General features: G+C 52.4%; 43 protein-coding genes and 1 pseudogene (1 of these 44 cut by a window edge). 16 read left to right on the plus strand and 28 right to left on the minus strand.

What is annotated here, in order from left to right; genetic code table 11:
• The 7 genes from yidD to QNN86_RS10970 all read left to right on the plus strand — a co-directional run.
• A protein-coding gene (yidD, locus tag QNN86_RS10940; RefSeq protein ID WP_003023846.1) for a membrane protein insertion efficiency factor YidD crosses the window boundary here: on the plus strand, positions 1–81 show its 3' end. Its footprint begins 177 nt before the window's first position; 81 of the gene's 258 nt are visible here — the last part of the coding sequence; the start codon falls outside the window, past its left edge; the stop codon is at positions 79–81.
• A gap of 2 nt (positions 82–83) precedes the next feature.
• Entirely contained in the window at positions 84–1730 is a 1647-nt protein-coding gene (gene yidC / locus QNN86_RS10945) for a membrane protein insertase YidC (RefSeq protein WP_115259883.1), read from the plus strand.
• Positions 1731–1838: 108 nt separating this feature from the next.
• Entirely contained in the window at positions 1839–3203 is a 1365-nt protein-coding gene (gene mnmE, locus QNN86_RS10950; RefSeq protein ID WP_414211081.1) for a tRNA uridine-5-carboxymethylaminomethyl(34) synthesis GTPase MnmE, read from the plus strand.
• Between the two features lie 180 nt (positions 3204–3383).
• Entirely contained in the window at positions 3384–4565 is a 1182-nt protein-coding gene (locus QNN86_RS10955) for an MFS transporter (RefSeq protein WP_414211082.1), read from the plus strand.
• Positions 4534–5493: an HTH-type transcriptional regulator YidZ gene (gene yidZ / locus QNN86_RS10960; RefSeq protein ID WP_117342605.1), complete on the plus strand. Its 960-nt coding sequence runs from the start codon at positions 4534–4536 to the stop codon at positions 5491–5493. The genes QNN86_RS10955 and yidZ overlap by 32 nt, the downstream gene beginning before the upstream one ends.
• 166 nt (positions 5494–5659) lie before the next feature.
• Positions 5660–6409, plus strand: coding sequence for a 4'-phosphopantetheinyl transferase family protein (locus QNN86_RS10965; RefSeq protein ID WP_115259880.1), 750 nt, complete (start codon positions 5660–5662; stop codon positions 6407–6409).
• A gap of 30 nt (positions 6410–6439) precedes the next feature.
• The gene (locus QNN86_RS10970) at positions 6440–7006 is read left to right on the plus strand and encodes an NADPH-dependent FMN reductase (RefSeq protein ID WP_096758989.1); all 567 of its coding nucleotides are present in this window, start codon (positions 6440–6442) and stop codon (positions 7004–7006) included.
• A 54-nt stretch (positions 7007–7060) separates the two neighbouring features.
• Here the strand turns inward: QNN86_RS10970 and adeP are convergent, their stop codons facing one another.
• A complete protein-coding gene (gene adeP, locus QNN86_RS10975) occupies positions 7061–8398 on the minus strand; it encodes an adenine permease AdeP (protein ID WP_138140552.1) in 1338 nt (445 codons plus the stop codon).
• Positions 8399–8565: 167 nt separating this feature from the next.
• Here adeP and yieH point away from each other — a divergent pair, with 167 nt between their 5' ends.
• A complete protein-coding gene (gene yieH, locus QNN86_RS10980) occupies positions 8566–9231 on the plus strand; it encodes a 6-phosphogluconate phosphatase (protein WP_096758988.1) in 666 nt (221 codons plus the stop codon).
• Between the two features lie 120 nt (positions 9232–9351).
• On the opposite strand, the gene phoU is transcribed toward yieH, so the two are convergent.
• The 23 genes and pseudogenes from phoU to asnC all read right to left on the minus strand — a co-directional run bounded on the left by phoU (position 9352) and on the right by asnC (position 32914).
• Positions 9352–10077, minus strand: coding sequence for a phosphate signaling complex protein PhoU (phoU, locus tag QNN86_RS10985; protein WP_115259878.1), 726 nt, complete (start codon positions 10075–10077; stop codon positions 9352–9354).
• A gap of 14 nt (positions 10078–10091) precedes the next feature.
• A complete protein-coding gene (pstB, locus tag QNN86_RS10990) occupies positions 10092–10865 on the minus strand; it encodes a phosphate ABC transporter ATP-binding protein PstB (protein ID WP_003023821.1) in 774 nt (257 codons plus the stop codon).
• A 107-nt stretch (positions 10866–10972) separates the two neighbouring features.
• Positions 10973–11863 (minus strand): phosphate ABC transporter permease PstA, encoded by an 891-nt coding sequence (pstA, locus tag QNN86_RS10995; protein ID WP_096758986.1) that lies wholly within the window; start codon positions 11861–11863, stop codon positions 10973–10975.
• Complete coding sequence (gene pstC / locus QNN86_RS11000) at positions 11863–12822, minus strand: phosphate ABC transporter permease PstC (protein ID WP_181618219.1); 960 nt, start codon at positions 12820–12822, stop codon at positions 11863–11865. The genes pstA and pstC overlap by 1 nt, the downstream gene beginning before the upstream one ends.
• A 192-nt stretch (positions 12823–13014) precedes the next feature.
• The gene (pstS, locus tag QNN86_RS11005) at positions 13015–14055 is read right to left on the minus strand and encodes a phosphate ABC transporter substrate-binding protein PstS (RefSeq protein WP_182270684.1); all 1041 of its coding nucleotides are present in this window, start codon (positions 14053–14055) and stop codon (positions 13015–13017) included.
• Between the two features lie 339 nt (positions 14056–14394).
• Positions 14395–16148 (minus strand): annotated as a pseudogene (locus QNN86_RS11010) (amidohydrolase).
• A 67-nt stretch (positions 16149–16215) separates the two neighbouring features.
• A complete protein-coding gene (locus tag QNN86_RS11015) occupies positions 16216–16329 on the minus strand; it encodes a hypothetical protein (protein WP_414211083.1) in 114 nt (37 codons plus the stop codon).
• Between the two features lie 25 nt (positions 16330–16354).
• Complete coding sequence (locus QNN86_RS11020) at positions 16355–17101, minus strand: AraC family transcriptional regulator (protein WP_414211084.1); 747 nt, start codon at positions 17099–17101, stop codon at positions 16355–16357.
• 105 nt (positions 17102–17206) lie between these two features.
• A complete protein-coding gene (glmS, locus tag QNN86_RS11025) occupies positions 17207–19036 on the minus strand; it encodes a glutamine--fructose-6-phosphate transaminase (isomerizing) (RefSeq protein WP_135912819.1) in 1830 nt (609 codons plus the stop codon).
• Positions 19037–19400: 364 nt separating this feature from the next.
• On the minus strand, positions 19401–20771 hold the full coding sequence (gene glmU, locus QNN86_RS11030; RefSeq protein ID WP_414211085.1) for a bifunctional UDP-N-acetylglucosamine diphosphorylase/glucosamine-1-phosphate N-acetyltransferase GlmU: 1371 nt from the start codon (positions 20769–20771) through the stop codon (positions 19401–19403).
• Positions 20772–21426: 655 nt separating this feature from the next.
• Positions 21427–21846: a F0F1 ATP synthase subunit epsilon gene (locus tag QNN86_RS11035; protein WP_005121460.1), complete on the minus strand. Its 420-nt coding sequence runs from the start codon at positions 21844–21846 to the stop codon at positions 21427–21429.
• Between the two features lie 20 nt (positions 21847–21866).
• Positions 21867–23249, minus strand: coding sequence for a F0F1 ATP synthase subunit beta (gene atpD, locus QNN86_RS11040; RefSeq protein ID WP_096758981.1), 1383 nt, complete (start codon positions 23247–23249; stop codon positions 21867–21869).
• Between the two features lie 26 nt (positions 23250–23275).
• Positions 23276–24139 carry a F0F1 ATP synthase subunit gamma gene (gene atpG / locus QNN86_RS11045; protein WP_096758980.1) on the minus strand — a complete coding sequence of 288 codons (864 nt, stop codon included), beginning with the start codon at positions 24137–24139 and terminating at the stop codon, positions 23276–23278.
• 50 nt (positions 24140–24189) lie between these two features.
• Positions 24190–25731, minus strand: coding sequence for a F0F1 ATP synthase subunit alpha (gene atpA / locus QNN86_RS11050; RefSeq protein WP_003827026.1), 1542 nt, complete (start codon positions 25729–25731; stop codon positions 24190–24192).
• 12 nt (positions 25732–25743) lie between these two features.
• Positions 25744–26277: a F0F1 ATP synthase subunit delta gene (atpH, locus tag QNN86_RS11055; protein ID WP_096758979.1), complete on the minus strand. Its 534-nt coding sequence runs from the start codon at positions 26275–26277 to the stop codon at positions 25744–25746.
• Between the two features lie 14 nt (positions 26278–26291).
• Positions 26292–26762, minus strand: a complete 471-nt coding sequence (gene atpF / locus QNN86_RS11060; RefSeq protein ID WP_003827022.1) for a F0F1 ATP synthase subunit B — start codon at positions 26760–26762, stop codon at positions 26292–26294.
• 59 nt (positions 26763–26821) lie between these two features.
• Positions 26822–27061, minus strand: coding sequence for a F0F1 ATP synthase subunit C (gene atpE / locus QNN86_RS11065; RefSeq protein WP_000429386.1), 240 nt, complete (start codon positions 27059–27061; stop codon positions 26822–26824).
• Between the two features lie 46 nt (positions 27062–27107).
• Positions 27108–27923, minus strand: a complete 816-nt coding sequence (gene atpB, locus QNN86_RS11070; protein WP_096758978.1) for a F0F1 ATP synthase subunit A — start codon at positions 27921–27923, stop codon at positions 27108–27110.
• A gap of 7 nt (positions 27924–27930) precedes the next feature.
• A complete protein-coding gene (gene atpI, locus QNN86_RS11075; RefSeq protein ID WP_096758977.1) occupies positions 27931–28311 on the minus strand; it encodes a F0F1 ATP synthase subunit I in 381 nt (126 codons plus the stop codon).
• A 615-nt stretch (positions 28312–28926) separates the two neighbouring features.
• Complete coding sequence (gene rsmG / locus QNN86_RS11080; RefSeq protein WP_115259873.1) at positions 28927–29550, minus strand: 16S rRNA (guanine(527)-N(7))-methyltransferase RsmG; 624 nt, start codon at positions 29548–29550, stop codon at positions 28927–28929.
• Positions 29551–29655: 105 nt separating this feature from the next.
• Positions 29656–31545: a tRNA uridine-5-carboxymethylaminomethyl(34) synthesis enzyme MnmG gene (gene mnmG / locus QNN86_RS11085; protein WP_414211086.1), complete on the minus strand. Its 1890-nt coding sequence runs from the start codon at positions 31543–31545 to the stop codon at positions 29656–29658.
• A 372-nt stretch (positions 31546–31917) separates the two neighbouring features.
• The gene (gene mioC, locus QNN86_RS11090) at positions 31918–32367 is read right to left on the minus strand and encodes an FMN-binding protein MioC (RefSeq protein WP_414211087.1); all 450 of its coding nucleotides are present in this window, start codon (positions 32365–32367) and stop codon (positions 31918–31920) included.
• 88 nt (positions 32368–32455) lie between these two features.
• Positions 32456–32914 carry a transcriptional regulator AsnC gene (gene asnC / locus QNN86_RS11095; RefSeq protein WP_045449013.1) on the minus strand — a complete coding sequence of 153 codons (459 nt, stop codon included), beginning with the start codon at positions 32912–32914 and terminating at the stop codon, positions 32456–32458.
• 151 nt (positions 32915–33065) lie between these two features.
• On the opposite strand from asnC, the gene asnA reads away from it, so the two are divergent.
• Complete coding sequence (gene asnA, locus QNN86_RS11100; protein ID WP_096758973.1) at positions 33066–34058, plus strand: aspartate--ammonia ligase; 993 nt, start codon at positions 33066–33068, stop codon at positions 34056–34058.
• 3 nt (positions 34059–34061) lie between these two features.
• On the opposite strand, the gene viaA is transcribed toward asnA, so the two are convergent.
• Both viaA and ravA read right to left on the minus strand, forming a co-directional pair.
• Positions 34062–35513, minus strand: coding sequence for an ATPase RavA stimulator ViaA (gene viaA, locus QNN86_RS11105; RefSeq protein ID WP_117342610.1), 1452 nt, complete (start codon positions 35511–35513; stop codon positions 34062–34064).
• Positions 35507–37003 carry an ATPase RavA gene (gene ravA, locus QNN86_RS11110; protein WP_096758971.1) on the minus strand — a complete coding sequence of 499 codons (1497 nt, stop codon included), beginning with the start codon at positions 37001–37003 and terminating at the stop codon, positions 35507–35509. Before ravA ends, viaA begins: the two co-directional genes overlap by 7 nt.
• Before the next feature lie 328 nt (positions 37004–37331).
• Between ravA and kup the strand changes: the two genes are divergently transcribed.
• The 7 genes from kup to rbsR all read left to right on the plus strand — a co-directional run bounded on the left by kup (position 37332) and on the right by rbsR (position 45273).
• Positions 37332–39200 carry a low affinity potassium transporter Kup gene (gene kup / locus QNN86_RS11115; RefSeq protein ID WP_096758970.1) on the plus strand — a complete coding sequence of 623 codons (1869 nt, stop codon included), beginning with the start codon at positions 37332–37334 and terminating at the stop codon, positions 39198–39200.
• Positions 39201–39391: 191 nt separating this feature from the next.
• Positions 39392–39811 carry a D-ribose pyranase gene (gene rbsD / locus QNN86_RS11120; protein ID WP_061075803.1) on the plus strand — a complete coding sequence of 140 codons (420 nt, stop codon included), beginning with the start codon at positions 39392–39394 and terminating at the stop codon, positions 39809–39811.
• 7 nt (positions 39812–39818) lie between these two features.
• Entirely contained in the window at positions 39819–41324 is a 1506-nt protein-coding gene (gene rbsA, locus QNN86_RS11125) for a ribose ABC transporter ATP-binding protein RbsA (RefSeq protein ID WP_117342619.1), read from the plus strand.
• Positions 41325–41329: 5 nt separating this feature from the next.
• Positions 41330–42295 carry a ribose ABC transporter permease gene (gene rbsC, locus QNN86_RS11130; RefSeq protein ID WP_414211088.1) on the plus strand — a complete coding sequence of 322 codons (966 nt, stop codon included), beginning with the start codon at positions 41330–41332 and terminating at the stop codon, positions 42293–42295.
• A gap of 24 nt (positions 42296–42319) precedes the next feature.
• Entirely contained in the window at positions 42320–43210 is an 891-nt protein-coding gene (gene rbsB / locus QNN86_RS11135; RefSeq protein WP_096758967.1) for a ribose ABC transporter substrate-binding protein RbsB, read from the plus strand.
• Positions 43211–43347: 137 nt separating this feature from the next.
• Complete coding sequence (gene rbsK, locus QNN86_RS11140; RefSeq protein ID WP_279277466.1) at positions 43348–44277, plus strand: ribokinase; 930 nt, start codon at positions 43348–43350, stop codon at positions 44275–44277.
• Between the two features lie 3 nt (positions 44278–44280).
• The gene (gene rbsR / locus QNN86_RS11145; RefSeq protein ID WP_182270679.1) at positions 44281–45273 is read left to right on the plus strand and encodes a ribose operon transcriptional repressor RbsR; all 993 of its coding nucleotides are present in this window, start codon (positions 44281–44283) and stop codon (positions 45271–45273) included.
• On the opposite strand, the gene mdtD is transcribed toward rbsR, so the two are convergent.
• Together mdtD and QNN86_RS11155 are read right to left on the minus strand one after the other, a co-directional pair.
• A complete protein-coding gene (gene mdtD / locus QNN86_RS11150; protein ID WP_096758964.1) occupies positions 45239–46666 on the minus strand; it encodes a multidrug transporter subunit MdtD in 1428 nt (475 codons plus the stop codon). The genes rbsR and mdtD overlap by 35 nt on opposite strands.
• 1 nt (position 46667) lies before the next feature.
• Positions 46668–47372, minus strand: coding sequence for a FadR/GntR family transcriptional regulator (locus QNN86_RS11155; RefSeq protein WP_096758963.1), 705 nt, complete (start codon positions 47370–47372; stop codon positions 46668–46670).
• Positions 47373–47622: the final 250 nt, after the last annotated feature.

Raw genomic sequence — 47622 nt, forward strand, 5'->3', positions numbered from 1 at the left:
CGCGTATTAAAATGCCACCCTTTACACCCTGGTGGTGACGATCCCGTCCCACCCGGACCATTTGATACCAGAGAACACTAACGATGGATTCGCAACGCAATCTTTTAGTCATCGCTTTGCTGTTCGTGTCTTTCATGATCTGGCAAGCTTGGGAGCAGGATAAAAATCCGCAACCTCAGGCTCAACAGACCACGCAGACAACGACCACCGCAGCGGGTAGCGCCGCCGACCAGGGCGTACCGGCCAGTGGCCAGGGGAAACTGATTACGGTTAAGACTGACGTGCTTGATCTGACCATCAACACCCGTGGTGGTGATGTGGAACAGGCTTCACTGCCAGCTTACCCGAAAGAACTCGGTTCTACCGAACCGTTCCAGTTACTGGATACTACGCCACAGTTCATCTATCAGGCGCAGAGTGGCCTGACAGGTCGTGACGGCCCGGATAACCCGGCTAACGGCCCACGTCCGCTGTACAACGTCGACAAAGACGCTTTTGTACTGGCTGACGGTCAAAATGAACTGCAGATCCCGATGACCTATACAGACGCCGCTGGCAACACGTTTACCAAAACGTTTGTTCTCAAGCGCGGTGAGTATGCGGTAAGCGTTAACTACAGCGTGCAGAACGCCAGCGAGAAGCCGCTGGAAATCTCCACCTTTGGTCAGCTGAAGCAATCCATCAATCTGCCCTCTCATCTCGACACCGGTAGCAGCAACTTTGCGCTGCATACCTTCCGTGGCGCGGCTTACTCCACGCCTGATGAGAAGTATGAGAAATACAAGTTTGACACCATTGCTGAAAACGAAAACCTGAACGTCAACGCTAAAGACGGCTGGGTCGCAATGCTGCAGCAGTATTTCGCCACGGCATGGGTTCCGCGTAACGACGGCACCAATAACTTCTATACCGCAAATCTGGGTAACGGCATTGCCGCTATCGGCTATAAATCTCAGCCGGTACTGGTTCAACCGGGCCAGACAAGCGCGATGACCAGCACCCTGTGGGTTGGCCCGGAAATTCAGGATAAAATGGCGGCCGTTGCACCGCACCTGGATCTGACCGTCGACTACGGTTGGTTGTGGTTCATCTCTCAGCCGCTGTTCAAACTGCTGAAGTGGATCCATAGCTTCCTGGGTAACTGGGGCTTCTCTATCATCGTTATCACCTTTATCGTTCGTGGCATCATGTACCCGCTGACTAAAGCGCAGTACACCTCCATGGCGAAGATGCGTATGCTGCAGCCGAAGATTCAGGCAATGCGTGAGCGTCTGGGCGATGACAAACAGCGTCAGAGCCAGGAAATGATGGCCCTGTACAAAGCTGAGAAGGTTAACCCTCTGGGCGGCTGCTTCCCGCTGATCATCCAGATGCCAATCTTCCTGGCGCTGTACTACATGCTGATGGGCTCCATTGAACTGCGCCATGCGCCGTTCGCACTGTGGATCCATGACCTGTCTGCACAGGACCCGTACTACATCCTGCCGATCCTGATGGGCGTAACGATGTTCTTCATTCAGAAGATGTCGCCGACCACCGTGACCGACCCGATGCAGCAGAAGATCATGACCTTTATGCCGGTCATCTTCACCGTGTTCTTCCTGTGGTTCCCGTCAGGTCTGGTGCTGTACTATATCGTCAGCAACCTGGTAACCATTATTCAGCAGCAGCTGATTTACCGTGGTCTGGAGAAGCGTGGCCTGCATAGCCGCGAGAAGAAAAATTCCTGATTCGGTTGTAGGCCGGATAAGGCGAAGCCGCCATCCGGCAAACGGAACATAAATTAAAGGGCGGTCGATTGACCGCCCTTTTTATTATTGGTATTTAAGAGACATATCATGAGCCATAACGACACCATCGTCGCTCAGGCCACCCCACCGGGACGTGGTGGTGTGGGTATTCTGCGCATCTCCGGCCTGAAAGCTCGCGAGGTTGCAGAATCCGTACTGGGCAAACTGCCAAAACCACGTTATGCCGACTACCTGCCGTTTAAAGATGCCGATGGTAGCACGCTGGATCAGGGCATTGCCCTGTGGTTCCCCGGTCCAAACTCCTTTACCGGTGAAGACGTTTTAGAGTTGCAGGGCCACGGCGGCCCGGTCATTCTCGACCTGCTGTTAAAACGTATTCTGACTATTCCCGGCCTGCGTATTGCCAGACCCGGTGAGTTCTCGGAGCGCGCGTTCCTGAACGATAAACTCGATTTAGCTCAAGCAGAAGCCATTGCCGACCTGATCGATGCCAGTTCAGAACAAGCCGCACGTTCCGCGCTGAACTCCTTGCAGGGTGCGTTCTCCGCCCGCGTAAATCACCTTGTGGAAGCACTCACTCACCTGCGCATCTACGTGGAAGCGGCGATTGATTTTCCGGATGAGGAAATCGACTTCCTCTCTGACGGTAAAATTGAAGGCCTGCTTAATAACGTCATCGCCGATCTCGATGCCGTACGGGCCGAAGCGCGTCAGGGTAGCCTACTGCGTGAAGGGATGAAGGTGGTGATCGCCGGACGTCCTAACGCCGGGAAATCAAGCCTGCTGAACGCCTTAGCGGGCCGTGAGGCGGCGATTGTCACCGACATTGCTGGCACCACCCGCGACGTACTGCGCGAACATATTCATATTGACGGCATGCCGCTGCATATCATCGACACCGCCGGTCTGCGTGACGCCAGTGACGAAGTTGAACGCATTGGTATTGAACGCGCCTGGCAGGAAATCGAACAGGCCGATCGCGTGCTGTTTATGGTGGATGGCACCACCACCGATGCCGTCGACCCGACCGATATCTGGCCTGACTTTATCGCACGTTTGCCGACGAAGTTACCCATTACCGTGGTACGCAACAAAGCGGATATCACGGGTGAAACGCTGGGTCTCAGCGAAGTAAATGGCCACTCACTGGTTCGCCTCTCCGCGCGTACCGGCGAAGGTGTTGACGTACTGCGTAACCATCTCAAGCAGAGTATGGGCTTCGAAACCAATATGGAAGGGGGTTTCCTGGCGCGTCGCCGTCACCTGCAGGCTCTGGCAGAAGCAGCGGAACATCTTCAGCAGGGTAAAGCGCAGCTATTAGGCGCATGGGCCGGAGAACTGCTGGCGGAAGAGCTGCGCCTTGCCCAGCAGAATCTCAGTGAGATCACCGGGGAGTTTACCTCCGACGATCTGCTGGGACGGATTTTCTCCAGCTTCTGTATCGGTAAGTAACGTTGTGTTGCCCGGTGGCGCGATGCTTGCCGGGCCTACAGGACCCGTAGGCCCGATAAGGCAAAGTCGCCATTCGGACAACAGTGATTTCCTCACAGGAAATCACTGTTGTCCGAATGGCAACTCGTGCTACTGATGCTCTCCCCGTATTCTTAGCGCCACATTCCTCATGAGGTCGCTATGACACGTTTTTTAATCTGCAGTTTTGCTCTGGTTCTGCTTTATCCTGCCGGTATTGATATGTATCTGGTGGGGTTACCGCGTATTGCCGCCGACCTTAACGCCAGCGAAGCACAGCTGCATATCGCATTTTCGGTGTATCTGGCCGGAATGGCCGCGGCGATGCTGTTCGCCGGTAAGATTGCCGACCAGTCGGGTCGTAAACCGGTCGCGATTGTCGGCGCCCTGATCTTTATTTTTGCTTCCGCCCTGTGTTCATTCGCCGAGAGCGGTACGCCGTTCCTGGTGGGCCGTTTTATTCAGGGAATTGGCGCAGGCTGCTGTTATGTAGTGGCCTTTGCGATTTTGCGCGATACGCTCGACGATCGCCGCCGGGCGAAGGTGCTGTCTCTGTTGAACGGTATCACCTGTATCGTGCCGGTTCTGGCCCCGGTAATGGGGCATCTAATTATGCTCAAATACCCGTGGCAGAGCCTGTTCTACACGATGATTGGTATGGGCGTGGCAGTTTGCCTGCTATCGGTGTTTATCCTGCGAGAATCGCGCCCAGCGAGTCTCTCGACGTCAACGACAGTCGATCAACAAGCCGAGTCGCTGATAAACCGCTTTTTCTTAAGCCGTCTGGCGATTACCACCCTCAGCGTGTCGGTGATCCTGACTTTTGTGAATACGTCTCCGGTACTGCTAATGGAAGTGATGGGTTTTGACCGCGGTGAATACGCCACGACCATGGCGATGACCGCAGGGGTCAGTATGGCGGTCTCTTTCTCCACGCCGTTCGCCCTGAGCCTGTTTAAGCCCCGTACCCTGATGCTGGCCTCGCAGGTGCTGTTCCTGAGCGCAGGTGTGGTTCTAACCCTTGCCAGCTCGCATGCAGTTACACTGTTTGGCCTGACGTTAATCTGTGCCGGATTCTCGGTCGGTTTCGGCGTTGCCATGAGCCAGGCGCTGGGACCGTTCTCGCTGCGAGCGGGCGTCGCCAGCTCAACGCTAGGCATCGCCCAGGTTTGTGGCTCATCACTGTGGATTTGGCTGGCGGCTGTCCTCGGACTTGACGCGTTGAATATGCTGATCGGGATTCTGATTGGCTGTAGCATAGTGAGCATCATGCTGATTATCACTGTTGCTCCTAACCGGTCCGCGCCTACTCATGAAGAAATCCCTCAGCAGTCTCGATCTTAATTTACTGCTCTGCCTGCAGCTCCTGATGCAGGAGCGCAGCGTCACCAAAACCGCCAAACGGATGAACGTCACGCCGTCGGCGGTCAGTAAATCGTTGGCGAAGCTGAGATCCTGGTTTGACGATCCGCTGTTTGTAAACACCCCGCTGGGGCTGACGCCGACGCCGTTGATGGTCAGTATGGAACAGAACCTGGCGGAGTGGATGCAGATGGGCAATCAGTTGCTCGATAAGCCGCATCACGAAGCACCGCGCGGGTTGAAGTTTGATCTGGTGGCCGAGACACCGCTGGTGATGATCATGTTCAACGCGCTCTCGCAGCAGATTTATCAACGCTATCCGCAAGCGTCCATCAAAGTGCGCAACTGGGATTACGATTCGCTGGACGCCATTATTCGCGGTGAGGTGGATATCGGGTTTACCGGGCGCGAAAGCCACCCGCGCTCACGCGAGTTGCTGAGCCTGCTGCCGTTATCTATCGACCATGAAGTGCTGTTTTCCGATCTCCCCTGCGTCTGGCTGCGCGAAGATCATCCGGCGTTACGAGAAGAGTGGAACCTGGAGACCTTCCTGCGCTATCCGCATATCAGTATCAGTTGGGAACAAAGCGATACCTGGGCGCTGGACGATGTGCTGCAGGAGATGGGACGCAAACGCACTATCGCCCTGAGTCTGCCGGGGTTTGAGCAGTCGCTGTTTATGGCCGCCCAACCGGATCACGCGTTGATAGCCACCGCCCCAGTCTACTGTCAGCGTTATAATCAACTCCACCAGCTTCCACTGGTGGCACGCCCGCTGCCCTTTGATACCGCACAGCTGGAAAAAATGCGCGTACCGTTCACCCTGCTCTGGCATAAACGTAACAGCCACAATCCAAAGATCGTCTGGCTGAAAGACACGATCAAGACGCTCTATCGTGATATGTCCTGACACTGCGCGCCCAAATTGTTGCTAAATTAACCATGATAGTGTCAGAAATGTAAATGTCGCGTAATGTATCCCGTTTTCGCCTGATTTTTAGGCAGCAAAGCCTGCCTGGACGCCGTGTAAATGTTACTCTGGTAATAATCACGGACCATTAATCACGGAGCGAAAAATGGCGACACATTTTGCCAGAGGGATTCTTACGGAGGGACACCTGATTTCAGTTCGCCTCCCTTCTCCATGTCATATCGAAGCAAACAGCCTCCCAACTCACCGCCGAACACGCTTTCTGGCCTCCAGAAGCCTCCTCGCTGAACTGATGTTTATGCTTTACGGCACCAGCTCGCTGCCCGAAATCGTGCAACACGCCAAAGGCAAACCGGTCTTTCGCGATAAAAATCTGCCCGGATTTTCCATTTCCTACGCCGGAAATATCGTCGGCGTTGCGCTGACGACAGAAGGCAGCTGCGGCCTGGATATGGAACTTCAGCGAGCAATCCGTGGGTTTAACTATCCACATTCGACGGACACCAGGCGCTTTTCCAGCAACGAAAACCTGTGGATCAACAACCAAAGCGATCCGAATGAAGCACGCGCACAGCTCATTACCCTGCGCCAGAGCGTACTCAAACTTACCGGTGATATGAGCAATGACGATCCGCGCGAACTCCAGTTGTTACCCGGCGCCGGACGCCTGAAATGCGCCCATACGGCGCAGATCGAAGCCATTTGCGATGCGGAAGATGTGCTGGTGTGGTCGGTCGCGGTGACGCCAGCCATTGAAAAACTCAAGGTTTGGGAGTTTGATGGTAAGCAGGATTGGAAAAGTTTGCCCGATATCCAGACTCGCGCCAATGCGCCAACGGGCCGCCTGATCCGCTTCTCTCAATTATCCGCAGCGAAGAGCTACACGCTTAACTGATTTAACCTTCATGATGAAACAGGAGTAACCATGTCCGAAACATTGAATGTTGTTACGTTACTGGGGAGCCTGCGCAAAGGCTCATTTAATGGAATGGTTGCCCGTACGCTGCCAAAAATTGCCCCGGCAGGGATGGACGTCAACGCATTACCGTCGATTGGCGATATTCCACTGTACGATGCCGATCTCCAGCAGGAAGAAGGTTTTCCGGCAAGCGTAGAAGCGCTGGCGGAGCAGATCAGAAAAGCGGATGGCGTGGTGATTGTCACACCAGAATATAACTATTCGGTACCAGGCGGACTGAAGAACGCCATCGACTGGCTGTCCCGTCTGCCCGATCAGCCTCTGGCAGGCAAACCGGTGCTGATCCAGACCAGCTCAATGGGCGCGATTGGCGGTGCCCGCTGTCAGTACCATCTGCGCCAGATTCTGGTGTTCCTTGACGCCATGGTCATGAATAAACCGGAGTTTATGGGCGGTGTCATTCAGAATAAAGTGGATACACAAACCGGCGAAGTGATTGATCAAAGCACGCTGGATCACCTGACGGGCCAGTTAGCCGCCTTCGGGGATTATATTCAGCGCGTAAAAGCATAAAAGAAAAAGCCCGCCAGCAGTAATGCCGGGCGGGCTGTAGAGAATACCGATATTTTAGTGTGCGTCGATAAACACAATCTTCAGCACAAACAGCAGCGCCACAACGATCACGCATGGGCTGAGGTCGCGGAAGCGTCCGGTACCGATTTTCATTACACAGTAGGAAATAAAGCCCAGCGCGATACCTTCGGTAATCGAGAAGCTAAACGGCATCATCACGGCGGTAATAAACGCCGGGACCGCTTCGGTCAGGTCATCCCACTTCACGCGTGACAGGCTGGAGGTCATCAGCACACCGACATAAATCAGCGCACCTGCTGCCGCATAGGGCGGCACCATTCCCGCCAGCGGCGACAGGAAAATCACCAGCAGGAACAGGATCCCCACCACGACAGCCGTCAGGCCAGTACGCCCGCCAACTGAAACCCCGGAAGACGACTCGATATACGCAGTCACTGAAGAAGTACCGATAAAGGACCCGGCAACCGAGGAGACGCTATCCACAAACAGCGCCTGCTTCATGCGCGGAAACTTACCTTTTTCATCGGCCAGACCCGCTTTGTCCGTCACACCAATAAGCGTACCGGAGGAGTCGAACAGGTTAACCAGCATGAAAGAGAAGATCACCCCCGCCAGCCCCAGGTTGAACGACCCGGCAAGGTCAACATGGCCCACAACGGTGGTGATGCTCGGTGGTGCAGAAACGATACCGTTATAGTGCACATCGCCCAGCATCCAGCCCAGCAGGGTGGTGACGATAATCGAAACCAGCACCGCCGCATGAATGTTGCGGGACGCCAGAATAGCGATAATGAAGAAGCCCAAGACCCCCAGCAGCACGCTGTGAGAAGTCAGGTTACCAATGGAAACCAGCGTATCCTTGTTCGCCACGATAACGCCGGCATTTTTCAGCCCCATCATGCCGATAAACAGACCGATACCGCTGGTGATCCCCACGCGCAGACTGACCGGAATGTTGGCAATCATCCAGTAACGCACGCGGAAGATAGTCAGCAGCAGCAGACCCACCGCACCCCAGAAGATAGCGCCCATACCTACCTGCCACGGCAGGCCCATTGCCTGTACCACGACGAACGCGAAGAAGGCGTTCAGCCCCATCGCTGGCGCCAGCGCCACCGGCAGGTTAGCGAATACGCCCATCAGGATACTGCCCAACGCCGCAATCAGACAGGTGGTCACGAAGACGGCACTGGTGTCCATTCCGGCTACGCCCAGAATTTGCGGGTTGACGAAAACGATGTAGACCATCGTCAGGAAAGTAGTGAAACCGGCGATCACTTCGGTCCGTGCCGTCGTGCCATGTTCGCGCAGTTTAAACACGCGTTCCAGTATGCCCCGGCCAGAAGCCTGGGTTGTGTGTTGTTGACTCATTATCAATTTCCGAACAAGGAGGGAAAATTCGTCGCTATCCTATACCAAAATGCGACAATAGGGTGGGTTATGAGCGATTTTTTTCCATTGATTTTGCTTATACGGCAACGATTGCGTCGCCCAATAATGCTGTACGTAAACGTTAAACTTGTTAAAACGGAAATGACATGTCCCAGATAGAAGCTGTATTTTTTGACTGTGACGGAACCCTCGTCGACAGTGAAGTCATTTGTTCTCGCGCGTATGTCAGCATGTTCCAGGCGTTTGGCATTACGCTCGATCTTGAAGAGACGTTTAAACGCTTCAAGGGGGTAAAGCTCTACGAGATCATCGACATTATCAACGACGAGCACGGTGTCGAACTGGCAAAAGCCGAACTAGAACCGATTTACCGCGCCGAGGTCGCACGCCTGTTCGATACGGAACTGGAGGTGATTGCGGGTGCCAACGCGCTGCTGGATAGCATGGCAGTGCCGATGTGCGTGGTGTCGAACGGTCCGGTCAGCAAAATGCAGCACTCGTTGGGCAAGCTAGGCATGCTGCATCATTTCCCGGATTTACTGTTCAGCGGCTATGATATCCAACGCTGGAAGCCCGATCCGGCGCTGATGTTCCATGCGGCAAAAGCCATGAACGTCAATCCGCAAAACTGCATTCTGGTGGATGATTCTGCAGCGGGTGCGCAGTCAGGGATTGATGCCGGGATGGAGGTGTTCTACTTCTGCGCCGATTCGCACAACAAACCGATCGATCATCCTAAAGTGACGACCTTTACCGATCTGGCACAATTGCCGGCATTGTGGAAGGCGCGGGGTTGGAATATCGTCGATTAAACAGTAGGCCTGATAAGCAAAGCGCCATCAAGCGGATGGCGCAGAATGCCGGATGCGGCGTAACGCCTTATCCGGCCTACAATAGCGACGCCGGGGATCCCGGCGAACGCAACAAGCCGCTTATTCCTTCGGGTCTTTACCCGCCAGCAGCTTATCCAGCTCATCGCCGCCGACGTGACGGAAATCTTGTCCCTTCACGAAGTAGAAGATGTATTCGCAAATATTCTGGCAACGGTCACCGATACGCTCGATAGAACGGGCGCAGAACAGTGCGGTCAGCACGCTCGGAATGGTGCGCGGGTCTTCCATCATATAGGTCATCAGTTGGCGTACGATGCCCTCATATTCCTGGTCAACTTTCCTGTCTTCACGGTAAATACGCACCGCTTCGTCCAGATCCATCCGCGCAAATGCATCCAGAACATCATGCAGCATTTGCACCGTATGGCGACCCAGTGATTCCAGGCTTACCAGCAACGGCTGATGCTGCAGGGAGAATTTCTCCAGCGCGGTACGGCAAATTTTATCCGCTACATCACCAATACGTTCCAGCTCGGCGATAGTTTTGATGATTGCCATCACCAGGCGCAGGTCGCTCGCCGTCGGCTGACGCTTGGCAATGATGCGCACACAGGCTTCATCAATCGCCACTTCCATCATGTTGACGTTCTTATCACCCTCAATGACGCGCTTCGCCAGCTCGCTGTCCTGGTTGTGCATAGCGGTAATGGCATCAGAAAGCTGCTGCTCCACCATGCCGCCCATGGTCATTACCTGGGTGCGGATGCTTTCCAGTTCTGCGTTGAACTGGCCGGAAATATGTTTATTAAGGTTCAGACTGTCCATAACGCGCTCCTGAATCAACCGTAACGTCCGGTGATATAATCTTCTGTTTGTTTCTTCGCGGGCTTGGTGAACAGATCGTCCGTGTTGCTGAACTCAATCAACTCGCCCAGGTACATAAACGCCGTGTGGTCGGAACAACGCGCAGCCTGCTGCATGTTGTGGGTAACGATAACGACGGTGTAATCCTCTTTCAGCTCGGTGATCAGCTCTTCAATACGCCCGGTAGAGATCGGGTCGAGCGCCGAACACGGCTCATCCAGCAGCAACACTTCAGGGCGAATGGCAATACCACGCGCAATGCACAAACGCTGCTGCTGACCACCGGAGAGAGAGTACCCGCTCTGGTGTAGTTTATCTTTGGTTTCATTCCATAATGCGGCCTTGGTCAAGGCCCACTGCACGCGCTCGTCCATATCTGCACGCGAGAGTTTTTCAAACAGACGGACACCAAACGCGATGTTGTCGTAGATGGACATCGGGAACGGCGTCGGCTTCTGGAACACCATCCCTACTTTGGCACGCAGCAGCGCGATATCCTGGGTATTGGTGAGAATATTGTCGCCATCCAGCAGGATTTCACCTTCCGCACGCTGTTCTGGATACAGTTCAAACATTTTGTTGAAGGTACGCAGAAGCGTTGATTTACCACAGCCTGATGGCCCGATAAACGCCGTGACCTGGTTTTTAGCGATATCCAGGTTGATGTTCTTCAGGGCATGGAATTTGCCGTAGTAGAAGTTCAAATCACGAACCTGAATCTTACCTGGGGCAGTATCAACCATACTCATTTCAATCTATTCCTTATCATGCCTGATGGCGCGCAGCTTATCAGGCCTACAAATATGTTCGACCGTAGGCCGGATAAGGCGTTTACGCCGCCATCCGGCAATTCGTCTTAACCGTGTTTCTTCTTCGCGAAAATAACGCGCGCCAGAATGTTCAGCAGCAGTACGCACAGGGTAATAATCAGCACCCCGGCCCAGGCCAGTTGCTGCCATTCCACAAATGGACTCATCGCAAACTTAAAGATGGTCACCGGCAGGTTGGCTATCGGCTGCATCATGTCGGTGCTCCAGAACTGATTGGAGAGCGATGTAAACAGCAGCGGAGCGGTTTCACCGGCAATACGCGCAATCGCCAGCAAGACACCGGTGATAATGCCGGAGACAGACGCCTTCAGGGTGATCGCTGAAATCATCTTCCACTTCGGCGTACCCAGCGCATAGGCCGCTTCACGCAGGCTATCCGGCACCAGTTTGAGCATGTTTTCGGTGGTACGAATCACGATTGGCACCTGCAGCAGCGCCAGCGCAATCACGCCCGCCCAGCCAGAGAAGTGCTCCATTTTCGCGACGACCACGGTGTAAACGAACAGACCCACAACAATCGACGGCGCAGACAGCAGGATGTCGTTGATAAAGCGAATAATCTCAGCCAGCCAGGACTTACGCCCGTACTCGGCCAGATAGATGCCCGCCATAATACCGAGCGGCGTACCCAACACGGTCGCCCACAGGATCAACAGCCCGCTGCCCGCCAGGGCATTCGCCAGACCGCCACCCGCCGTATTCGGCGGCGGCGTCATTTCAGTGAACAGCGCCAGCGACATACCGTCGATACCGCGAACCACCGTTGAGAACAGGATCCACACCAACCAGAACAGACCGAACGCCATCGTCCCCATTGAGAGCGTCAGTGCGATGCGGTTTTTCAAGCGGCGACGCGCCTGCATCTTACGACGAGACTCCGCCAGCGCGGCGGTGTTTTGCATATCAAGCGTAGCCATTAGCGTGCCCCCTCGTTCTTCGCAAGGCGCATGATCATGAACTTAGACGCTGCCAGCACGATGAAGGTAATCACAAACAGGATCAGCCCCAGTTCCATCAACGCAGCCACATGCAGGCCAGATTCCGCTTCGGCAAATTCATTCGCCAACGCAGAGGTAATACTGTTACCCGGCATAAACAGCGATGCACTGTCGAGCTGGTAGGTGTTACCGATGATAAAGGTCACCGCCATGGTTTCACCCAGCGCGCGGCCAAGACCCAACATCACGCCGCCAATCACCCCATTTTTGGTGAACGGCAGGACGATACGCCAGATGACTTCCCAGGTGGTACAGCCGATGCCGTAGGCTGACTCTTTCATCAGTACCGGCGTTTGTTCGAACACATCGCGCATAACCGCCGCAATGTACGGGATGATCATAATGGCCAGGATCACACCGGCTGCCAGAATACCGATGCCAAAGGCCGGACCCGCAAACAGGGCACCCACAAACGGAATGTTGGAAAGGATGTTACCCACCGGTTCCTGGAAGTAGGTTGCAAACAGCGGGGCAAAAATAAACAGGCCCCACATGCCGTAAACAATACTCGGGATCGCCGCCAGCAGTTCAATTGCAATGCCCAGCGGGCGACGCAGCCAGTTCGGTGCCAACTCAGTCAGAAATAATGCGATGCCGAAGCTCACCGGAACGGCAATCAGCAAGGCGATAAACGAGGTAACCAGCGTACCGTAAATCGGTACCAGCGCACCGTAGATGTCGTTTGGCGCATCCCAGTCTTTGGTCCACAGGAATGAGAAGCCAAATTTCTGGATGCTTGGCCAGGAGGAGATGATCAGAGAGACAATAATGCCACCCAACATCAATAGCACAATCAGCGCAGCCAGTTTTACCAGCACGCTGAATATCATGTCACCCTTTTTACCCGGTGGGTTAAAAGCAGGCTTGGTTGCAGCCATAAATCACTCTTTAAGTTTGGGCCAGGAAACGCGCATTTTATCGTGCTTCCTGGCTAACGTAATGCCATACCCTAAATAATTCGAGTTGCAGCAAGGCGGCAAGCTTGTGAATCCCCAGGAGCATAGATTCACTATGTGACTGGGGTGAACAAACGCAGCCAACACAGTTGCTGCTCGAAGTATGACGGGTATTTAGTACAGCGCTTTACCGCTGCTGTCCTTTACATTGGTCTTCCATGCAGCGCGAATCTGCTCAACCACGCTATCCGGCAGACTGGCGTAATCCAGGTCATTCGCCTGTTTACCGCCATTTTTGTACGCCCAGTCAAAGAACTTCAGCACTTCAACGCCCTGCTCAGGTTTCTTCTGCTCTTTGTGAACCAGGATGAATGTGGTGGACGTAATCGGCCACGCCTCATCACCTTTCTGGTTAGTCAGATCCTGGGCGAAGGTTTTGCTCCAGTCAGCGCCTTTTGCCGCATTTGCAAAGTTTTCTTCGGTCGGGCTTACCGGTTTACCGTCAGCAGAAATCAGTTTGGTATAGGCCAGGTTGTTCTGCTTAGCGTAAGCATATTCAACGTAACCAATGGAGCCTGGCAGACGCTGTACGAACGCGGCGATACCGTCGTTACCTTTACCACCCAGACCGGTTGGCCAGTTAACGGTAGAGCCTGCACCAATTTTAGATTTCCACTCTTCGTTCACTTTTGCCAAGTAGCTGGTGAACACGAAAGAGGTACCGGAACCATCAGCACGACGCACAACGGCGATGTTCTGCGAAGGCAGTTTCAGCCCTGGGTTCAGTTTGGTGATGGCTTCATCATCCCACTTCTTGATTTTGCCGAGGTAGATATCACCTAGGGTCTTACCGTCCAGCACCAGTTCGCCGGATTTCAGGCCAGGGATATTTACAGCCAGCACCACACCGCCGATCACGGTCGGGAACTGGAACAGGCCTTCCTGTGCCAGTTTCTCATCAGACAACGGTGCATCAGATGCGCCGAAATCAACGGTATTGGCCGTAATTTGTTTTACACCACCGGAGGAGCCGATACCCTGGTAGTTGACTTTACTACCGGTCTCTTTCTGATAAGTATCAGCCCATTTGGCATACACCGGCGCAGGAAAAGTTGCACCTGCACCTGTCAGGCTTGCTGCTGCAAATACAGAGAAAGCGCTCATCGATAAGGTCGCGGCGACAACAGTTGCGACAGTGGTACGCATAACTTTCATAATGTCTCCTGCACGGTTTTCGTAAATCATTGTTTAAGTGGCTACGATGAGCAAAATAGGACAAACAGGTGACAGTTAAATGTACGAAATATGACAGTTTTATGACAACGAAAAAAAATGAAATCAACTCTAGAAAAAATAATTTTAAAACAATGAATTAATAGATTTCATGACAATAAGGTTTCACAAAAATTTTCTTTATATGACATCTAAAAGCGTAGCCAATGATGACTATTTTTCATCAAAATGCCGTGACGTATTTTTTCTGGCGGCTTACATTCTGAATGTAAAAAGACCACCGTTCGGTGGCCTTTCTGCATGCGTTAATACCCAATGCGCTTAATGCCCACTGTAGACTTTTTTACCCGCAAACATCGTCCAGAGCACTGTGGCATCCTTCAACTCTTCGATACTCACTTTTTCAAGATTACGATCGAATGCCACCAGATCGGCACTTTTCCCTACGCTAATGGAACCTGTTTCTTTATCGCGGCCAATCACTTTTGCCGCGTTCAGGGTATAAGCCTGTAGCATCGCGGCACGGCTGATTTTTTCACTTTCAGGTGGCAATTCGCCCTCTTCCCCTATCCGCGTAACCGCCGTATAGATCGCCAACAGCGGGTTGGGGCTGGATACCGACCAGTCGCTGGCCCCGGCAATCAGCGCATGATGACGGTACAGACTGCCAGCAGGATAGAGGTGTTGCAGTAACGGAGTGGGCACCTTGCCCTCCAGTAGGGTTGTCGTTGCAGGGTCTTTACCTGCCCACAGCAGCTGCATAGAGGCCGCGACATTCAGTTGCTGAAAACGAGGAAGGCTCTGCGGGCTAACGATTTCCAGATGGGTGATGCTATGCAAAATGCCACTGTTACCATTTTTTTCACGCGCGCAGGCCACCGCACCAGCGACTCCTGCACAGCACGATCGCCGATAGCATGAAAGTGCGTTATCAGCTTTTCAGCATCCGCTTTGGCCACCAGCGAGCAGAACTTTACCTGGTCGAGCGAATCGCTACCGCTATATCCAAGCCGGTTCAGGTATGACTGACTCAACTTCGCCGTCTGGGACGGATATTCAATCACGCCGTCCTGAAAGATTTTAATCCCAGCCAGCTTGATATCGGGTATTCCGGCATATTTATCCCTGATAGCCACTACGTCATCAATGGCTGCTGGAGAAGCGTTAATATTGACCAATGCCAGACCGGTTACGTGGGCGGTGAGTTTTCCGTCCTTCGCCAGAGAACTGTACGCCGGAAGTAGCCCTTCATCGTTGCGTCCCGGGTGAGCATCAAATGACGGTGCCAGCGGGCGCAGGTTGCTCAGCGGCTCCATCCAGGCGGTGATACCATAGCGGTTCATCACCTTTGATCCAGCGATAATCGACAGCGCAATTTTGTCGTTATCGACGGGAGGAATGGCACCGAGCACCCGATCCCATGCGCCTTCGGAGACAAAGCCGTTAAGTTTTCCAGTGGCTGTTAGCCCAACGTTGGTTTTAATACTGCTGCCCGCATCGGCAATACTCTGCGGATCCAAGCTGGCTTTGCGCAGCATTGCTTTATTAACCCAGCCGGTATGGGCATCCGATCCGGCCAGCACCACTGGCGTATTCTGGTATTCTGGCGCATTAAATACGCTATCCAGTAACTGAATGTTGTCCCAGTAATCCAGAGATACATTACTGTAAAACTGAACACCCTTGAGATCGCGCTGAGGGTTATTCTTATTCTTTTCAACGAAACTTTTAATCGCCGCAGCCTTTGTCAGCCCTTCCGGAAACTCAACGGTGAGCGTTTTAAAGCCCCCATCCGCCACATGGGCGTGGCTGTCGATCAATCCCGGCATCAGGTATTTTCCCTGCAAATTAACCCGCCGGGCATCTGATCCCGCCAGCTTCTGCACATCTTTATACTGTCCGACAGCGATAATTTTTTTGCCTTCAATAACAATAGCTTCTGGATAGGGATTATCCGGATCGGCACTATAGATCTCGCCACCAAAAATAAGCGTTTTGTTATTTCCTTCCTGAGCACTTACAGCAGCGGAAGTGAAGGCCAGTGAACATGCCAGAAAAAGCATTGAAACTCTCATAAACGATTAACTCCATTATGTGAAAATAAACGTATTCATTGCTTTATAGAACACTGTTTTTCTGTAGCTAATTCAAAGGGATGCAAATGTCATAGACATAATAATCGCGGGCAATATTGGTTTCGTTATAATAAATTTCATAGCAGGGCTTATCGCTCTTAATAAGTCCTTTGGTTCGCATCCAGGCAAAGGCCAGATCCCAGGTGTTATCTATCTGCTCCCCAAGCTGCGCACTTGCATACCAGATAATTTCCGGCGGCTATTGTCTGCACGGCGATATGTCGACTGACCTGCTCCCCCTCGCTGAGTTCAAAACCAACATCCGTGCGGCAATGCTGTTCTGCCGTCACATCTGGCGGATCCCAGTAAACACATAGCATTCCGGCAGGCTGTAACGGCGTTCTGGCGGGCAACGAGGTCAACAAGTCCTGATGCGTTTGTTGGCAGGTCTCTTTACCGTATGGTCCAAATCGGCGCATAAATGCGACCCTACGCGTGGGGAGCGCAATGACTTTTGCGCCCAAAAAGCCTGCTGTATGCCAGTGTGCTTGGGTAGTATCGCACTGAGAATAGGTGCTTTTTTGCTGAGAGACGTGTCCTGTCTTGCTTTTTATTGCCTCCCGAAGGGAGCGACGAAATTCGCCTGGCGATACGGGAAAATGACGGCGAAATGCCCGGGCAAAGTTTTGCGAACTGGAAAATCCGACCTGTAATGCCAGCCCGGTAATATCGCTATGCGGTGCGTCAATCAGGCTCATAGCGGCCTTTTCCATCCGCAGACGACGGGTAAATTCAGCGACCGTTTCGCCAACCTGTGCTTTGAAGATGCGATGAAAGTGATAGCAGGACACAGCGACCTCGCGCGAGACCTCTTCCAGAGTCGGATTAAGATCCAGATGCTGGCTGATGTAGTCCATTGCCCTGAACACCGACTTACGATAGTCCTGCGTCATCTTCTGCCTCACTTAATATACTGATTTTAGACATAAAAAAACCCGGAGTGCCGTAACAGCACGCCGGATTTTTAGCGCTATCTCCGCGATAAATCGCGTGGCGCGTTACTCTACGGTAACCGACTTCGCCAGGTTGCGCGGCTGATCGACATCGGTGCCTTTAATCAGCGCCACGTGATACGCCAGCAGTTGCAGCGGAACGGTATAGAAGATCGGAGCAATCACCTCTTCCACATGCGGCATCTCAATGATGTGCATGTTTTCGTTGCTGGTAAAGCCCGCATCTTGATCGGCGAAGACGTACAGTTGGCCGCCACGGGCACGAACTTCTTCAATGTTGGATTTCAGTTTTTCCAACAGTTCGTTGTTCGGTGCCACGACGATAACCGGCATATCCGCATCAATCAGCGCCAGCGGGCCGTGTTTCAGCTCGCCAGCTGCGTAGGCTTCCGCGTGAATATAAGAGATCTCTTTCAGCTTCAGCGCGCCTTCCAGCGCAATCGGATACTGATCGCCACGGCCGAGGAACAGCGCATGGTGTTTGTCAGAGAAATCTTCTGCCAGGGCAGCAATGCGCTTGTCCTGAGACAGCATCTGCTCAATACGGTTCGGCAGCGCCTGCAGACCGTGAACGATGTCATGCTCAATAGACGCATCCAGGCCTTTAAGACGTGACAGTTTCGCCACCAGCATCAGCAGTACAGTCAGTTGGGTGGTAAATGCTTTCGTGGAGGCCACGCCGATTTCGGTACCGGCGTTGGTCATCATCGCCAGGTCGGATTCACGCACCAGAGAAGAACCCGGTACGTTACAAATCGCCAGCGAACCCAGATAACCCAGCTCTTTTGATAAGCGCAGACCCGCCAGGGTATCCGCCGTTTCACCAGACTGGGACAGGGTGATCATCAGGCTGTTGCGACGCACCGCTGATTTGCGGTAACGGAATTCAGAGGCGATTTCTACATCACACGGAATACCCGCCAGCGACTCAAACCAGTAGCGAGACACCATACCGGAGTTGTACGACGTACCACAGGCGATGATCTGAATATGCTCCACCTGAGACAGCATCTCGTTGGCATGCGGACCCAGCTCGCTTAAATCCACCTCACCGTGGCTGATGCGCCCGGTCAGCGTATTTTTGATCGCATTCGGCTGTTCGTAGATCTCTTTCTGCATGTAGTGGCGATAGATACCTTTTTCGCCCGCGTCATATTGCAGACTGGATTCAATATCCTGACGTTTAACTTCCACGCCAGACTTGTCGAAAATGGTCACTGAACGACGAGTCACTTCCGCAATATCGCCTTCTTCCAGGAAGATAAAGCGACGGGTTACCGGCAGCAGCGCCAGCTGATCGGAAGCGATAAAGTTCTCACCCATGCCCAAACCAATTACCAGCGGGCTACCAGAACGCGCCGCCAGCAGGATTTCAGGGTTACGGGTATCCATGATCACCGTACCGTATGCACCGCGCAGCTGCGGGATAGTCCGCAGTACGGCCTCACGCAGAGTACCGCCCTGCTCCAGCTCCCAGTGCACCAGGTGAGCAATCACTTCGGTGTCGGTTTCTGACACGAAAGTGTAGCCACGTGTTTTCAGCATTTCACGCAGCGGTTCATGGTTTTCGATGATGCCGTTATGCACCACCACAATGTGATCAGAAACATGCGGATGCGCGTTCGCTTCTGAAGGTTCGCCGTGCGTTGCCCAACGCGTGTGAGCAATACCGGTGCCGCCATGTAACGGATGATCTTCCGCAGCCGCGGTAAGCATCTGTACTTTGCCCAGACGACGCAGACGGGTCATTTTGCCTTCAGCATCGACAACTGCCAGACCGGCAGAGTCATAACCACGATATTCCAGACGACGTAAACCTTCGAGAAGGATTTCAGCAACATCACGCTGCGCGATAGCGCCAACAATTCCACACATATTTTTAGATTCCGAATTTAGGCATTGTGCCTGTCGTTGTCGGTCAACCTGTTTCCCCTTCGTCTTTCACGCCGTAGCTGCGTTGGCTACACTTGCTCACTACGGTCACTTACTTTAGTAAGCTCCCGTAGATTCCCAAGTTTGCCGCCTTGCTACAGCGTGAAATACTTTGGGTAATACCCGTATTCCGGGCGCCCCGAGCCTTGTAGAGAGTGGGGTTATTTTTATGGTACTGCGTGTTGAGCGGAGGATTATATTATCCCCTCATCTCTTGTCTGCCTGATGGCAATCACGTTTATCAGGCCTACTGAACGTCACCGCACGTAGGTCAGATAAGGCAAAGTCGCCATCCAGCAAAAATTAATTACTTCTTCTTCACCGGACGCTTCCAGCCCTGTTTATGGACCTGCGGTACCCGGCTGATAACCAGTTCGTTATCCGCGACATCACGCGTTACGGTGGTCCCGGCGGCAATAGTCGCGCCTTTACCCACGGAGACAGGCGCCACCAGCTGAGTATCAGAACCAACAAACACATCGTCGCCAATAATGGTTTTAAACTTATTGGCACCATCGTAGTTGCAGGTAATAGTCCCTGCGCCGATGTTCACGTTATCGCCAATTTCTGCATCGCCCAGATACGTCAGATGACCGGCTTTGGAGCCTTTACCCAGACGCGCTTTTTTCATTTCGACGAAGTTACCCACGTGTGCGCCTTCCTGCAGCTCAGCACCGGGACGTAAACGTGCAAACGGACCAATAGTACATGCCGCATCGAGGCGTGCATCTTCCACAACGCTGTATGGGCTAAGCTCACAGTCATCACCAATCACGCTGTTCTTGATGACGCAACCTGCGCCAATCTTGACGCGATCGCCGAGGGTCACGTGACCTTCAATGATAACGTTAGTATCAATTTCAACATCGCGCCCGTGAATAAGCGTACCGCGTAGATCAAAACGCGCCGGATCGCGCAGCATCACGCCAGCCAGCAGCAGTTTTTCTGCCTGCTCGGACTGATAAACGCGCTCCAGGCGGGAAAGCTGCAGACGATTATTGACGCCTTCCGTTTCGCTAATACGCGTCGGATGTACTGCGGCAATCTCACGTCCTTCATGATAGGCCATCGCAATGATATCGGTGATGTAGTATTCACCCTGCGCATTGTTGTTGGTGAGTTTTGCCAGCCAGCGCTTCATGTCTGCACCGTTAGCCACCAGAATACCGGTATTGATTTCCTGAATCTGACGCTGCTCGTCGGTGGCATCTTTATGCTCAACGATGCCAGTAACCACGCCGTTTTCACGCGTAATACGCCCGTAGCCGGTTGGGTCATCCAGTTTCACCGTTAACAGGCCGATGCCACCCTGCGGTTTTGCATCGCGCAGACGCTGTAAGGTGTCGGTGGAGATGAGCGGAACATCGCCATAAAGCATCAAAATGTCTTCGTCATCACCAAAGAATGGCGCCGCCTGCTGCATAGCATGACCGGTACCCAACTGCTCTGCTTGCAGAACCCAGTTCAGGTTGTCATCTTTCAGCGTTTGTTTAAGCAGATCGCCACCGTGTCCGTAGACCAGATGTACGCGAGTTGCGCCTAATTCATTAGCAGCATCAATGACATGCTGGACCATCGATTTGCCCGCGAGGGTATGCAGCACTTTAGGAAGATCGGAATACATACGTGTACCTTTGCCTGCGGCAAGGATCACGACGCTCATAGCACTATTCAACATACACGTCCTGACTGTAATTTAAGAACGAATTTATACCGTTTCACATTGAAAATACTACATTTTTTTCATCGTGAAATGGGCCGAAGATAAAACGCTCAATAGGGGAAAATACCTATCGTTTAGCCCACTATTTTCGTCGATATCTACGCCTTTTGTCTTCCCAAAAACAGGAGGCTGCTCTTATTAAAGCCTTAGGTTAATGTTTTTGCTATTTTTTTTCCCCATGAATAAAGAATTCAGTGTCCGGACTCAATTTTATTTATCGAATTCAGGGGGTAATAGAAGGAGTGGATCGAGGCGGGGGATAGTGCGAAAACGACAGGAGAACAGATGGCGCTAGCTTATAAATTACGCAAAGCCTAGCGCCATATTAAAGCAGGTATTACAGGTTGAACGTGCCAAAAGAGACGTTCATGCTGCTGAAAAGGGCGATGATTTTGTTGATCAGTTTCATGTTGGTATCCCGTTTTTATCTGAGTTAATTATGTGACACTCATCACAAAAAAGAGTCTACGCTTCATTTTTTAATCGATCAATATTTATGTGATGAATATCACATAAAATTTAAAATACCTTTTCAGTTTCAAATTAACTAAAACACAGGCATAAAAAAACCAGCCTGAAATCAGACTGGTTTTTGTGTTTCAAGCCGGTGTTACATCGCTTTTTTGGTCAACTCGATAACGCGCAGTTTGGCGATCGCTTTGGCCAGTTCCGCAGATGCCTGAGCGTAATCCACGTCACCATGAGAGCTCTTAATGTGCTCTTCTGCCTTACGTTTCGCTTCCAGGGCTCTCGCTTCATCGAGATCCTGCCCGCGAATCGCGGTATCAGCCAGTACGGTCACGTTGCCAGGCTGCACTTCAAGAATGCCGCCGGACAGATAGATAAACTCTTCATGACCGAACTGTTTAACGATGCGGATCATACCAGGCTTAATGGCGGTGAGCAGCGGTGCGTGTCCCGGGAAAATACCCAGTTCACCTTCACTGCCCGTTACCTGGATTTTTTCGACCAGACCAGAGAACATTTGTTGCTCTGCGCTGACGACGTCCAGGTGGTAAGTCATTGCCATATCACCCTCCGATTAAGGCGTTAAAGTTTTTTCGCTTTTTCCACGGCTTCGTCGATAGAACCAACCATGTAGAACGCTTGCTCTGGCAGGTGGTCGTATTCGCCTTCCATGATGCCTTTAAAGCCACGGATGGTGTCTTTCAGGGAAACGTATTTACCCGGAGAACCGGTAAATACTTCCGCAACGAAGAACGGCTGGGACAGGAAGCGCTGGATTTTACGCGCACGTGCTACCACCAGTTTGTCTTCTTCAGACAGTTCATCCATACCCAGGATGGCGATGATGTCTTTCAGTTCCTGGTAACGCTGCAGCAGGGACTGTACGCCACGCGCGGTGTCGTAGTGTTCCTGACCAACAACTAGCGGATCCAGCTGACGGCTGGTGGAGTCCAGCGGGTCAACGGCCGGGTAGATACCCAGGGATGCGATCTGACGGCTCAGTACCACGGTTGCATCTAAGTGAGCAAAGGTGGTGGCTGGGGATGGGTCAGTCAAGTCATCCGCAGGTACGTATACCGCCTGAACGGAGGTGATAGAACCGGTTTTGGTCGAGGTGATACGTTCCTGAAGAACACCCATCTCTTCCGCCAGAGTCGGCTGATAGCCTACCGCTGATGGCATACGACCCAGCAGTGCGGATACTTCCGTACCGGCCAGGGTGTAACGGTAGATGTTATCAACGAACAGCAGTACGTCACGACCTTCGTCACGGAATTTCTCAGCCATGGTCAGGCCGGTCAGTGCAACGCGCAGACGGTTTCCCGGCGGCTCGTTCATCTGGCCATATACCAGGGATACTTTGTCCAGAACGTTGGAATCGGTCATTTCGTGGTAGAAGTCGTTACCCTCACGAGTACGTTCACCTACACCCGCAAACACAGAATAACCGGAGTGTTCGATCGCGATGTTACGGATCAGCTCCATCATGTTTACGGTTTTACCTACACCCGCACCACCGAACAGACCGACTTTACCGCCCTTCGCGAACGGACACATCAGGTCGATAACTTTAATGCCGGTTTCCAGCAGTTCCTGAGAGCTGGACAGCTCTTCATAGGACGGTGCCGCGCGGTGGATAGCCCAACGCTCTTCTTCACCGATGTCGCCTTTCATGTCGATCGGGTGACCCAATACGTTCATGATACGACCCAGTGTTGCTTTACCTACCGGGACTTCGATCGGGTGCTCGAGGTCTTTTACTTCCAGACCACGACGCAGACCGTCGGAAGAACCCATGGCGATGGTACGTACGATACCGCCGCCGAGCTGCTGCTGAACTTCCAGCACCAGAACTTCATTACCATTCTGAACCTCAAGGGCTTCGTACACACGCGGTACGGCATCCTGAGGGAATTCGACGTCAACTACGGCGCCGATTACCTGGACAATTTTTCCAGTAGCCATCTTGAATCCTCTACGAATTAACCTGGTTATACCGCGGATGCACCACCGACAATCTCGGTGAGTTCCTGAGTAATGCTGGCCTGACGAGCTTTGTTGTATACCAACTGCAGCTCTTTAATCAGGCTGCCGCCATTGTCGGTCGCGGCTTTCATCGCCACCATACGTGCGGCCTGCTCGCTGGCCAGGTTTTCTACCACGCCCTGATAAACCTGAGATTCAACGTAACGACGCAGCAGGGTATCCAGCAGCGGTTTCGGGTCTGGTTCATACAGGTAATCCCAGGCTTTTTGTTTCAACTCTTCATCTTCTGATGCCGGTAATGGCAACATCTGAGTCAGGGTCGGAACCTGTGACATGGTGTTAATAAATTTGTTGCTGACAACGTACAGTCTGTCCAGACGGCCTTCATCGTAGGCCTGCAGCATCACTTTAACCGGACCGATCAGTTCGGACAGGGAAGGGTTATCCCCCATACCGGTTACCTGAGCAACCACGTTACCGCCAACAGAGTTAAAGAAAGACACGCCCTTAGAGCCGATCATTGCGATGTCGCACTGAACGCCTTTATCGGACCATGCTTTCATATCCGCCAACAGTTTTTTGAACAGGTTAATGTTCAAGCCGCCGCACAGACCACGGTCGGTCGACACCACCAGGTAGCCCACGCGTTTAACGTCGCGTTCTTCCAGGTAAGGGTGCTTATATTCCAGATTACCATTCGCAAGGTGACCAATCACTTTGCGCATGGTCTCTGCATAAGGACGGCTGGCCGCCATGCGATCCTGCGATTTACGCATTTTGGAAGCGGCGACCATCTCCATCGCTTTAGTGATCTTCTGCGTGTTCTGGACGCTTGCGATCTTACTACGTATCTCTTTTGCGCCGGCCATGAGCTTCTCCTCAATGCCTTGCGGTCCGCCCTAGGACAGACCGCCAGACGTTACCAGGACTGGGTTGCTTTGAAGGAATCGAGGATAGCTTTCAGCTTGCCTTCGATTTCATCGTTATAGCCACCGGACTGGTTAATCTCTTGCATCAGCGGAGCGTGATCACGGTCGACGTAAGCCAGCAGAGCGGCTTCAAAGCTACCGATTTTCGCCAGTTCCACATCTTCGAGGTAACCGCGTTCAGCCGCAAACAACACCACACCCTGTTGTGCAACAGACATTGGGGCATACTGTTTCTGCTTCAGCAGCTCAGTGACTTTCTGACCATGGCTCAGCTGCTTACGCGTAGCTTCATCCAGGTCGGAAGCGAACTGAGAAAACGCGGCCAGTTCACGATACTGTGCCAGCGCGGTACGAATACCACCGGACAGTTTCTTGATGATCTTGGTCTGCGCTGCACCACCTACACGCGATACGGAGATACCTGGGTTAACCGCCGGACGAATACCGGAGTTAAACAGGTTGGTTTCCAGGAAGATCTGACCATCGGTAATTGAGATTACGTTGGTCGGAACGAACGCAGAAACGTCACCCGCCTGGGTTTCGATAATCGGCAGAGCGGTCAGGGAGCCGGTTTTACCTTTAACTTCACCATTGGTGAACTTCTCAACGTATTCAGCGTTAACGCGGGATGCGCGCTCCAGCAGACGGGAGTGGAGGTAAAATACGTCGCCTGGGAATGCTTCACGTCCAGGCGGACGACGCAGCAGCAGGGAAACCTGACGGTAAGCAACAGCCTGTTTGGACAGGTCATCGTAAACGATCAGTGCATCTTCACCGCGGTCACGGAAGTATTCGCCCATTGCGCAACCAGCATACGGTGCCAGATATTGCAGTGCAGCAGATTCAGACGCGGTAGCCACAACAACGATAGTGTTGGACAGTGCGCCGTGCTCTTCCAGTTTACGAACCACGTTAGAAATGGTGGACGCTTTCTGGCCGATAGCCACGTACACACATTTGATGCCGGAGTCACGTTGGTTGATGATCGCATCGATCGCCATCGCGGTTTTACCGGTCTGACGGTCACCGATGATCAGCTCACGCTGACCACGTCCGATTGGGATCATGGCATCAACGGATTTATAACCGGTCTGTACCGGCTGATCGACGGACTGACGTTCGATTACGCCCGGTGCGATAACTTCGATTGGCGAGAAGCCATCGTTATCAACCGGACCTTTACCGTCGATTGGGGAACCCAGAGTGTTCACCACACGACCCAGCAGGCCACGGCCTACCGGAACTTCAAGGATACGACCCGTACACTTAACCTTCATGCCTTCGGCGAGGTCAGCGTATGGACCCATCACAACTGCACCTACGGAGTCGCGCTCCAGGTTCAGTGCGATAGCGTAACGGTTACCCGGCAGGGAAATCATCTCACCCTGCATACAATCGGCAAGGCCGTGGATGCGGATAACACCGTCACTTACAGAAACAATAGTACCTTCGTTATGAGCTTCGCTCACAACACTGAACTGAGCAATGCGCTGCTTGATCAGTTCGCTGATTTCGGTGGAATTCAGTTGCATGCTCCAGTCCCCTTAAGACTGCAAGACGTCTGCAAGGCGCTCAAGACGGCCGCGTACGCTGCCATCAATGACCATATCACCCGCACGGATGATTACGCCCGCCATTACAGACTTATCGATTTTGCAATTCAGCTTAACTTTGCGTGACAGACGTTTTTCCATCGCGGCGCTGATCTTCGCAAGCTGCTCATCACTCAGTGCATTGGCAGAAGTGACTTCTACCTCAGAGATAGCCTCACTGGCTGCACGCAGGTGAATAAACTGCTCAAGAACATCCGGGAGCGCATTCAGACGGTTATTTTCAGCCATTACCTTAATCAGGTTTTGGCCGCTTTCGTCCAGCTGCTCACCGCAGACTGCGATAAACGACTCAGCGAGCGTTTCCGGCGCCAGCGCGCCAGAGAGAAGCTCTGCCATTTGTTCGTTCTTCGTCACCTCAGCGGCGAACGTCAGCATATCCTGCCAACGGTCAACGCTCTGGTGCTCAACGGCAAAGTCAAAAGCTGCTTTGGCGTAGGGGCGAGCTACCGTAATAAATTCAGACATCAGCCCCTCCCTCCTTACAGTTCAGCGACAAGTTTGTCCACGATGTCGCTGTTAGCAGCTTCATCCACGGAACGTTCGATGATCTTCTCGGCGCCAGCAACAGCCAGGATAGCGACTTGCTTACGCAGTTCTTCGCGAGCACGTTTACGTTCGGCGTCAATTTCCGCCTGCGCTTGTGCCACGATTTTAGTACGTTCCTGCTCTGCTTCAGTTTTGGCTTCGTCCAGGATCTGAGCGCGACGTTTGTTCGCCTGCTCAATGATTACCTGAGCTTCCGCCTTCGCTTTTTTCAGCTGGTCGGTCGCGCTGGCCTTTGCAAGGTCAAGATCCTTATGTGCTCGTTCCGCAGAAGCAAGACCGTCAGCAATTTCTTTCTGACGTTTTTCGATGGCTGCCATTAATGGCGGCCATACGTACTTCATGCAGAACAGAACGAACAGGACAAACGCGATGGCCTGGCCGAGGATTGTTGCGTTAAGATTCACAGCACAATGCCTCTATCTAGTTAACGTTCTGATATTGCTCTTAATTCAAGCAACGCTTACTACGCGACAGCGAACATCACGTACAGACCCAGACCTACAGCGATCATCGGGATAGCATCCACCAGACCCATAACGATAAAGAACTGAGTACGCAGCAGAGGAATCAGATCAGGTTGACGCGCTGCGCCTTCCAGGAATTTACCCCCGAGGATGCCGATACCGATCGCAGCACCGATTGCCGCCAGACCCATCATCACAGCGGCAGCCATGTACAGCAGATCCATATTCAGGTTTTCCATGACAGTCTCCAGTTTGTTTCAGTTAAAACGTAGTAGTGTTGGTAAATTAATGCTCTTCAGACGCCATCGACAGATAGACAATCGTCAGAACCATGAAGATGAAGGCTTGCAGCGTGATAATCAGTATGTGGAAAATGGCCCATGGCACATTCAGGATCCACTGTGACCACCACGGCAACAGACCAGCAATCAGAATGAAAATCAGCTCACCGGCATACATGTTACCGAACAGTCGTAAACCAAGAGAGATTGGTTTGGACAGCAGGCTTACCCCTTCAAGGATTAAGTTGACAGGAATGAACGCCCAGTGATTGAACGGCTGCAGCGTCAACTCTTTCGTGAAGCCACCGATGCCTTTCATTTTGATGCTGTAGAACAGAATGAGGATAAATACGCCCAGTGCCATCGACAGGGTGATGTTCACGTCAGCAGACGGAACCACACGCAGAGCCGGCAGGCCAAAGATATGCTCGCCGATGTACGGCAGCAGGTCGATAGGCAGTAAATCCATCAGGTTCATCAGGAATACCCAGACGAAAATCGTTAGGGCCAGCGGAGCAATCAGCTTGCTTTTGCCATGGTACATGTCTTTCACGCTACCATGTACAAAGCCGATTACCAGCTCAATCGCGGTCTGAAATTTACCCGGTACGCCGCTGGTTGCCTTTTTGGCCACGCTACGGAACACAAGCAGGAACAACAGACCCAGAACCACCGAGAAAAACATGGAGTCAATATTGAGCGTCCAGAAGGTGGCTGGGGGGTTGTGCGGATCCACCAGCGAGAATGTACGTAGGTCCAACTGAAGGTTATTCAGATGGTGTCCTATGTAATCCTGCGGCGTCATATTTTCTGAAGCCATGATGCCTTTACCCTTTGTTGTTAATTACAGCCGGTGCCAGTATCTGAACCACCAGCACCAAAACCCACGTAACGATCAGCGGCGTAAATACCGCCTTCAAAACCGCCAACGCCACCACCAGCAAAACCAGCATCGCTAACACCTTGAAGGCTTCGCCGAAGGCGAACGACCAGGCCACTCGACCTCTTGCTGGTGTATGTGCCTGGTGACGCCAGGCAAATATCATAAACAACATATTAGGCAGTAACACTGCCAATCCACCGCACAATGCGGAGATGCCCCAGAAAGGGTCTTTGAGGCTAAACAGCAATCCACTTGCCATTACCACCAGAAGCTGTGTGAGCAAAAGCTTACGTGCAACGTTTCGACTCAAGAGCGACATAGACATCACGTTTTTACTCCTGCTCCCTTCGAGGTACGCCGCGTGTCGTATAAAACGTTCTTTATGGCTTAGAGTCAAGCATCAAAAAGCGGACAAATTATACGGTGCGCCTTCGTGATTTCAAACAATAAGTAGCTAAAAAGTGAATAAATGTTTAAATATTTTTCTCTGGGCCACATTTATTACTTTTTGGCAAACTGTGAACGATCATGCAAAACTGCAAATACCGCGTAAACACTGGCTGCAAAGCGTGCGACAGATCACATATTGAACATATTCACCTTCGCATAATTAAATTGCGTGGCAAATGATGCCTTTTCATCTTTTTGATATTTAAGCCTAAAAATCATCACTCTTTTAAAAATAGCGCCTAACAACAAAAACACCACTCATTGACATTTATAATAAAAAATTAACACACACCGATGATTGTTAGGTTCTATTTTTAGCAGCCTGATATTTTCACAGTTGACTTGTTTCACTTTTAACAAAAAACGGTACGTTATAGTTATGATGCAAAACAGTAAGTCACAGGTGAAATGTAACAACATTTAACCACACGATCACCCCTATTTTTTAACGCCTGACGCACCGTTTTATTTCTATTTTTTTTGACAAATATTAAATTTTGTTTGGCTTAATCACCACCAGATGACGTTCGCCATCCAGTTGTGGAACGCGTAATTTTTCAACCGACTCGACGCTGAACTCAGCAGGCAAAGAGGCAATTTCATCCTCAGGCAACTGCCCCTTCAACGCGTAAAAGCGTCCGTTTTGACCCGGTAAATGATGGCACCAGGTCACCATATCGTTCAGCGAAGCGAAAGCACGGCTGATCACGCCATCAAAAGGCGGTTCCGAAGGAAAATCCTCAACCCGACTTTGTACCGGGGTGATGTTTTCCAGCTTGAGTTCATGCTGCACCTGACGCAAGAAGCGTACGCGTTTCCCCAAACTGTCTAACAGAGTGAAATGCGCATCTGGACGTACAATGGAGAGCGGAATACCCGGCAGTCCAGGACCCGTACCAACGTCAATAAAACGCTCCCCCTGCAGATGTGGCGCAACGACAATGCTGTCCAGAATATGACGTACCAGCATGTCGTTGGGATCACGCACCGACGTCAGGTTGTACGCTTTGTTCCATTTATGCAGCATATCGACATACGCTATCAGCTGATTTTTCTGGTGATCGGTAAGAGATATACCGGCATCGGCCAGCAGACGAGAGAGTTTGTTGAGCACGGTCGTTACCTGTTGATGATAATTTGCCCGATGGCACTAACGCTGACCGGGCCTACAAATTTGTAGGGCGGGCAAGCAAAGCGCCCCCGCCAAAATAGTGTGTCATTAAGCGCTGCGGCGCAGCATACCTTGTTTTTTCAGCCATACCAGCAAAATGGAGATGGCGGCAGGCGTAACGCCAGATATGCGCGATGCCTGACCGATAGACACCGGTTTGTGATCGTTCAGCTTGGCAATGACTTCATTCGACAAGCCGGATACCTGGCGATAATCCAGGGTCGCAGGCAACAGGGTGTTTTCATTACGCTGGTGTCTTTCGATCTCGTCCTGCTGGCGAGCGATATAGCCTTCGTACTTAACTTGAATCTCAACCTGTTCAGCAGCCTGAGCATCGTCAAGGCCTGGTGCAAACGCTGACAACGACGTCAGTTGCGCGTAGGTCACGTCCGGGCGACGCAGGAGATCTTCACCGCTGGCCTCACGTGACAACGGGGTAGCCAGGTAAGCGTTCACTTCTGCTGCAGTCTCGGCTAATGGGTTCACCCAGGTCGATTTCAAACGCTGACGTTCTTGTTCAATGCGCTCCAGTTTTTCATTGAAGCGCGCCCAGCGTGCATCATCCACCAGACCCAGCTCGCGTCCTTTTTCGGTCAGACGGAGATCGGCATTGTCCTCACGCAGCATCAAACGGTATTCCGCTCGTGAGGTAAACATGCGGTACGGTTCTTTGGTACCCAGCGTGCAGAGATCGTCCACCAGCACGCCGAGATAGGCCTGAGAACGCGCAGGCGCCCAGCCTTCTTTGTCGGCTGACAGGCGAGCAGCGTTGAGGCCCGCAAGTAAACCTTGCGCAGCGGCTTCTTCGTAACCCGTTGTACCGTTGATTTGTCCGGCAAAGAACAGGCCCTGAATAAATTTGCTTTCCAGAGTCGGTTTTAGGTCGCGCGGATCGAAGAAATCATACTCAATCGCGTAGCCAGGGCGGACGATTCGGGCGTTTTCCATCCCCTGCATTGAGCGGACAATTTGCATCTGCACATCAAACGGTAGGCTGGTGGAGATACCGTTCGGGTAAATTTCGTTGGACGTCAGTCCTTCCGGCTCGAGGAAAATCTGATGCTGGTTCCTGTCGGCAAAGCGCATCACTTTGTCTTCGATCGACGGGCAGTAGCGTGGGCCGATCCCTTCGATCACGCCAGCATACATCGGGCTACGATCGAGGTTATTGCGGATCACTTTATGGGTTTTCTCGTTGGTATACGTGATATAACACGGCATCTGGCGCGGGTGTTGAGAGACGTCGCCAAGGAACGAGAAGACCGGCATGGGGTTATCGCTGTTCTGCTGACCCAGCACGCTGAAATCGATAGTACGCGCATCAATTCGCGGTGGTGTACCTGTTTTCAGGCGGCTGACGCGTAGCGGCAGTTCGCGCAGGCGGCGTGACAGCGGAATAGACGGCGGATCGCCTGCACGGCCACCGCTGTAGTTGTCCAGACCGATATGAATTTTACCGTCGAGGAAGGTTCCGACCGTTAAGACCACGGCTTTGGCACGGAACTTCAGTCCCATTTGGGTCACTGCCCCGACAACACGATCGTTTTCCACAATCAGATCTTCAACCGCCTGCTGGAAGATCATCAGGTTTGGCTGATTCTCCAGAGCAGTACGAACGGCCTGGCGATACAGCACGCGATCTGCCTGAGCACGGGTTGCGCGCACCGCCGGTCCTTTGCTCGCGTTTAGTATCCTAAACTGAATGCCTGCATGGTCGATCGCTTTGGCCATCAGCCCACCGAGCGCATCCACTTCTTTTACCAGGTGTCCTTTCCCAATACCGCCGATCGCCGGGTTGCAGCTCATCTGTCCCAGAGTGTCGATATTGTGTGTCAACAGCAGGGTCTGTTGACCCATTCGCGCCGCGGCCATCGCGGCCTCGGTGCCTGCATGACCCCCGCCAATGATGATGACGTCAAAAGGATCCTGATAAAACATGGTAATTGCCTCGCATAACGCGGTGTGAAAATGGATTGAAGCCCGGGCCGTGGATTCTACTCAACTTTAGTCGATCGAGAAAGACCTTGGATCCTGGGTATTAAAAAGAAGATCTTTTTATTTAGAGATCTGTTTTATTGTGATCTCTTATTAGGATCGCGATGTTCTGTGGATAAGGGCGATCCTCTGAATAAGATCAACACGTTGCTGAGGATCATTAACTGTGAATGATCGGTGATCCTGGTCCGTATAAGCTGGGATCAAAATGAAGGGTTATACACAACTCAAAAACTGAACAACGGTTGTTCTTTGGATAACTACCGGTTAATCCAAGCTTACTACCAGAGTTATCCACACTCGATCGCACGATCTTTACACGTTTTTGAGTAAATTAATCCAGGATCCGAGCCAAACTTCTGCGGGATCTTCCGGAATGTCGTGTTCGAGGACGTTGATCTTGAGTGTTTCGCCCATCTGTTTTGCACCAGACGCGGTCAGTTCAGCCTGTAATTTATCGATCGCGCCACAGAAGGTGTCATATTCGCGACTGCCAATGCCAATTGCACCAAAACAAACCTGGGAAAGGTCAGGTTTCTGAGACTGAAGATCGTTATAGAAGGGAAGCAGGTTGTCCGGAATGTCTCCCGCACCGTGCGTTGAGCTGATCACCAGCCAAATGCCAGAGCTTGAAAGCTCCTCAACCTGCGGGCCGTGCAAGGTTTCGGTTGAAAAACCTGCATCTTCCAGCTTTTCAGCCAGATGTTCTGCAACGTATTCAGCACCGCCAAGGGTACTGCCGCTGATAAGAGTAATGTCTGCCATGCTCGCCCACCTCTATAAAGAGTGCGTATTGTACGCTGTGAGCGAGCTGGGATCTACCTGTGGAAAAATAGGGGATTAAAAAAAACGATTATGGACGAATAGTACGCATAATCGGGTTCTGCAGGACGATCAAGGTTTCAGTGGACTGAATTTCATCGATTGTTTGGATCTTGTTGATAAGTACCTGCTGTAAGGCGTCGATGGATCGGCACATGACCTTAATAAAGATGCTGTAGTGCCCGGTGGTGTAATACGCTTCGGTTACTTCATCAAGGCTTTCCAGTCTGGCCAGTGCGGACGGATAGTCCTTCGCGCTTTTCAGGATGATGCCGATAAAACAGCCAACGTCATAACCCAACTGTTTGGGGCTGACGTCAATGCGCGCCCCGGTAATGATCCCAGCCTGTTTCATCTTCTCTACGCGCACGTGGATCGTCCCAGGGCTGACACCAAACTGTTTAGCCAGTTCAGCGTAGGCTGTACGGGCATTTTCCATCAGGGCGTCGAGAATGCCACGGTCCAGATTGTCGATCTGATAATTTTCCATAGGTTTTTCTTATGTAGATTGATGATTCACTCTATTTTAGCGGTTAATTTTAACGAATCAAAATCTAATGAGGCTTTTTGTTTGTTGATTATTGAATATTGACCGCATTCTGTTGCTTAATCATAGGCAACAGGACACAGGAGTAAACATAATGAAAACCGCTTACATTGCCAAACAACGTCAAATTAGCTTCGTGAAATCTCACTTTTCTCGCCAACTGGAAGAGCGTCTGGGGCTGATTGAAGTCCAGGCACCGATCCTGAGCCGTGTAGGAGATGGCACGCAGGATAACTTGTCGGGCTGTGAAAAAGCGGTGCAGGTGAAAGTGAAAGCTTTGCCAGACGCCCAGTTCGAAGTGGTGCATTCACTGGCGAAGTGGAAGCGTCAAACGCTGGGACAACACGACTTCAGCGCGGGTGAGGGGCTGTACACGCACATGAAAGCCCTGCGCCCGGATGAAGACCGTCTCTCTCCGCTTCACTCGGTCTATGTGGACCAGTGGGACTGGGAGCGCGTTATGGGCGATGGTGAGCGTCAATTCTCCACCCTGAAAAGCACGGTAGAGGCTATCTGGGCGGGAATTAAGGCGACCGAAGCGGCGGTAAGCAAAGAATTTGGTCTGGCACCGTTCCTGCCAGAGCAGATCCATTTTGTTCACAGCCAGGAGTTGTTAGCGCGTTATCCGGATCTTGATGCCAAAGGGCGTGAACGCGCCATCGCGAAAGATCTGGGTGCGGTATTCTTGGTGGGGATCGGCGGCAAGCTCAGCGATGGTCATCGTCATGACGTACGTGCGCCGGATTATGATGACTGGAGTTCGGCTTCCGAGCTGGGTTACGCCGGTCTGAACGGCGATATTCTGGTCTGGAACCCGGTTCTTGAAGATGCGTTTGAACTGTCTTCCATGGGGATCCGTGTGGATGCCGATGCGTTGAAACACCAGCTTTCCCTGACGGGCGACGAAGATCGCCTGAGTCTGGAATGGCACCAAGCGCTGCTGCGTGGCGAAATGCCGCAGACCATTGGCGGCGGTATTGGTCAGTCACGTTTGACCATGTTGTTGCTGCAGTTGCCGCATATTGGTCAGGTACAGTGCGGCGTATGGCCGGCGCAGGTCCGTGAAAGCGTCGACTCCCTGCTGTAAGTATTAACGCTGCCAGCGTCTGAGCAGGCGGCTTCGCATCCCGGTATCAAAGCGCCAGATATGATCGAAAATGCGCATGATGCCGGGTTTGCCATGGGCTGACATCGCAACCGCATGAAAACGGTGTTGATGCACCCGCTGTAACTCCCCAACTTTACTCACTACTTCATCAGGCAATCGCTGAGCGATAAAATCCGAAATCACGACCGCGTCAGCATCAAACCACTCCCGTCCCTGCATCCTTTCAATAATGGCGCGAAAACAGCTGGCAATATCCGTACCGCCGCGAAAACGCTGGCTTAAGAAACGGATCGCCTGCTCAATGCCCTGTGGACCAGACAGTTCGTAGCGCACAACTTCAGTCGAAAATAACATGATGTAGCAGCGGCGGTTATCGGCAAGGGCCACGCGCATTAGCGCCAGACAAAAGGCTTTCGCGCACTGCTCATTAAATCCTCCCATTGAACCCGACGTATCCACGCAGACAATAAATGGTCCGCGAGGCTGCTCGTCAAAATCCTGATGCACGACCGGGCGCTCGGTGACTTTTTCACGCCAGGCTTCGCCATGCAGGCGGTATGTCAGCAGCTGTTTTTCCACTAGCCGCCGATAGAACTCATATTCCAGTTCGGTGATGCCAAGGGTCGCCAGCTCCGGAGGGAGTAAACGCAGAATATCGTCGCTTTGTTGGATGCCATCAACCTGCTCCGGGACGGTGGCGGGTTCGCGTACCAGCGTGCGAAAGGTTTCCATTGGCGCATCTTTCCGCGGAACCGATTTGGCTTCCCGGGAGCGTCCCAACTGTTCGGCTAAGCGTTGGAGTTCGGGCTGCTGCGTCAGGAAATCACCGTACTTCACGATCAACTGGTAATCGCCGCGCTTGATTTGACCTGCGCTCATGTCCCATAAACGGCCTGCGGCGGTGTCGTTTTCCGCCAGCACCGGATCCAGCTGTCCGCTCAGCGTCATACGTTCCTGAACTTCACTGAGCAACTGTTCGCGTTCTTCTTCCAGCAACTGGTGATTCAGCGTGGTGGTTTGAATCACCAGGCTTAAACGCCAGCGTTGTAAAAACAGCGTGTGCAGCGCGGGAGTGAATGTACTGTTGCCATCAACCAATTGTTGGGCTTGCCCGGCATAGGGGGAATGTAACCGGTGCAGTAGCGTTAATATTTGCGGTAACTGGACGATAAACTGCGGGGTGGAAAGGAGCTGACTTTGCTGGTAGCACATCACTTCTTCCGTCAGTTCCGGCGGTACGCGGGTATCTTTCAGACGGTTGCGTAATGCCTCGCGCCAGCGGGGAAGATCGTTGGCTATCGCCTTTTTTAGCCGGGGGAATTTTTCAAAAAAAACCGCCAGCTGTGGGGAGGCCAGCAGCGCGAGGATCATCTCTTCGATCATCCCCTCTTCGCTTACCGCCAGCATGATATTCAGCGTATCAAGCGTCAGCATTGCTGTGCCTGGCGGATCTGCTCGCCAACGTCCTGCAGGCTGGCTTCAATCCGGCCTAACCAGTCGCTATGGATAAACAGACATTTTTGCTGTTCGCTAAACCCGCGGTGCTGCTGGTGCCACTCGGTATCAAGCGCCTCAAGCTGCTCTTTTATCTCGCTGGGCATATTCTCTTTCGATGAACCCGGAAGTGCCAGGCGGGAGCCTTGTAAGCTGACGTCGCGCACGACCAGGTGCTGGTCGCTGTCGACTTCCATATTCAGCGTCTGGGCAAAGCCTATACCGTTTAGCTTGCCGCGGATCTCACTGCCTTTGGTCAGCCACTGCTCCAGCGCGCTACGCTCAAACGCAATATGGATAACGTCCATATCATGCAGTTTTAAAGGCTTTTGTAGCAGCAACGTCACTACCGCCGTATTAACGTCTGCAGGTAAATCATAATGTGGACGACGGCTGAACATCCCACCCTGGCGAATAACGGTAAAGGCGGTTTTATCGCTCTGTTGCTGCTGTAACTGGAGGCGGCGCTGCACAATCGCGCCGAGGCGCGTTAGCATTGATTGCTGCTGCCAGGCGTGTCCGGTCATCAATATTTCAATCTGCTGCTGCATCAGATTCAGGCTTTGTGCGTCGTACCACAGGCAATCTTTCAACAGGATAAGATCGATAGGCGCAACCGCATCACGTCCGCTAAAGAAGGCGCTGGCCTGCAACAGGCGGATCGCTTTTTTCCAGCGACGGTCAGAGACGTAAGGAGCGTTGGGTAGTGCATCCAACTGCTGGCGCAGCGTATAGACCAACTCAAAGACGCGATCGGGAAGCGTGATGGTGCCGATATCTTTTTGCCACTGGTAATACTCTTCATCGGTCACCTGTAACGTTGCCGGAACAGGGTTGTCGCTTTCATCCTGCTGGCTTAACAACATGGAGCGGAAGTTGGCCTTGTCCTGCACTTTGTCCAGCCACAGGCGAATTAGCATACGGTCGTACAGTGCTTCCAGGCTGCTGTCTGCTTCAGGCAGTTCGTTGGAGGCCGCCACCAGCAGACGCATCGGGATTTTTTCCTCAAACGCGCCGTTGCGGAAGTGGCGTTCGTTAATGGCGGTCAGCAGGGTGTTGAGGATGGCCGGGCCCGCCTTCCAGATTTCATCCAGAAAAACGATTTCAGCTTCGGGAAGATAACCCGCCGTTAAGCGCTCATAGCGCCCTTCATCTTTCAGGGCCTGAATAGATAGCGGGCCGAAGACTTCTTCTGGCGTGGAGAAGCGCGTCATCAAATATTCGAAAGCGCGCGCATTTTTAAACGCAAACTTCAGCCGACGTGCAATTAAGCTTTTTGCGATCCCTGGCGGGCCGAGTAAGAACACACTCTCACCGCTAAGCGCCGCCAGCAGGCACAGACGAATGGCGTGGCTACGTTCATAGAGTCCCTTTTCCAGCGCATTGCTCAGACGGGAAATTCTTTCCGCTAATAAATGTGGGTGAGCCATAATGAAGTGGCGTCCTTTCGCCAAATGTACTGCGTAAACTGCGAGTATAGATGCTTCACACCAGTGCAGTAATAGACTGAAGGTGCGCTTATTTTTCTTTGAGCCAGATTAATCTGGTCTCATTTAGGGGTACGATTTTGCGATTAATCGTGCATACTGTGCGCCTTTTTGTGGGCCAAGGGACTACGCACACATTTCTTATATATACACCAAATCAATCAAGCTGCACGAAGACGGTAAATGAGTTATCTCCTGGGATGGGCGGAATAACGAGTGAAGCCAATGGAAGCGGCCTGAAGAATGACGTGTATAAACGAAAGACGAGTCTATGAGCACTGATAATAAGCAATCATTGTCTGCGATTACCCTTGCAGCTATTGGGGTTGTCTACGGTGATATTGGTACCAGCCCACTTTATACACTCCGTGAATGTTTGTCTGGGCAGTTCGGTTTTGGCGTTGAACGTGATGCCGTGTTTGGTTTTCTCTCGCTGATTTTCTGGCTGCTGATCTTTGTTGTCTCCATCAAGTACCTGACGTTTGTCATGCGTGCGGATAACGCCGGAGAAGGCGGGATCCTGACGCTAATGTCACTGGCCGGGCGTAATACGTCGGCGCGAACGACCTCAATGCTGGTCATTATGGGGTTGATAGGCGGCAGCTTCTTCTATGGTGAGGTGGTGATTACGCCGGCCATTTCGGTGATGTCGGCGATCGAAGGTCTGGAGATCGTGGCACCGCAACTGGATACCTGGATTGTTCCGCTCTCTATTATTGTCCTGACACTGCTGTTTATGATTCAAAAGCACGGTACTGGTACCGTGGGTAAGCTTTTTGCACCTATTATGCTGGTTTGGTTCCTGGTGCTGGCGGTGTTGGGCGTACGTAGTATTATTGCTAACCCGGAAGTGCTGCAGGCGTTAAACCCAATGTGGGCGGTGCATTTCTTCCTCGAATATAAAACACTGTCGTTTATTGCGCTGGGCGCGGTGGTGCTGTCGATCACCGGCGTTGAAGCGCTGTACGCGGATATGGGCCACTTTGGTAAGTTCCCCATTCGCCTGGCGTGGTTCTCTGTAGTGTTACCTTCGCTGGTGCTGAACTATTTTGGCCAGGGTGCATTGCTGTTAAAACATCCGGAAGCGATCAAAAATCCGTTCTTCCTGCTGGCACCGGACTGGGCGTTGATTCCCCTGCTGATCCTTGCCGCGCTGGCCACGGTTATTGCCTCGCAGGCGGTGATCTCTGGCGTATTCTCATTGACGCGGCAGGCGGTACGTCTGGGATATCTGTCGCCGATGCGTATCATCCATACTTCAGAGATGGAGTCAGGGCAAATCTATATTCCGTTCGTCAACTGGATGCTGTACATCGCCGTGGTGATTGTGATTGTCAGCTTTGAGCACTCCAGTAACCTGGCTGCCGCGTACGGTATTGCGGTCACGGGGACGATGGTGCTGACGTCTATTCTGTCGACAACCGTGGCGCGCAAAAACTGGCACTGGAATAAATACTTTGTATTCCTGATTCTGGTGGCCTTCCTGTGCATTGATATCCCGCTGTTCTCTGCGAACCTTGATAAGCTGATTTCTGGTGGTTGGCTGCCGCTGACGCTGGGTCTGGTGATGTTCACCATCATGACCACCTGGAAAAGCGAACGCTTCCGCCTGCTGCGCCGTATGCATGAACACGGTAATTCTCTGGAGGCGATGATTGCTTCTCTAGAGAAATCGCCGCCGGTACGCGTGCCTGGCACAGCGGTGTATATGTCCCGTGCCATGAACGTCATCCCGTTTGCGCTTCTGCATAACCTCAAACATAACAAGGTGCTGCATGAACGCGTGATCCTGCTGACGCTGCGTACAGAAGATGCGCCGTATGTTCATAATGTGCGTAGGGTGCAAATTGAGCAGCTGTCGCCGACCTTCTGGCGCGTGGTGGCCAGCTACGGCTGGCGCGAAACACCAAACGTAGAGGAAGTGTTCCATCGCTGCGGGCTGGAAGGCTTAAGCTGTCGGATGATGGAAACCTCGTTCTTCATGTCGCACGAGTCGCTGATTGTCGGCAAACGTCCGTGGTATTTACGCCTGCGCGGCAAATTGTATCTGCTGTTGCAGCGCAATGCGCTACGTGCACCGGACCAGTTTGAGATCCCACCTAACCGGGTGATTGAACTGGGTACGCAGGTCGAGATTTAACGTTACCGACGCCCTCTTTCTTCATGAAAGGGGGCGTTTTGTTTTCCCCCTCACATTTTCCTTTCTTCTGATGATACGGCTTGCGAAACGTTTCGATGGCGATCACATTTTCGTAACGTCGCGGTGGTTTTCTGTCCACTCTTCGCACTACACTTATCCTCAGCGAAACGTTTCGCTAGTGGGGAAAGAAAATGAAGAAAGGCACGGTACTCAACTCTGAAATTTCATCGGTGATCTCCCGTCTGGGGCATACCGATACGCTGGTGGTGTGTGATGCGGGTTTACCCATCCCAAATAGTACTACGCGTATCGATATGGCATTAACCCAGGGCGTACCTTCTTTTATGCAGGTACTGGATGTGGTCACGCGTGAAATGCAGGTCGAGTCGGCCATTCTCGCGACGGAAATCAAACAACATAATCCGCAACTCCACGAAACGTTGCTCAGCCACATTGAGCAACTGCAACAACACCAGGGAAATACCATAGAAATTCGTTACACCACGCATGAACAATTCAAAAAACAAACCGCAGACAGTCAGGCGGTAATTCGCAGCGGAGAATGTTCTCCGTATGCGAATATCATTCTTTGTGCTGGCGTCACGTTCTGAGGCCATCATGAACGCACTACTGCAACTCAAAGGGATCGATAAAGCGTTCCCGGGCGTTAAGGCGCTATCCGGCGCCGCGTTGAATGTTTACTCCGGCCGCGTTATGGCGCTGGTGGGCGAAAACGGCGCGGGCAAATCCACCATGATGAAAGTCCTGACTGGTATCTACACTCGTGATGCCGGTTCGTTATTATGGCTGGGGAAAGAAACCACCTTTAACGGTCCTAAATCCTCTCAGGAAGCAGGGATCGGCATCATTCACCAGGAACTGAACCTGATCCCGCAACTCACCATCGCCGAGAACATTTTCCTCGGCCGTGAGTTTGTGAATCGCTTTGGCAAAATCGACTGGAAGAAGATGTATGCCGAAGCAGACCAGTTGCTGGCTAAACTTAATCTGCGTTTTAAAAGCGACAAGCTGGTCGGTGAGCTATCGATTGGCGATCAGCAGATGGTTGAAATCGCCAAAGTGCTGAGCTTTGAATCCCGGGTCATCATTATGGATGAACCGACGGATGCGTTGACGGATACCGAAACCGAATCCCTGTTCCGCGTGATCCGTGAACTGAAATCTCAGGGACGCGGCATTGTCTATATTTCTCACCGCATGAAAGAGATTTTCGAAATTTGTGATGATGTGACGGTGTTCCGCGATGGGCAGTTTATTGCCGAACGTGAAGTGGCCTCACTGACCGAAGATTCACTCATTGAAATGATGGTGGGACGTAAGCTGGAAGATCAGTACCCGCGGCTGGATAAAGCGCCTGGCGATGTGCGCCTGAAGGTCGATAACTTGTGCGGCCCTGGAGTGCATGATGTGTCATTCACGCTGCGTAAAGGTGAGATCCTTGGCGTGTCGGGTCTGATGGGTGCCGGACGTACTGAATTGATGAAAGTGCTATACGGCGCGCTGCCGCGCACCAGTGGTTACGTCACGCTTGACGGGCATGAAGTGGTTACGCGTTCTGAACAGGATGGGCTGGCCAACGGCATCGTCTATATTTCTGAAGACCGCAAACGCGACGGCTTAGTGCTGGGCATGTCGGTGAAAGAGAACATGTCGTTGACCGCACTGCGTTACTTCAGCCGTACGGGCGGCAGTCTGAAACACAAAGATGAGCAGCAGGCGGTGGGCGATTTTATCCGTCTGTTCAATGTGAAAACGCCCTCGATGGAACAGGCAATCGGCCTGCTCTCCGGTGGCAATCAGCAAAAAGTGGCGATTGCGCGTGGTTTGATGACCCGTCCCAAAGTGCTGATCCTCGATGAACCTACGCGCGGCGTGGACGTTGGGGCTAAAAAAGAGATTTACCAGCTAATCAACCAGTTTAAGGCTGATGGGCTGAGCATCATTCTGGTCTCTTCGGAGATGCCAGAAGTATTGGGCATGAGCGATCGCATTATCGTCATGCATGAAGGGCATCTCGGCGGTGAATTCACTCGCGAGCAGGCCACTCAGGAAGTATTAATGGCTGCCGCTGTGGGCAAGCTTAATCGCGTGAATCAGGAGTAAAAAAGATGACTACCCAGGCTGTTTCTGGTCGCCGTTATTTCACTAAAGCATGGCTTCTGGAGCAAAAGTCGCTCATCGCTCTGTTAGTGCTGATCGCGATTGTTTCCACCATGAGCCCCAACTTTTTTACCGTTAATAACCTGTTCAACATTCTCCAGCAAACGTCGGTTAACGCCATCATGGCTGTTGGTATGACGCTGGTTATTCTGACGTCGGGTATCGATCTGTCTGTGGGTTCGCTACTGGCGCTTACCGGTGCCGTTGCTGCTTCGATTGTGGGTCTTGAAGTCAACGCGTTGGTGGCCGTTGCCGCTGCGCTGGCGTTAGGTGCGGCGGTTGGTGCCGTGACTGGCGTTATTGTGGCAAAAGGCCGCGTGCAGGCGTTTATCGCCACGCTGGTGATGATGCTGCTGCTGCGCGGCGTCACCATGGTGTACACCAACGGCAGTCCGGTAAACACCGGCTTTACCGACAATGCCGATCTGTTTGGCTGGTTTGGTATTGGTCGTCCGTTAGGCGTCCCTACGCCAGTATGGATCATGGGGATTGTCTTCCTGGCCGCGTGGTACATGCTGCACCATACCCGTCTGGGTCGATATATTTATGCGCTGGGCGGTAACGAAGCAGCAACGCGTCTGTCCGGTATCAGCGTCAATAAGATCAAAATTATCATTTATTCACTCTGTGGGCTGCTGGCATCGCTGGCAGGCATCATCGAAGTGGCGCGTCTCTCCTCAGCGCAACCGACGGCGGGTACCGGCTATGAGCTGGATGCTATCGCGGCGGTGGTATTAGGCGGCACCAGCCTTGCGGGCGGTAAAGGACGTATTGTTGGTACGCTGATCGGCGCACTGATTCTCGGTTTCCTCAATAATGGTTTGAATTTGTTAGGTGTTTCCTCCTATTACCAGATGATCGTTAAAGCAGTGGTCATTTTGCTGGCGGTACTGGTAGACAACAAAAAGCAGTAACAACGACTACAGGACATCTTAAATATGAACATGAAAAAACTGGCTACCCTGGTTTCTGCTGTTGCGCTGAGTGCCACCGTGAGCGCGAATGCGATGGCAAAAGATACCATTGCGCTGGTGGTCTCTACCCTTAACAACCCGTTCTTTGTCTCTCTGAAGGATGGGGCGCAAAAAGAAGCCGATAAGCTGGGTTATAACCTGGTGATTCTGGACTCGCAGAACAACCCGGCGAAAGAGTTGGCGAACGTTCAGGACTTAACCGTGCGTGGAACCAAAATTCTGCTGATTAACCCAACCGACTCCGATGCCGTGGGTAATGCCGTGAAGATGGCTAACCAGGCGAAAATTCCGGTGATCACCCTGGACCGTCAGGCAACCAAAGGGGACGTTGTCAGCCATATTGCGTCTGATAACGTGCTGGGCGGTAAAATTGCCGGTGACTACATCGCGAAGAAAGCAGGCGAAGGTGCGAAAGTTATCGAACTGCAGGGTATTGCCGGAACATCGGCGGCGCGTGAGCGTGGCGAAGGTTTCCAGCAGGCCGTTGCGGCACACAAATTTAACGTGCTGGCTAGCCAGCCGGCAGATTTCGACCGTACCAAAGGTCTGAACGTTATGCAGAACCTGCTGACCGCACATCCTGATGTGCAGGCCGTATTTGCTCAGAACGATGAAATGGCACTGGGCGCGCTGCGTGCTCTGCAAACGGCGGGTAAATCTGATGTGATGGTGGTTGGATTTGACGGTACGCCTGATGGCGAAAAAGCGGTAAATGATGGCAAACTGGCTGCGACCATCGCTCAGTTACCGGATCAGATTGGCGCGAAAGGCGTTGATATTGCGGATAAGGTACTGAAGGGCGAGAAGGTTCAGGCTAAATATCCGGTTGACCTGAAGCTGGTCATCAAGCAGTAATAGCGATTCAGGCCGCTCGCGACCTGATGGCGACATAAATACGCCATCCTCAGAGCGTTGAAGATGAAAGCGTAAAAAGAAAAGCAGGGCACGCGCCACCCTAACCCGGTGGCGCACTTTGACTTGGAATTCCGAACATGAAAACCGCAGGCAACCTCGTTGTACTTGGCAGCATTAATGCCGATCACATCCTTAACCTTAACTCTTTTCCGACACCTGGCGAAACCGTAACCGGTAGCCACTATCAGGTCGCATTTGGCGGAAAAGGCGCGAACCAGGCGGTTGCTGCGGGTCGTAGTGGTGCGAATATCGCCTTCATTGCCTGTACAGGAGATGACGATATTGGTGAGTGTGTACGTAAACAATTAGCCAGTGATAACATCGATATTGCGCCTGTTAGCGTGATTTCTGGCGAAGCGACCGGCGTGGCGCTGATTTTTGTTAATGCGGAAGGCGAGAACGTTATCGCTATTCATGCCGGGGCGAATGCCGCACTTTCTCCTGCGTTAGTGGAAGCTCAACATGACCGTATTGCGCAGGCCTCGGCCTTACTGATGCAGTTAGAGTCGCCCATTGAAAGCGTACTGGCTGCGGCAAAAATTGCGCGTCGACATAATACGACGGTCGCGCTTAATCCGGCTCCGGCTCGTGAACTCCCTGACGAACTGCTGTCGCTGGTGGATATCATTACCCCGAATGAAACGGAAGCTGAAAAGCTGACCGGGATCCGGGTAGAAAACGATGAAGATGCCGCTAAAGCAGCGCTGGCGCTGCACGCAAAGGGAATTCACACCGTACTGATTACCTTAGGAAGTCGTGGTGTGTGGGCTAGCGTAAACGGTGAAGGTCATCGTGTTCCTGGTTTTAAAGTGGACGCCGTTGATACCATCGCTGCCGGTGATACCTTTAACGGTGCGTTAATTACCGCGTTACTGGAAGAGACACCGTTGCCTGAGGCGATTCGCTTTGCGCATGCGGCCGCGGCGATTGCGGTAACGCGTAAAGGTGCACAACCTTCCGTTCCGTGGCGCGAAGAAATTGAGGCGTTTTTAGGTCAGCAGAGGTAACGCTTGGCTACAATGAAGGACGTTGCCCGCCTGGCGGGTGTTTCCACGTCGACGGTTTCGCACGTCATTAATAAAGATCGCTTTGTCAGCGAGGCTATCACCGGCAAAGTTGACGCTGCGATTAAAGCGCTTAACTACGCGCCTTCCGCGCTGGCGCGTAGCCTCAAGTTGAATCAGACTCGCACCATTGGCATGTTAATCACAGCCAGTACCAACCCCTTCTATTCAGAACTGGTACGCGGCGTTGAGCGCAGCTGTTTTGAGCGCGGCTACAGTCTGGTGTTGTGCAACACCGAAGGCGATGAACAGCGCATGAATCGTAATCTGGAGACGCTGATGCAAAAGCGGGTGGACGGCTTACTGCTGCTCTGCACCGAAACCCATCAGCCTTCCATGGAGATCATGCAGCGCTACCCTTCTATTCCCACCGTGATGATGGACTGGTCACCCTTTGAAGGGGAAAGTGACCTGATTCAGGACAATTCCCTACTGGGTGGCGATCTGGCAACTCAGCATCTCATTGATAAGGGTTTTACGCGCATAGCTTGTATTACCGGTCCACTGGATAAAACGCCGGCACGTTTGCGGCTGGAGGGATACCGGGAAGCGATGAAGCGTGCAGGGCTGGATATTCCTCAGGGCTATGAGATCACTGGTGATTTTGAGTTCGGCGGTGGGTTTGAAGCCATGCAAACGCTGTTGTCACATAACCAGCGACCACAAGCCGTTTTTGCGGGCAATGATGCAATGGCTGTGGGGGCGTATCAGGCTCTGTATCAGTCAGGATTGCGCATTCCGCAGGATATGGCGGTCGTGGGCTATGATGATATCGAACTGGCGCGCTACATGACGCCACCGCTCACCACTATCCACCAACCGAAAGATGAACTGGGTGAGCTAGCCATCGACGTATTAATCCACCGCATGGCGCAGCCCGCTTTACAGCAACAGCGCCTGCAGCTTACTCCTGTTCTGATGGTGCGGGGGTCGGTTTAGACTTATGCCGATCATTGATCAGGTTGCGGCCATCTTTGGCTTTTAGCAGCATGAACATCAGCGCTGATATCACCGTAATCGCGCCCATCGTAATAAAGGTATAGTGGAACTGTTCTACCGTATTGGTTCCTTCCATGCCTTCATAGACACGCAGTACGGCGGCGCTAATCGCCACCCCTAAGCTGATCGACAGCTGCTGCGTGACGGCTAACACGCTGTTGCCACTACTGGCATTATCATCGGTTAGATCCGCAAGGGTAATGGTATTCATTGAAGTAAACTGGGTGGACATTCCCATACCTAAAATGAACAGCGGCAGGATCAGCATCCAGACTGGCATCGCGGGAGATTGCAAAGAGAACTGCGCAATCATCAGGCCGATAAATACCGTGACGCCGACCAGCGTGGTGCGGTAGCCAAGACGACGCAGAACCTGCGTCACCATCGATTTCGCCAGAATAGATCCCAGCGCCGTCGGCGCCATCATACAACCGGCTATTAGTGCCGGGTAGCCAAAGCCTACCTGCAACATCAGCGGCATTAAGAAAGGGACACACCCCGTTCCCAGACGTGTGGCAAGGTTTCCCGCGATACCGACCGAGAAGGTGCGGGTCTTAAAGATCGGCAGAGAAATTAACGGTGTGGGATGGCGACGCGCGTGGCGGATGTAGGCGAGCAGTAGCAAAATGCTACCAAGAATAATGCTGAGGGCGACCCAACTGGCGACAAGCTTTTCACCGAACAACTCCACGCCGCTGGAGAACAGTACCAGACTCAGACCAAAGAGAAAGAAGCCAGTCATATCAAAACGGCGGCGCGGCGTCGTGAAGTTAGGCATATATTTGCGGGCGTAGAAGATGCCGGCGATGCCAATAGGAATATTAATCAGGAAGATCCAATGCCAGCTGGCCCACGTGACCAGTACCCCGCCCAGGACCGGACCTAAAATGGGTCCCACCAGTCCCGGCATAGTCACGAAGTTAAGGACCGGGAGCAGCTCACTGCGCGGGTAGGCGCGTAATAGCGCCAGGCGGGCAACCGGCATCATCATTGCGCCACCAATGCCTTGTATCACGCGGAAAATAACCAGTTGGGTTAAAGAGCCGGAGAGTGCACAGGCAAGTGAACCCAGGGTAAACAGACTCACGGCAATCATAAAGATACGTCGGGTGCCGAAGCGGTCAGCCAGCCAGCCACTTACCGGGATCAACATCGCTACCGTCAGGGTGTAGCTGATAATGGCAGACTGCATGGCGAGTGGGGAGCGGTTGAGGCTGTGCGCGATGGCGGGTAACGCAGTATTAAGGATGGTGGCGTCTAATGCCTGCATAAAAAAGGCCATGGCTGCGATCCATGGCAGTCCGGCCATACTGCGCGATTTCTTTTCAGGCATGTTATTTATCCGGGAGATCGTTAGGAGCTATCAGCAATGCCTGACAGGCGGTGAAGGCGCGATCGCCATCGCTCTCCTCTATGGCATCGACAATAGCCTGATGCAAATCCAGCTTTACCACGTCGTTATAGGTAATAGAGGTAAAATAGGTCTGGTAGACGGAATGGAATAACGAGGCAAAGGAGATCAGAAATGGATTCGCACTCATTTCATAGATGTGCTCATGCCAGGCGATATCAACCTCAATCCAGCGCTCGCGCTTAAAGTTCCTTTTCAGCTCGACCATCTCTTCCATTAACGTAGTCAGATGTGCTTTTTGTTCTGCTGTGCCGATAGTCGCCGCCAGTAAACAGGCTTGAGGCTCCAGGCTAATGCGCATCACCAGAAAATGTTTGATGACCTGAGGGAAATTATCTTCCGTCATCCACCAGGTGAGCAGTTCCTGATCGAGAAAGTTCCAGTTTGCTTGTGGCATAACGCGAGTACCAATACGCGGGCGCGGTAATACCATACCTTTTGCCGTTAATGTCTTTACCGCTTCCCTTACCGCTGTACGGCTCACACCGAACTGGCTGCCCAGTTCTATTTCACCTGGTAGGATGGCGCCTGGCGCGTACTCACCTTTTAATATTCGCTGAGCCAGCTTTTCGGCCAGAACATAGGAAAGGTTTTTCTGTGCGGCTAGCTGTTGGGCATTTAAAGGCATGAATGTTCTTCCTTACTCTTTCTCTTATTCATTAGTATGCCATCAGGAAGTGTGATTGCGGTTGCAAAAACGGCAGATTGCTTATTTTATGGCATGTTAAAGACAGTTTTGGTGAAATAACGCGCACTCAAAAAGTTATTTTAAATTTCCTCTTGTCAGCCTGAAATAACTCCCTATAATGCGCCTCCACTGACACGGAACAACGGATTACAAGCCGCCGGGTCAGCGGGGTTCCACTGAGAACCCTGCG

Origin of the sequence: Citrobacter sp. C348 (assembly GCF_047467975.1) — a bacterium.
Taxonomy (GTDB): Bacteria; Pseudomonadota; Gammaproteobacteria; order Enterobacterales; family Enterobacteriaceae; genus Citrobacter; species Citrobacter gillenii.

Coding starts and splice junctions, on each gene's coding strand:
- yidC (WP_115259883.1), top strand. CDS start 84: ATGGATTCGCAACGCAATCTTTTAGTCATCGCTTTGCTGTTCGTGTCT.
- mnmE (WP_414211081.1), top strand. CDS start 1,839: ATGAGCCATAACGACACCATCGTCGCTCAGGCCACCCCACCGGGACGT.
- QNN86_RS10955 (WP_414211082.1), top strand. CDS start 3,384: ATGACACGTTTTTTAATCTGCAGTTTTGCTCTGGTTCTGCTTTATCCT.
- yidZ (WP_117342605.1), top strand. CDS start 4,534: ATGAAGAAATCCCTCAGCAGTCTCGATCTTAATTTACTGCTCTGCCTG.
- QNN86_RS10965 (WP_115259880.1), top strand. CDS start 5,660: ATGGCGACACATTTTGCCAGAGGGATTCTTACGGAGGGACACCTGATT.
- QNN86_RS10970 (WP_096758989.1), top strand. CDS start 6,440: ATGTCCGAAACATTGAATGTTGTTACGTTACTGGGGAGCCTGCGCAAA.
- adeP (WP_138140552.1), bottom strand. CDS start 8,398: ATGAGTCAACAACACACAACCCAGGCTTCTGGCCGGGGCATACTGGAA.
- yieH (WP_096758988.1), top strand. CDS start 8,566: ATGTCCCAGATAGAAGCTGTATTTTTTGACTGTGACGGAACCCTCGTC.
- phoU (WP_115259878.1), bottom strand. CDS start 10,077: ATGGACAGTCTGAACCTTAATAAACATATTTCCGGCCAGTTCAACGCA.
- pstB (WP_003023821.1), bottom strand. CDS start 10,865: ATGAGTATGGTTGATACTGCCCCAGGTAAGATTCAGGTTCGTGATTTG.
- pstA (WP_096758986.1), bottom strand. CDS start 11,863: ATGGCTACGCTTGATATGCAAAACACCGCCGCGCTGGCGGAGTCTCGT.
- pstC (WP_181618219.1), bottom strand. CDS start 12,822: ATGGCTGCAACCAAGCCTGCTTTTAACCCACCGGGTAAAAAGGGTGAC.
- pstS (WP_182270684.1), bottom strand. CDS start 14,055: ATGAAAGTTATGCGTACCACTGTCGCAACTGTTGTCGCCGCGACCTTA.
- QNN86_RS11015 (WP_414211083.1), bottom strand. CDS start 16,329: ATGCGAACCAAAGGACTTATTAAGAGCGATAAGCCCTGCTATGAAATT.
- QNN86_RS11020 (WP_414211084.1), bottom strand. CDS start 17,101: ATGACGCAGGACTATCGTAAGTCGGTGTTCAGGGCAATGGACTACATC.
- glmS (WP_135912819.1), bottom strand. CDS start 19,036: ATGTGTGGAATTGTTGGCGCTATCGCGCAGCGTGATGTTGCTGAAATC.
- glmU (WP_414211085.1), bottom strand. CDS start 20,771: ATGTTGAATAGTGCTATGAGCGTCGTGATCCTTGCCGCAGGCAAAGGT.
- QNN86_RS11035 (WP_005121460.1), bottom strand. CDS start 21,846: ATGGCAATGACTTACCACCTGGACGTCGTCAGCGCAGAGCAACAAATG.
- atpD (WP_096758981.1), bottom strand. CDS start 23,249: ATGGCTACTGGAAAAATTGTCCAGGTAATCGGCGCCGTAGTTGACGTC.
- atpG (WP_096758980.1), bottom strand. CDS start 24,139: ATGGCCGGCGCAAAAGAGATACGTAGTAAGATCGCAAGCGTCCAGAAC.
- atpA (WP_003827026.1), bottom strand. CDS start 25,731: ATGCAACTGAATTCCACCGAAATCAGCGAACTGATCAAGCAGCGCATT.
- atpH (WP_096758979.1), bottom strand. CDS start 26,277: ATGTCTGAATTTATTACGGTAGCTCGCCCCTACGCCAAAGCAGCTTTT.
- atpE (WP_000429386.1), bottom strand. CDS start 27,061: ATGGAAAACCTGAATATGGATCTGCTGTACATGGCTGCCGCTGTGATG.
- atpB (WP_096758978.1), bottom strand. CDS start 27,923: ATGGCTTCAGAAAATATGACGCCGCAGGATTACATAGGACACCATCTG.
- atpI (WP_096758977.1), bottom strand. CDS start 28,311: ATGTCTATGTCGCTCTTGAGTCGAAACGTTGCACGTAAGCTTTTGCTC.
- mnmG (WP_414211086.1), bottom strand. CDS start 31,545: ATGTTTTATCAGGATCCTTTTGACGTCATCATCATTGGCGGGGGTCAT.
- mioC (WP_414211087.1), bottom strand. CDS start 32,367: ATGGCAGACATTACTCTTATCAGCGGCAGTACCCTTGGCGGTGCTGAA.
- asnC (WP_045449013.1), bottom strand. CDS start 32,914: ATGGAAAATTATCAGATCGACAATCTGGACCGTGGCATTCTCGACGCC.
- asnA (WP_096758973.1), top strand. CDS start 33,066: ATGAAAACCGCTTACATTGCCAAACAACGTCAAATTAGCTTCGTGAAA.
- viaA (WP_117342610.1), bottom strand. CDS start 35,513: ATGCTGACGCTTGATACGCTGAATATCATGCTGGCGGTAAGCGAAGAG.
- ravA (WP_096758971.1), bottom strand. CDS start 37,003: ATGGCTCACCCACATTTATTAGCGGAAAGAATTTCCCGTCTGAGCAAT.
- kup (WP_096758970.1), top strand. CDS start 37,332: ATGAGCACTGATAATAAGCAATCATTGTCTGCGATTACCCTTGCAGCT.
- rbsD (WP_061075803.1), top strand. CDS start 39,392: ATGAAGAAAGGCACGGTACTCAACTCTGAAATTTCATCGGTGATCTCC.
- rbsA (WP_117342619.1), top strand. CDS start 39,819: ATGAACGCACTACTGCAACTCAAAGGGATCGATAAAGCGTTCCCGGGC.
- rbsC (WP_414211088.1), top strand. CDS start 41,330: ATGACTACCCAGGCTGTTTCTGGTCGCCGTTATTTCACTAAAGCATGG.
- rbsB (WP_096758967.1), top strand. CDS start 42,320: ATGAACATGAAAAAACTGGCTACCCTGGTTTCTGCTGTTGCGCTGAGT.
- rbsK (WP_279277466.1), top strand. CDS start 43,348: ATGAAAACCGCAGGCAACCTCGTTGTACTTGGCAGCATTAATGCCGAT.
- mdtD (WP_096758964.1), bottom strand. CDS start 46,666: ATGCCTGAAAAGAAATCGCGCAGTATGGCCGGACTGCCATGGATCGCA.
- QNN86_RS11155 (WP_096758963.1), bottom strand. CDS start 47,372: ATGCCTTTAAATGCCCAACAGCTAGCCGCACAGAAAAACCTTTCCTAT.